The 57671-nt window shown below is 64.3% G+C and carries 49 protein-coding genes and 1 pseudogene (2 of these 50 only partly in view); 27 read left to right on the forward strand and 23 right to left on the reverse strand.

Annotated features, from left to right (window positions below):
* A protein-coding gene (locus FVF58_RS23500) for a phosphate/phosphite/phosphonate ABC transporter substrate-binding protein (RefSeq protein WP_149672232.1) crosses the window boundary here: on the forward strand, positions 1 to 401 show its 3' portion. 391 nt of this gene lie to the left of the window's left edge; 401 of the gene's 792 nt are visible here — the last part of the coding sequence; its start codon lies beyond the left edge, outside the window; its stop codon occupies positions 399 to 401.
* Between the two features lie 9 nt (positions 402 to 410).
* On the opposite strand, the gene FVF58_RS23505 is transcribed toward FVF58_RS23500, so the two are convergent.
* From FVF58_RS23505 to FVF58_RS23520, 4 genes are all read right to left on the reverse strand, one after another.
* On the reverse strand, positions 411 to 2489 hold the full coding sequence (locus FVF58_RS23505; RefSeq protein ID WP_149672233.1) for an acetyl/propionyl/methylcrotonyl-CoA carboxylase subunit alpha: 2079 nt from the start codon (positions 2487 to 2489) through the stop codon (positions 411 to 413).
* 86 nt (positions 2490 to 2575) lie between these two features.
* Positions 2576 to 3361: an enoyl-CoA hydratase/isomerase family protein gene (locus FVF58_RS23510; RefSeq protein ID WP_149672234.1), complete on the reverse strand. Its 786-nt coding sequence runs from the start codon at positions 3359 to 3361 to the stop codon at positions 2576 to 2578.
* A 31-nt stretch (positions 3362 to 3392) separates the two neighbouring features.
* Positions 3393 to 5000, reverse strand: a complete 1608-nt coding sequence (locus FVF58_RS23515) for a carboxyl transferase domain-containing protein (protein ID WP_149672235.1) — start codon at positions 4998 to 5000, stop codon at positions 3393 to 3395.
* A gap of 223 nt (positions 5001 to 5223) precedes the next feature.
* A complete protein-coding gene (locus FVF58_RS23520; protein ID WP_149672236.1) occupies positions 5224 to 6405 on the reverse strand; it encodes an isovaleryl-CoA dehydrogenase in 1182 nt (393 codons plus the stop codon).
* A gap of 307 nt (positions 6406 to 6712) precedes the next feature.
* On the opposite strand from FVF58_RS23520, the gene FVF58_RS23525 reads away from it, so the two are divergent.
* The 3 genes from FVF58_RS23525 to FVF58_RS23535 all read left to right on the forward strand — a co-directional run bounded on the left by FVF58_RS23525 (position 6713) and on the right by FVF58_RS23535 (position 9755).
* Complete coding sequence (locus FVF58_RS23525; RefSeq protein ID WP_149672237.1) at positions 6713 to 7456, forward strand: TetR/AcrR family transcriptional regulator; 744 nt, start codon at positions 6713 to 6715, stop codon at positions 7454 to 7456.
* A 109-nt stretch (positions 7457 to 7565) separates the two neighbouring features.
* Positions 7566 to 8432, forward strand: coding sequence for a DUF72 domain-containing protein (locus FVF58_RS23530; protein WP_246217172.1), 867 nt, complete (start codon positions 7566 to 7568; stop codon positions 8430 to 8432).
* A gap of 204 nt (positions 8433 to 8636) precedes the next feature.
* A complete protein-coding gene (locus tag FVF58_RS23535) occupies positions 8637 to 9755 on the forward strand; it encodes a 3-deoxy-7-phosphoheptulonate synthase (RefSeq protein ID WP_149672238.1) in 1119 nt (372 codons plus the stop codon).
* A 187-nt stretch (positions 9756 to 9942) separates the two neighbouring features.
* Here FVF58_RS23535 and FVF58_RS23540 read toward each other — a convergent pair whose 3' ends face one another.
* Complete coding sequence (locus FVF58_RS23540; RefSeq protein ID WP_006049832.1) at positions 9943 to 10221, reverse strand: HU family DNA-binding protein; 279 nt, start codon at positions 10219 to 10221, stop codon at positions 9943 to 9945.
* Positions 10222 to 10572: 351 nt separating this feature from the next.
* Between FVF58_RS23540 and FVF58_RS23545 the strand changes: the two genes are divergently transcribed.
* Positions 10573 to 10971, forward strand: coding sequence for a hypothetical protein (locus FVF58_RS23545; RefSeq protein ID WP_188130912.1), 399 nt, complete (start codon positions 10573 to 10575; stop codon positions 10969 to 10971).
* Between the two features lie 189 nt (positions 10972 to 11160).
* Positions 11161 to 13134, forward strand: a complete 1974-nt coding sequence (locus tag FVF58_RS23550; protein ID WP_149672239.1) for a putative bifunctional diguanylate cyclase/phosphodiesterase — start codon at positions 11161 to 11163, stop codon at positions 13132 to 13134.
* Between the two features lie 57 nt (positions 13135 to 13191).
* On the opposite strand, the gene FVF58_RS23555 is transcribed toward FVF58_RS23550, so the two are convergent.
* Positions 13192 to 13932 carry a DUF899 family protein gene (locus FVF58_RS23555; protein ID WP_149672240.1) on the reverse strand — a complete coding sequence of 247 codons (741 nt, stop codon included), beginning with the start codon at positions 13930 to 13932 and terminating at the stop codon, positions 13192 to 13194.
* Positions 13933 to 14192: 260 nt separating this feature from the next.
* Between FVF58_RS23555 and FVF58_RS23560 the strand changes: the two genes are divergently transcribed.
* The gene (locus tag FVF58_RS23560; RefSeq protein WP_149672241.1) at positions 14193 to 15131 is read left to right on the forward strand and encodes a LysR substrate-binding domain-containing protein; all 939 of its coding nucleotides are present in this window, start codon (positions 14193 to 14195) and stop codon (positions 15129 to 15131) included.
* A gap of 109 nt (positions 15132 to 15240) precedes the next feature.
* A complete protein-coding gene (locus FVF58_RS23565; protein WP_149672242.1) occupies positions 15241 to 16491 on the forward strand; it encodes an MFS transporter in 1251 nt (416 codons plus the stop codon).
* Between the two features lie 62 nt (positions 16492 to 16553).
* Here the strand turns inward: FVF58_RS23565 and FVF58_RS23570 are convergent, their stop codons facing one another.
* Positions 16554 to 17156, reverse strand: coding sequence for a peroxidase-related enzyme (locus FVF58_RS23570; RefSeq protein WP_149672243.1), 603 nt, complete (start codon positions 17154 to 17156; stop codon positions 16554 to 16556).
* Positions 17157 to 17382: 226 nt separating this feature from the next.
* On the opposite strand from FVF58_RS23570, the gene FVF58_RS23575 reads away from it, so the two are divergent.
* The 7 genes from FVF58_RS23575 to FVF58_RS23605 all read left to right on the forward strand — a co-directional run bounded on the left by FVF58_RS23575 (position 17383) and on the right by FVF58_RS23605 (position 25146).
* Complete coding sequence (locus FVF58_RS23575; RefSeq protein WP_149672244.1) at positions 17383 to 17799, forward strand: cupin domain-containing protein; 417 nt, start codon at positions 17383 to 17385, stop codon at positions 17797 to 17799.
* Positions 17800 to 18147: 348 nt separating this feature from the next.
* Positions 18148 to 19176, forward strand: coding sequence for a VTT domain-containing protein (locus tag FVF58_RS23580; RefSeq protein WP_149672245.1), 1029 nt, complete (start codon positions 18148 to 18150; stop codon positions 19174 to 19176).
* 464 nt (positions 19177 to 19640) lie between these two features.
* Complete coding sequence (locus FVF58_RS52935; RefSeq protein WP_246217173.1) at positions 19641 to 19862, forward strand: hypothetical protein; 222 nt, start codon at positions 19641 to 19643, stop codon at positions 19860 to 19862.
* Between the two features lie 299 nt (positions 19863 to 20161).
* Positions 20162 to 20965, forward strand: coding sequence for a gamma-glutamyl-gamma-aminobutyrate hydrolase family protein (locus tag FVF58_RS23590; protein ID WP_149672246.1), 804 nt, complete (start codon positions 20162 to 20164; stop codon positions 20963 to 20965).
* A 33-nt stretch (positions 20966 to 20998) separates the two neighbouring features.
* Complete coding sequence (locus FVF58_RS23595; RefSeq protein ID WP_149672247.1) at positions 20999 to 22333, forward strand: glutamine synthetase family protein; 1335 nt, start codon at positions 20999 to 21001, stop codon at positions 22331 to 22333.
* 69 nt (positions 22334 to 22402) lie between these two features.
* Entirely contained in the window at positions 22403 to 23851 is a 1449-nt protein-coding gene (locus tag FVF58_RS23600) for an aspartate aminotransferase family protein (protein ID WP_149672248.1), read from the forward strand.
* A gap of 284 nt (positions 23852 to 24135) precedes the next feature.
* Positions 24136 to 25146: a DUF2891 domain-containing protein gene (locus FVF58_RS23605; protein WP_149672249.1), complete on the forward strand. Its 1011-nt coding sequence runs from the start codon at positions 24136 to 24138 to the stop codon at positions 25144 to 25146.
* A 161-nt stretch (positions 25147 to 25307) separates the two neighbouring features.
* Here FVF58_RS23605 and FVF58_RS23610 read toward each other — a convergent pair whose 3' ends face one another.
* Complete coding sequence (locus tag FVF58_RS23610) at positions 25308 to 25733, reverse strand: PRC-barrel domain-containing protein (protein WP_149672250.1); 426 nt, start codon at positions 25731 to 25733, stop codon at positions 25308 to 25310.
* 215 nt (positions 25734 to 25948) lie between these two features.
* On the opposite strand from FVF58_RS23610, the gene FVF58_RS23615 reads away from it, so the two are divergent.
* Entirely contained in the window at positions 25949 to 28315 is a 2367-nt protein-coding gene (locus FVF58_RS23615) for a DNA polymerase II (protein WP_149672251.1), read from the forward strand.
* A 150-nt stretch (positions 28316 to 28465) separates the two neighbouring features.
* Complete coding sequence (locus tag FVF58_RS23620) at positions 28466 to 29389, forward strand: LLM class oxidoreductase (protein WP_149672355.1); 924 nt, start codon at positions 28466 to 28468, stop codon at positions 29387 to 29389.
* Positions 29390 to 29399: 10 nt separating this feature from the next.
* On the opposite strand, the gene FVF58_RS23625 is transcribed toward FVF58_RS23620, so the two are convergent.
* The 4 genes from FVF58_RS23625 to FVF58_RS23640 all read right to left on the reverse strand — a co-directional run bounded on the left by FVF58_RS23625 (position 29400) and on the right by FVF58_RS23640 (position 35148).
* Positions 29400 to 30866, reverse strand: coding sequence for an MFS transporter (locus FVF58_RS23625; RefSeq protein ID WP_149672252.1), 1467 nt, complete (start codon positions 30864 to 30866; stop codon positions 29400 to 29402).
* Positions 30867 to 31215: 349 nt separating this feature from the next.
* The gene (locus FVF58_RS23630; protein WP_149672253.1) at positions 31216 to 33168 is read right to left on the reverse strand and encodes an aconitase family protein; all 1953 of its coding nucleotides are present in this window, start codon (positions 33166 to 33168) and stop codon (positions 31216 to 31218) included.
* A gap of 134 nt (positions 33169 to 33302) precedes the next feature.
* Positions 33303 to 34205, reverse strand: a complete 903-nt coding sequence (locus tag FVF58_RS23635; RefSeq protein WP_149672254.1) for a LysR family transcriptional regulator — start codon at positions 34203 to 34205, stop codon at positions 33303 to 33305.
* 205 nt (positions 34206 to 34410) lie between these two features.
* The gene (locus FVF58_RS23640) at positions 34411 to 35148 is read right to left on the reverse strand and encodes a 2OG-Fe(II) oxygenase (RefSeq protein ID WP_246217174.1); all 738 of its coding nucleotides are present in this window, start codon (positions 35146 to 35148) and stop codon (positions 34411 to 34413) included.
* A 247-nt stretch (positions 35149 to 35395) separates the two neighbouring features.
* On the opposite strand from FVF58_RS23640, the gene FVF58_RS23645 reads away from it, so the two are divergent.
* The 5 genes and pseudogenes from FVF58_RS23645 to FVF58_RS23665 all read left to right on the forward strand — a co-directional run bounded on the left by FVF58_RS23645 (position 35396) and on the right by FVF58_RS23665 (position 40680).
* A complete protein-coding gene (locus FVF58_RS23645) occupies positions 35396 to 36037 on the forward strand; it encodes a DsbA family oxidoreductase (RefSeq protein ID WP_149672255.1) in 642 nt (213 codons plus the stop codon).
* A 121-nt stretch (positions 36038 to 36158) separates the two neighbouring features.
* Positions 36159 to 36934: pseudogene (locus tag FVF58_RS23650) on the forward strand (bestrophin-like domain).
* 876 nt (positions 36935 to 37810) lie between these two features.
* Complete coding sequence (locus FVF58_RS23655) at positions 37811 to 38239, forward strand: porin (protein ID WP_149672256.1); 429 nt, start codon at positions 37811 to 37813, stop codon at positions 38237 to 38239.
* Between the two features lie 137 nt (positions 38240 to 38376).
* Complete coding sequence (locus tag FVF58_RS54235; RefSeq protein WP_149672257.1) at positions 38377 to 39909, forward strand: methyl-accepting chemotaxis protein; 1533 nt, start codon at positions 38377 to 38379, stop codon at positions 39907 to 39909.
* 477 nt (positions 39910 to 40386) lie between these two features.
* A complete protein-coding gene (locus FVF58_RS23665) occupies positions 40387 to 40680 on the forward strand; it encodes a BON domain-containing protein (protein ID WP_342802410.1) in 294 nt (97 codons plus the stop codon).
* Between the two features lie 162 nt (positions 40681 to 40842).
* Here the strand turns inward: FVF58_RS23665 and FVF58_RS23670 are convergent, their stop codons facing one another.
* Together FVF58_RS23670 and FVF58_RS23675 are read right to left on the reverse strand one after the other, a co-directional pair.
* A complete protein-coding gene (locus FVF58_RS23670; RefSeq protein WP_149672259.1) occupies positions 40843 to 41646 on the reverse strand; it encodes a hypothetical protein in 804 nt (267 codons plus the stop codon).
* Positions 41647 to 42109: 463 nt separating this feature from the next.
* Positions 42110 to 44368, reverse strand: coding sequence for a beta-glucosidase family protein (locus FVF58_RS23675; RefSeq protein WP_149672357.1), 2259 nt, complete (start codon positions 44366 to 44368; stop codon positions 42110 to 42112).
* Between the two features lie 402 nt (positions 44369 to 44770).
* Between FVF58_RS23675 and FVF58_RS23680 the strand changes: the two genes are divergently transcribed.
* Positions 44771 to 45799, forward strand: coding sequence for a helix-turn-helix transcriptional regulator (locus FVF58_RS23680; RefSeq protein ID WP_188130913.1), 1029 nt, complete (start codon positions 44771 to 44773; stop codon positions 45797 to 45799).
* Between the two features lie 96 nt (positions 45800 to 45895).
* On the opposite strand, the gene FVF58_RS23685 is transcribed toward FVF58_RS23680, so the two are convergent.
* The 7 genes from FVF58_RS23685 to FVF58_RS23710 form a co-directional block, all read right to left on the reverse strand.
* Entirely contained in the window at positions 45896 to 46753 is an 858-nt protein-coding gene (locus FVF58_RS23685) for a helix-turn-helix domain-containing protein (RefSeq protein ID WP_149672261.1), read from the reverse strand.
* A 125-nt stretch (positions 46754 to 46878) separates the two neighbouring features.
* The gene (locus tag FVF58_RS23690; protein WP_149672262.1) at positions 46879 to 47427 is read right to left on the reverse strand and encodes a carboxymuconolactone decarboxylase family protein; all 549 of its coding nucleotides are present in this window, start codon (positions 47425 to 47427) and stop codon (positions 46879 to 46881) included.
* 211 nt (positions 47428 to 47638) lie between these two features.
* Positions 47639 to 48859: a porin gene (locus FVF58_RS23695; RefSeq protein ID WP_149672263.1), complete on the reverse strand. Its 1221-nt coding sequence runs from the start codon at positions 48857 to 48859 to the stop codon at positions 47639 to 47641.
* Between the two features lie 81 nt (positions 48860 to 48940).
* Positions 48941 to 49483, reverse strand: a complete 543-nt coding sequence (locus FVF58_RS23700) for a hypothetical protein (protein ID WP_149672264.1) — start codon at positions 49481 to 49483, stop codon at positions 48941 to 48943.
* An 89-nt stretch (positions 49484 to 49572) separates the two neighbouring features.
* Positions 49573 to 49734 carry a hypothetical protein gene (locus tag FVF58_RS51575; RefSeq protein ID WP_188130914.1) on the reverse strand — a complete coding sequence of 54 codons (162 nt, stop codon included), beginning with the start codon at positions 49732 to 49734 and terminating at the stop codon, positions 49573 to 49575.
* A 107-nt stretch (positions 49735 to 49841) separates the two neighbouring features.
* A complete protein-coding gene (locus FVF58_RS23705) occupies positions 49842 to 50201 on the reverse strand; it encodes a protocatechuate 3,4-dioxygenase (RefSeq protein WP_149672265.1) in 360 nt (119 codons plus the stop codon).
* Positions 50198 to 51043 carry a gallate dioxygenase gene (locus FVF58_RS23710; protein ID WP_149672266.1) on the reverse strand — a complete coding sequence of 282 codons (846 nt, stop codon included), beginning with the start codon at positions 51041 to 51043 and terminating at the stop codon, positions 50198 to 50200. Before FVF58_RS23710 ends, FVF58_RS23705 begins: the two co-directional genes overlap by 4 nt.
* A gap of 390 nt (positions 51044 to 51433) precedes the next feature.
* Here FVF58_RS23710 and FVF58_RS23715 point away from each other — a divergent pair, with 390 nt between their 5' ends.
* Together FVF58_RS23715 and FVF58_RS23720 are read left to right on the forward strand one after the other, a co-directional pair.
* Complete coding sequence (locus FVF58_RS23715) at positions 51434 to 52135, forward strand: GntR family transcriptional regulator (protein WP_149672267.1); 702 nt, start codon at positions 51434 to 51436, stop codon at positions 52133 to 52135.
* Entirely contained in the window at positions 52132 to 53439 is a 1308-nt protein-coding gene (locus tag FVF58_RS23720) for a LysR family transcriptional regulator (protein ID WP_149672268.1), read from the forward strand. The genes FVF58_RS23715 and FVF58_RS23720 overlap by 4 nt, the downstream gene beginning before the upstream one ends.
* Positions 53440 to 53467: 28 nt before the next feature.
* Here the strand turns inward: FVF58_RS23720 and FVF58_RS23725 are convergent, their stop codons facing one another.
* A complete protein-coding gene (locus tag FVF58_RS23725) occupies positions 53468 to 54352 on the reverse strand; it encodes an NAD(P)-dependent oxidoreductase (protein WP_149672269.1) in 885 nt (294 codons plus the stop codon).
* Positions 54353 to 54642: 290 nt separating this feature from the next.
* Between FVF58_RS23725 and FVF58_RS23730 the strand changes: the two genes are divergently transcribed.
* Positions 54643 to 55311 carry an O-methyltransferase gene (locus tag FVF58_RS23730; protein WP_149672270.1) on the forward strand — a complete coding sequence of 223 codons (669 nt, stop codon included), beginning with the start codon at positions 54643 to 54645 and terminating at the stop codon, positions 55309 to 55311.
* Positions 55312 to 55525: 214 nt separating this feature from the next.
* On the forward strand, positions 55526 to 56122 hold the full coding sequence (locus tag FVF58_RS23735) for a putative pterin-binding protein (RefSeq protein ID WP_149672271.1): 597 nt from the start codon (positions 55526 to 55528) through the stop codon (positions 56120 to 56122).
* Here FVF58_RS23735 and FVF58_RS23740 read toward each other — a convergent pair.
* Positions 56061 to 57671, reverse strand: the 3' portion of a protein-coding gene (locus tag FVF58_RS23740) for a tetratricopeptide repeat protein (RefSeq protein WP_149672272.1). The gene runs 579 nt beyond the window's last position; only the last 1611 of its 2190 coding nucleotides appear in the window; its start codon lies beyond the right edge, outside the window — the gene reads right to left on this strand; the stop codon is at positions 56061 to 56063. The two genes, FVF58_RS23735 and FVF58_RS23740, sit on opposite strands and share 62 nt — an antisense overlap.

Consider the following 57671-nt stretch of genomic DNA (forward strand, 5'->3'; position numbering starts at 1 on the left):
CGCCTCACGCGCGCGCCGGCATGTTCTTCAGCAAGGTGTTGCGCACCGGCTCGCACCTCGGCTCGTTGCGAGCGGTGGCGGACAATCGCGCGGATGTCGCCGCGGTCGATTGCGTGACCTTCGCTTTCATCGGCGATGTGATGCCGGAGCTGGCCCGCCGGGTTCGCGCGATCGGCGTGACGGCGGCCTCGCCGGGCCTGCCGCTGATCGCCTCCAGCACGGTGCCGCCGGCCACCATCCGCGCGCTGCGCGAGGCGCTGAACGAAACGCTCGAAATCCGCCCCGAGCGCGCAAAACGCCTGCGTTTGCAGGGCTTTTCCGTGCTGCCTCTCGCGGACTACGCACGCATCGAACAGCTCGAAAACGAAGCGCGCGCCGCCGGCTACGCGCGCCTCGGCTGAACCGCCAAGCTACTGCACGTCCAACACCAGAAGCTGCGCGCCGTCGGCCACCTGATCGCCCACCCCATACAGCACTTCCGACACCGTCCCGGCCGCCGGCGCGCCGATCGTGTGCTCCATCTTCATCGCTTCCATCACGAGCAGTGGCGTACCCTTCTCGACCACCGCGCCGGGTTCGACCAGCACCGCGATCACCTTGCCCGGCATCGGCGCAGTCAAACGGCCTTCGCCGCCTTCCGCGTCGGCCGCATGCGCGAGCAGGTTCTGCCACTCGAACGCCAGCGCCGCGCCGAGGCAGAACACATGAAACGTGTCGCCGTCGACGAACACGCGGCCCGTGATGCGCGCATCGCCGAGCGTCGCGCGGAACTCGTGCGCGCCCGTGCCGTTCGACCACGAGAAGTGCTCGCGCACGCCGTCGTGATCGAGCGTTTGCGTGGCGCCGTCGCGCGCGAACGAGACGGTGAATCCGTGTTCCTTATCGCCGCTTTTGTCGCCGCTTTTGTTGCTACTGTCGTCGATCGCGCGCCAGCCGAGCGTTTGCGTGTAGCCGCCATTCAGACGCCAGAGCGACAGCGCATCCCACGGCGACGCGCCGTGAGCCGTGCCGCCCTCGCGCGTGAGCAACGCGGCGCAGGCCAGCGCGAGCGCTTCCTTGAAGGGCTTCTTCAGCGGCGCGAACAGCGCGTCGTGATGGCGTTCGATCAAACCGGTATCGAGGTCGGCGGTCGCAAACGGCTCGCTGGCGACGATGCGTTGCAGGAACTCGATGTTGGTATGCGGCCCGACCACTTCACACGCGTGCAGCGCGCGGCTCAGGCGCGCGAGCGCTTCTTCGCGCGTGGCGCCGTGGACGATCAGCTTGGCGATCATCGGGTCGTAGAACGGCGTGATGGTGTCGCCTTCGCGCACGCCGCTGTCGATCCGCACCGGCGCCTTGCGTCCCGCCTCGCCCAGGGCTGCCGCGCCTGAACCGGCCGCATCGATCACAAACTCCACGCCTTCGGGCATGCGCAGATGTTTGAGCGTACCCGTCGACGGCAGGAAACCGCGCGCCGGATGCTCGGCGTAGATGCGCGCCTCGATCGCATGGCCGTCGAGCTTCAACTGCTGCTGCGTGAGCGGCAGCGGTTCGTCGGCGGCGACGCGCAATTGCCACTCCACGAGATCCTGGCCCGTCACCATCTCCGTGACCGGATGCTCGACCTGCAGACGCGTGTTCATCTCCATGAAATAGAAGTCGCCGCTGCCGGTCATGATGAACTCGACCGTGCCCGCGCCGACATAATTCACCGCGCGCGCGGCGGCCACCGCCGCTTCGCCCATTTCGCGCTTGATCTCGGCGCTCAGTCCTGGCGCCGGCGCTTCTTCGAGCACCTTCTGGTGACGCCGCTGCACCGAGCAATCGCGATCGAACAGATACACCGCGCCGCCGTGACGGTCCGCGAACACCTGCACTTCCACGTGACGCGGCCGCGTCAGATACTTCTCGATCAGCACGCGGTCGTTGCCGAAGCTGCTCGCCGCCTCGCGCTTGCACGAGGCCAGCGCCGCCGCGAAATCCTCGCTGCGTTCGACCACGCGCATGCCCTTGCCGCCGCCGCCGGCGCTGGCCTTGAGCAGCACCGGGTAGCCGATCGCATCGGCCTCGCGATGCAGCAACTGCGGCTCCTGGTCGTCGCCGTGATAACCGGGCACGAGCGGCACCGCGGCCGCGTGCATCAGCGCCTTCGCGGCGGCCTTCGAGCCCATCGCGGCGATCGCCGCGACCGGCGGTCCGATGAAGACGATGCCGGCCGCTTCGCACGCATGCGCGAAATCTTCGTTCTCCGACAGGAAGCCATAGCCCGGATGCACCGCCTGCGCGCCGGTGGCGCGCGCGGCTTCGATGATGCGCTCGACCCGCAGATAACTTTCCGCCGCCGTCGAGCCGCCGATATGCACCGCTTCGTCGCACGCGGCCACGTGTTTCGCGTTGGCGTCCGCGTCCGAATAAACGGCCACGCTCGCGATGCCGAGCCGCTTGCAGGTCGCGGCAACGCGGCATGCAATCTCGCCGCGGTTGGCAATCAGGATCTTGTTGAACATGAGTGTCTCGATGAAGTGTGCCGTTCGGGCCGGTTGTTCTGGTCAAGGCGCTGCCCGCGCCCCGCAAATTGGACGTGGCCCGCGCGTCAGTTGCGCCAGGCCGGCGTGCGTTTTTCGAGGAACGACGCGACGCCTTCGCGCCCTTCCGCGCCGGCGCGCGTGCGCGCGATGCGCGCCGCCGTGTCTTCGATCAGCGCGTCGGTCAGCTCGCGGCCCGCGATGTCCTGCACGAGCTGCTTGCACGCGCGCACCGCTTGCGGTCCGTTCGCGCAGAGCGTTTGCGCAAGCTGTTCGACCGTGGCGTCCAGCTGCTGCGCATCGACCGCTTCGCTGACGAAGCCGAGGCGCAATGCCGTCGCGCAATCGAACGCCTCGGCGGTGGCGAAATAGCGGCGCGACGCCTGCTCGCCCAACGCGCGGATCACGTACGGCGCGATGGTCGCCGGAATCAGACCGAGCCGCGCCTCGGACAGGCAGAAGCGCGCGCTCTGCACGGCCACCACGATGTCGCACGCCGCGATCAGGCCCATGCCGCCCGCGTACGCGTCACCGTTCACGCGCGCGATCACCGGCTTGTTGCAGCGATACACCGAGGCCAGCATGTTCGCCAGCAACATCGCGTCGGCGCGGTTCTCGTCGTCCGAGTAACCCGCCATTTTCTTCATCCAGTTCAGATCGGCACCCGCGCAGAACGCCTTGCCGTTCGCGGCGAGCACCACCGCGCGCACGTCGTCGCGCGCATTCAGCGCCGTGAACGCCGAGGTCACTTCGGCGATCATGGTTTCGTTGAACGCATTGCGCACGTCCGGCCGATTCAGCGTGACCGTGGCGACCGGTCCGGCGATTTCCAGATTCAGTGTTTCGTATTGCATCGTCGCAGCTCCCGCGCTTCGTCGCGCATCGTCACATTCTGAACACGCCGAAACGTGTGTCTTCGATCGGCGCGTTCATGCTCGCCGAGAGGCCGAGGCCGAGCACGTCGCGCGTTTGCGCCGGGTCGATCACGCCGTCGTCCCACAAACGCGCGCTCGCATAGTACGGGTGGCCCTGATGTTCGTACTGGTCGCGGATCGGCTGCTTGAACGCCTCTTCTTCTTCGGCGCTCCACGAGCCGCCCTTGCCTTCGATGCCGTCGCGCTTGACCGTGGCCAGCACCGACGCCGCCTGCTCGCCGCCCATCACCGAGATGCGCGCGTTCGGCCACATCCACAGGAAGCGCGGCGAATACGCGCGGCCGCACATGCCATAGTTGCCCGCGCCGAACGAGCCGCCGATGATCACCGTGAACTTGGGCACCTTCGCGGTCGCCACCGCCGTCACCATCTTGGCGCCGTTGCGCGCGATGCCTTCGTTTTCGTATTTGCGACCCACCATGAAGCCCGTGATGTTCTGCAGGAACACGAGCGGAATCTTGCGCTGGCAGCATAGTTCGATGAAGTGCGCGCCCTTGAGCGCCGACTCCGAAAACAGAATGCCGTTGTTCGCGACGATGCCGACCGGATGCCCCCAGATATGCGCGAAGCCGGTGACGAGCGTGGTGCCGTAACGCGCCTTGAACTCGTCGAAAGCGGAATCGTCGACAATGCGTGCGATCACCTCGCGGATATCGAACGGCTTGCGCGTGTCGACGGGAATCACGCCATACATGCTCTTCACGTCGTAGCGCGGCGGCTTCGGTTCCTGCAAGACGAGCGGCGTCTGCTTCGCGCGATTCAGATTGCCGACGATGCTGCGCGCGATCGCCAGCGCGTGCGCATCGTTCTGCGCGAGATGATCGACCACGCCCGACAGGCGCGTATGCACGTCGCCGCCGCCGAGGTCTTCCGCGCTCACCACTTCGCCGGTCGCAGCTTTCACGAGCGGCGGACCGCCGAGAAAAATGGTCCCCTGATTCTTCACGATGATCGACTCGTCGCTCATCGCCGGCACATACGCACCGCCCGCCGTGCACGAGCCCATCACGACGGCGATCTGCGGAATGCCCGCCGCCGACAGATTCGCCTGGTTGTAGAAGATGCGGCCGAAGTGATCGCGGTCGGGGAACACGTCGTCCTGATTCGGCAGATTCGCGCCGCCCGAGTCGACCAGATACACGCAGGGCAAATGATTCTCCGCGGCGATCTCCTGGGCCCGCACGTGCTTTTTCACGGTGACCGGATAGTACGTGCCGCCCTTGACCGTCGCGTCGTTGCACACGATCACGCACTCCTGCCCCGCGATCCGGCCGATGCCCGTGATCACGCCCGCGCCCGGCGCGTCGTTGTGATACATGTTGTACGCGGCGAGTTGCGAGAACTCGAGAAACGGCGTGCCCGGATCGAGCAGTTTCTCGATGCGATCGCGCGGCAGCAGTTTGCCGCGCCCGGTGTGTTTGTCACGCGCCGCGGGGCCGCCGCCCAGCGCGAGCTTCTCGATCTTCGCGCGCAGATCGGCGACCAGCGCTTCGAGCGCTGCCGCGTTGGTGCGAAAGTCGTCCGAGCGTGGATTGAGCTTTGATTCGATGATCGGCATGGGGTAGCTTCTCCGGTGTCGATCGGAGTTAGCGCTTTAGCGCTTACTCCGATCCCATGCAAAGTGTATGTCGATCGAAGCTAGCGCTTCAGCGCTTGCTCCGATCCCATGCAAGGCAATTGCTGTTCGCCGCTATTTATAGAGGCTGGTGCCCGGCGCGCCGCGCCGCGCGCAACGCACGTGTGTTGCACATGTCATGCTCGCGCGACGCGCTCACGACATATCAGAGCGTTTCGGCAAACAGTTCGCGGCCGATCAGCATGCGGCGGATTTCGCTCGTGCCTGCGCCGATTTCGTAGAGCTTCGCATCACGCCACAGCCGCCCAACCGGATAGTCGTTGATATAGCCGTTGCCGCCGAGAATCTGGATCGCTTCGCCGGCCATCCATGTGGCTTTTTCCGCGGTGTACAGAATCACGCCCGCGCAGTCCTTGCGCACCTGGCGCACGTGTTCGTTGCCGAGCGTATCGAGTTGACGGCCCACCGCGTACAGATACGCGCGGCACGCCTGCAGCGTGGTGTAGAGATCGGCCACCTTGCCCTGAATCAGCTGGAACTCGCCGATCGACTGGCCGAACTGCTTGCGGTCGTGGATATACGGCACGACCGCGTCCATCACCGCGACCATGATGCCGGTCGGGCCGCCCGCGAGTACCGCGCGTTCATAGTCGAGCCCGCTCATCAGCACCTTCACACCGCCGTTCAACTGGCCGAGAATATTCTCTTCCGGCACTTCGACGTTCTCGAACACCAGTTCGCCGGTATGCGAGCCGCGCATCCCAAGCTTGTCGAGCTTCTGCGCAACCGAAAAGCCCTTCATGCCCTTCTCGACGATAAACGCGGTAATGCCGCGCGAATTCGCTTCGGGATCGGTCTTCGCATAAACCACCAGCGTGTCGCAATCCGGGCCATTGGTGATCCACATCTTGGTGCCGTTGAGCACGTAGCGGTCGCCCTTCTTCTCCGCGCGCAGCTTCATGCTGACGACGTCCGAGCCCGCGTTCGGCTCGCTCATCGCGAGTGCGCCGACATGTTCGCCGGACACGAGCTTGGGCAGGTATTGGCGCTTTTGCGCGTCGGTGCCGTTGCGATGAATCTGGTTCACGCACAGGTTCGAATGCGCGCCGTAAGACAGGCCGACCGACGCAGACGCGCGCGAGATCTCTTCCATCGCGATCATATGCGCGGTGTAGCCCATATTCGCGCCGCCGTACTCCTCCGAGACCGTCATGCCGAGCACGCCGAGATCACCGAACTTGCGCCACAGGTCCATGGGGAATTGATCCGTGCGGTCGATTTCCGCGGCACGCGGGGCGATTTCCTTGGCGGCGAATCCCGCGATGCTGTCACGCAGCATTTCGATTTCTTCGCCGAGCGGGAACTGCAAACCGGGCAGGTTGCGCATTGCTGTGTCTCCAGAGTTCGTTGGCGGCCGGTCGGCCTCGTGGGCGCCGGCGGTTCCGCGCGCGGACTGGTGGGCAGCGGCGGATTGCACCGCCGCTGCCGTCCCGCACGACGCGCGACAAGTTTCAGTGCGCATTTCACGCCAGATTGACGTAAGCGTCAAGTGGTATTTTTGAGTATTACTCAGAAAATGTCCGGACGTGCTTCCGACACCGCTTTACGGTTAAAATCTCGCTCATCAGCCTCATTTGGCTCATTTGGCGCGCTCGCTGGGCTCCGGCCGCGCCTCAAATCTGAACTCCACTCATATGACGGTTGCCGTGAAGGCCGAGTTACCCGTGTCGCGCCGCCAGCCGGCGGGGCGCAAATCGCAGCAACGCGTGAAAGAAATTCTTCAGGCGGGGCGCGACGTTTTCTCCGAGAAAGGCTACGAGCGCGCGACGACCGCCGAGATCGCGCAGCGCCTGGGCATTTCCGAGGCGACCGTGTTCAGCTATTTCCGCGGCAAGCGCGAGCTATGCGCGCGCGTGATCGGCGACTGGTACGACGAGATCATCGGCGCGATCGAGGCGGGCTTGCCGCGCGACGGCAGCGTGCGTCAACAGTTCGCCTTCATTGTGCGCACGCACTTGCGGCTGATGCTGGTGAACGGCACCGATCTCTGCGCGCTGGTGCTGTCCGAGGGACGCGCGCGTCATCACGAACTGAGCGAAGCGTTGACCGAACTGCAGCGCAGCTATACCGCACCGTTGATGCGCGTATTGGCGCAAGGCCAGCAGAGCGGACAGATTCGCACCGACATGCCGCTGCGTTTGTTGCGCTCGATGGTGTTCGGGCCAATGGAGCATGTGCTGTGGGACGCCACGCTGACCAGGCGGCGTATCGACATCGACGCGACCGCGGACCAGTTGATCGACGTGCTGTGGGCCGCGCTCACGCCGCCGGACCTGGCAGTGAACGCGTTGCAACGGTTCAGGGCGGAAGTTGCGGAGGCGAACCGGCGCTTCGAAGAAGCCACGCGCCGCTCGCCGGGTACGACGCGCGACGCGTAGCGGGTCATGTCGCGCGGTTTTCCGCCAGCGTAAATCCGCGCTTCTGTCTCGCGGCCGAAAAGAAGCTAATCTACTGCTTCCCCCGGCTGGAGCCAGAAGGAGAACCCCCGTGGCTGAAGAAAAAAACGCAACAAGCGCAAAGCGTGCAAGCAACACGAAGAGCACGACACCCGCGAAGCGTGCCAGCACCGCGAACATCCGCATCGGCATCGGCGGCTGGACCTACGCCCCTTGGCGGGGCACCTTCTACCCTTCGGACCTCACGCAAAGCCGCGAACTCGAATACGCGAGCCGCCAACTCACGTCGATAGAAATCAACGGCACGTTCTACGGTTTGCAAAAGCCGGCGAGCTACGAGAAGTGGTATCAGGAAACCCCGGACGATTTCGTTTTTTCGCTGAAGGCGCCACGCTACGCGACCAACAGAAAAGTGCTTGCCGACGCGGGTGAAACGATCGAACGCTTCTTCGCGAGCGGCGTGCTGCTGCTCAAACAGAAGCTCGGTCCGGTCAACTGGCAATTCGCGCCGACCAAGAAATTCGACCCCGAAGACTTCGAGGCTTTTCTGAAACTGCTGCCCGCGAGCATCGAAGGCCAGAAGCTCAGGCACGCAGTCGAAGTCCGCAACGACACGTTCAAAGCACCGGACTTCATCGCGCTCGCGCGCAAGTACAAAGTCGCGGTGGTGCTGGCGGGCGACAGCGACTACCCGCAAATCGCCGACCTCACCGCGCCGTTCGTGTATGCCCGCATCATGGGCACGACCGATAAACAGGCCACAGGCTATTCGGCCAAAGCGCTCGACGCATGGGCCGAACGCGCGCGCCAGCTGGCCGCGGGCGCGACGCCGGACGACCTCGAGACGGCCGCCGAGCCACCGGCCAAAGCAGCCGCGCGCGATGTCTATCTCTACGTGATCAGCGGCTTCAAGGAACGCAATCCGGCCGCCGCAATGGCATTGATCGGAAAACTCTGAGCTGGCGCAGGCCCGACAACGGTTGGCGGGTGTCATAATCGCGCCAGCGGATCGGTGCAAACTCAATGCGAATCCCGCGCGCTTCCAGTGCAGCGGCAACGCCGACCGAACACCAACCCCACGCAGCGTCCCCGCCAAACCGGCGCGCGGACGCGCGCACTCAGGCGGCCACGCCGCCTCACCATCAAGCCCCGGGAGAATATTTTGAGCGCCATCGACAATCCTTTGCACGATCAGGAAGTCGGCTCGGCCGACGCCACCCAGGACACCACGCGCATCGACGACGTGCGGATCGGCGCGGTCCGTCCGCTAATTTCGCCCGCGCTGCTGCAAGACGAGCTACCGGTGCCGCCCGCCGTGCAGACGCTCGTCGAGAAAACGCGCTCGGAAATCGCCGACGTTCTGCATGGCCGCGACGACCGGCTCGTAATGATCGTCGGCCCCTGTTCGATTCACGACCACGACCAGGCGATCGAATACGCGCGCAAGCTGAAGGCCGCGGCCGACGCCTATAAAGACGATCTGCTGATCGTGATGCGCGTCTACTTCGAAAAGCCCCGCACCACGGTCGGCTGGAAAGGCTATATCAACGACCCGCGTCTGGACGGCAGCTTCCGCATCAACGAAGGCCTGCGGCTCGCGCGGCAATTGCTGCTCGACATCAACGGTCTGGGGCTGCCCACGGCTACCGAGTTTCTCGATCTGCTCAGTCCGCAATACATCGCCGACCTGATCGCGTGGGGCGCCATTGGCGCGCGCACGACCGAGAGTCAGAGTCATCGGCAACTGGCTTCGGGGTTGAGCTGCCCGATCGGGTTCAAGAACGGCACCGACGGCGGCGTGCAGATCGCCGCGGACGCGATCGTCGCGGCACGCGCGAGCCACGCGTTCATGGGCATGACGAAAATGGGCATGGCCGCGATCTTCGAAACGCGCGGCAACGACGACGCGCACGTGATCCTGCGCGGCGGCAAGAAAGGACCGAACTACGACAGCGCGTCGGTGGACGCCACATGCGCGGCGCTCGAATCAGCCGGTCTGCGCGAGCAGGTGATGATCGATTGCTCGCATGCGAACTCGGGCAAGTCGCATTTGCGTCAACTGGAGGTGGTGCAGGATCTGGCGCAGCAGCTATCACAGCGCGAGAGTCGCATTATCGGCGTGATGCTGGAGAGTCATCTGGAAGAAGGCCGCCAGGACCTGAAAGCCGGGGTGCCGTTGCGTTATGGCGTGTCCATCACGGATGCCTGCGTGAGCTGGGCGCAAACCGAGCCGGCGCTCGATACCCTCGCCGCCGCCACCCGCAAGCGCCGCGCGGGCTGAGCGCGCGTTACCAGTCGATACCGCGAACTCCGCGCAAACTCTGGACAAGTTCAGGCACACGCGCCGCACCACCCGCCGATCGGTCAAGCTTGCCGGGGTTGGGCAGCGCGTGATTCCTCGCGCCCGATGCATTGCTCGCCGTGCGCTTCACGGCGCACGCGGATGCTCCGGCGCGAAGCGCGTTGCATTACGACGCGTTGACTGCTTCCTTGAACGCCTTGCCGGCGGTGAACTTCACCGTCTTGGCAGCCGCGATCTGGATCTCGGCACCCGTCGACGGATTGCGGCCTACGCGTGCTGCGCGCGCGCCGGTCGAGAAAGAACCGAAACCGACCAGTTGCACCGTATCGCCACCCACCACGGCCTTGGTCACCGCTTCGACGATCGCGTCGATGGTTTGGCCGGTGGCCGCTTTGCTTTCGCCGGTCGCTGCGGCGACTGCATCAATCAGTTCCTGTTTGTTCATAGCACTTCCCGTATGGTAATCATGGAACCGGCGCCACATCTGTCGCGCCGGGACCGACACACTAACGCATAGGCGCGCATTCGCGCAAACCTTCGGTGTAAGGCTTGTATCACCCGCCCACAGCCAATTTGACGATTTTTCGTCGCAAACTGCCATAAGAATCGCGCGCTTACGTGCTTCCGGCGTTTTGCACGCGCTTGCGTCCCATCACAATCCGTTGCAATTTCAGTGCTTTAGCGATGGGTCGACGGCTGTCGGCAGGCTTTCTTCCCAGATTATGTTCGATTACGAGGATTCGGCATGGGCGGGTGCAATGCCGGTAAAAATCAGGAATTCGGCAGGAGTAAAAAAATGAAATTTTGCCGTATTGCAACAAAAGCTGTGCTGTTTGCCGCCGTGTCCGCGATGTCTTTAACCGCTCTCGCCGACGCCAATGCAGGCTGCGCGACACTGGTCGGCGCGCCATCCGGCTCGAACTCGCCCCAAGGCTTTCAAATGCGCGACGGCGAACCGGTCGACCTGGTGAGCGGGGCGAAGGTGGTCCACGGCAGGCTGCTGGTGTTCAGCGACGACGCGGTGTTTCGCGCTTACTGGCAACCCGACAATAGCCCGGAAAAGTACGTGCTGGCGAATGCGGGCGTGAATACCGTGCGCCTCGTGTCGACGCCGCCGCAAGGCACGCCGGCCAGAAACGGCGAACCCGGTACGGCCGTTGCGCCGCAACTCGTGCTCTCATGCCCCGCGCTTTGAATCGGTAAGAAGCGCATTAGCCGTGCCGTGCCGTACGCGATGCACAAATGACGTGCAGCCCCCGTACTGCCCGGGCGGAGTTACCGCCTTCCCCCGCCCCATTTATTTCCTTTCGGGATCTCTCAAGGTCCAAAATACGCGGCCGATATATCAGGTTGCGTGCGCGTTGCAAACGTGAAAGGAATGCGAATGGTTGGGCTAGCGAGGTTGAGGGAAGCACTATCGGTTGCCGAGGGCGACCCTGAACTCGTGCGTTCGCAGGTTCAGGCTTTCAGCCGTCAGATACCGCTTCTCTATTTCATCCTGCTCGTCAACACGATGGCCGTCGCGGTCACGCATCTGCGCAGCGCGCCGGCCTGGTTGTCCATCTATGTGCCCGCCACGCTCTGCGCGCTGTGCATTGTCCGTTGCGTGCGATGGTGGCGCATCCGTCACCGTGTGCTGACCCACGACAAAGCCGTGCCCGAATTGCGCAAGGTGATCTGGCTTGCTGGCATTCTCGGCGTCGCGTTCAGCGCCTGGTCGCTTCTATTGTTTCCTTACGGCACGGACTTCGAACAGGCGCAGGTCGCGTTCTACATGGCGACGACGCTGGCAGGCTGCGTATTCTGCCTGATGCATCTGCGCGCGGCCGCGTTGCTGCTGCTTTCAATCGTCATCCTAAGTTTTTCCATTTTCCTCGTTTTCACGGGCTATCCGGTATTCATCGCGATGGCGGTCGACATGACGCTGGTCGGCATCGCTCTGGCCGTCATCATCCAGCTTTATTGCCGCACCTTTGCCGATGTGGTGCACGCGCAGCGAGAGCTGCAGGCAAGCCAGCAGAATACCCAGCGGCTCAGTGACGAGAACTTTCGGCTCGCCAGCATCGACAGTCTCACCGACCTGCCCAACCGGCGCAGCTTTTTCGCGTCGCTGCGCGCGATGTCGGAACAGGCGCTCGCCGCGGGCACCGGCTTCAATGTCGGGCTGATCGATCTCGACGGCTTCAAACAGGTCAACGATCTCTACGGACACGCGAGCGGCGATCTCGTGCTGCAGGAAGTCGGCTTGCGCCTGCTCGCGCTCGCCGACCCGGGTCTGTTCTTCGCGCGGCTGGGCGGCGACGAATTCGGCGTGCTCGTCCAGCACAAACGCTCGAACGAGATGCTGGTCGAGGTGGGCCAGCGCATCTGCGAGACGCTCAGCCAGCCGTACCGGGTGGGCGGCAACATCGCCAGGCTGTCGGGCACGATCGGCTGGGCCGCGTTTCCCGAAGCCGGCACCACGGTCGCGCAAGTGTTCGAACACGCCGATGCCGCGCTGTATTTCGGCAAGGAGAGCCGGCGCGGCTCGCCGGTGATCTTCTCGACCGAACATGAAACGCGCATCCGGCGTTCGAGTCTCCTGACCCAGGAGCTGCGCGATGCCGACCTCGAGGCGGAACTGTTCCTGGAACTGCAACCCATCTACGATCTGCTCACGCACCGCACCATTGGCCTGGAAGCGCTCGGGCGCTGGCATAACGCGCGGCTCGGCACGGTCAAGCCGGAAGAATTCATTCGGATCGCGGAGCGTACCGAACTGATTCTGCGCGTCACGGAAGTGCTGCTGCGCAAGGCACTCGACGAAGCCGCGCGCTGGCCCTGCGATCTGTTTCTTTCGTTCAATCTATCCGCGATCGATATCTCCACTTCGGCGCGCGCCCGCCGTCTGATCGATATCGTGTCGGCGAGCGGCGTGCCGCCGCATCGCGTGGCGTTCGAGATCACGGAGACCGCCGTGACGCGCGATTTCGAACAGGCCCGCAGTTCGCTCACGATGATCAAGCAAGCCGGCTGCCGCGTGTCACTCGACGACTTCGGTACCGGCTATTCGAGCCTGAGCTACGTGCACCGTCTGCCATTCGATACGATCAAGATCGACCGCAGCTTCGTGACCGACGTGGACTCGAACAGCGCGTCGAAGAAGATCGTCAAGTCGGTGCTCGACCTGTGCGGGAATCTCGGGCTCGAATGCGTGGTGGAGGGGCTCGAAACGGCGCTGCAAGCCGAGACCGTCAAGCGGCTGGGTGCGCGCGCCGTGCAGGGCTATCTGTTCAGCCCGCCGATGCGCGCCGGCGCCGTCGCCGCGTATTTGCAGGCGGCGTCGGAGCAGGCTTTGGCGATGGCGGCGCAGGGGTAGACACGCCGCGCGCCACCCCATGCCGCCCCGCCGCAAGGCCACCGCGCGACGGCCGCTTCAGCGCGGCGTGCCCGGGTACTCCAGCTTTGGATACCAGTCGCTGCCACGGCCGCCCGGCGTCATGTCGAGCACGGTCCACAGCGGCATCAGGTCCGGCGCGCCGCGCGGGTCCTGGCCCGGGTCCGCCGTCGACGCCCCCATCTCCGCGCCGTAGAAGTGCCGCACCGTGCCCCCGGAACGCGTGAACACATTGAGCGCGGGCACGTCGTCGCCGGCAGGGTCTTCGGCTGCGTAATCGCGGTTGAACGTGTTGCCGCCCGACGAGTAGAGCCGCAAATGCCGCCAGCCGCGCTCCTTGGCGAACCCGACGAGCTTTTCGATCGGCGAGCGGCCGATCACCGCGAACGCCACACGCTGCAGGATGTCGGGCATTTCGCCGTCGTAGGCGCTCAGCAGCGACGTGCACATCGGACAGGGCCGCGCGCGCTGCGGGCCGAACATCCAGTTGTAGGTGACGAGCGTGTCGTGCGTGCCGAACATCTCCGACAGCGTCACCGTGCCCGCCTCGCCTTCGAAGCGATAGTCCTCGGGCACGATGCCGCCGGGCGGCAACGCGCGGCGCTGCTCGGCGACCCGTTCGAGATGGCGGCGCAATTCGATTTCCTCGGCCAGCAGTTCGTTGCGCGCACGGCGGTACTCGGCGCTCTCGCCCGGAAAGCGTGGCGGCAAGTCGGCCAGCTGCCGGGCCGGCTTCAGCGCCGGAGTGGATGTGGATGCGAATGGAGTTGCTTCAGTCATCGGCCATCTCCTTGTGCGGGAAAGGGGTAGAGGGCGGTTGATCGCCCTCCATATAGCGACGACGAATAGGGGCAACGCAAATCGACAGCGATGGCAGAAAAACTTCTGGCATCGTCGAATGCCCCCTTACCCGCACCGCAAGAAACCCCAACCGCAACCTCCGCCGTCCAGCGCGGTATCCTTTCGCGAAACAGCCAGGCGCGCCCAGCGCGTCAGAACCGCCGTCCTGGCGCGCCGCGCGCCGTTCATGGGGATGCACCATGCCGCTTCGTCTGCCACCTCTGCCCGCGCTTCGCTTCTTCGAAGCGGCCGGCAGGCATCAGAGTTTCAAGCTCGCCGCCGCCGAGCTGAACGTCACGCCGAGCGCGGTCAGTCACGGCATCGTCGGTCTGGAGCAGGCGCTCGGCGTCGAACTGTTCGTGCGCGAACCGCGCGGCATCTCGCTGACGGTGACCGGCGCGGACTACCTGTCCTACGTTGCCGAGGCGTTTTCGCTGATCGCCATCGGCACGCAGCGGCTGCCGAACCATCGGGCGGATCGCCCGATCGCGCTGAGCTGCGCACCAACCTTCGCGTCACGCTGGCTGCTGCCGCGCCTCGCCGGTTTTCGCGCGCGCTGGCCGAAGCTGAACGTGAGCGTCGACACCTCGCATCGCCAGGTCGGCTTTCCGGTCGACGGCTTCGATTTCGCGATTCGTCTGAGCCGGGCGCCGGTGGCGGGCTCGGCCTGGACGCGCCTGTTCGGCGAACGGCTCGTGCCCGTGTGCAGTCCCGCTTATCTGGAGAGCTTGCGCGGCGCGCACGGGAACATCGAACTCCGGCACGCGACGCTGATTCACGTGAACGCCGCGAGCGAGGACTGGCAAACCTGGCTCGACGCGACCGGCGCCGACGGCATCGAAACCGCCGGCGGCTTGCGCGTCGACACGATCCAGCTCGCGTTCGAAGCGGCCTGCATGGGCCTCGGCGTCGCGCTCGGCAGAAGGCCGCTGGTCGATAGCGATCTGGCGAGCGGCGCGCTCGTCGAAGCCTGTTCCACCACGGTCGCCTCGACCACCGCATATTGGCTGGTGAGCGCGGAAAGCGCGGACAGCCGGCCCGAACTGTTCGATTTCAAACGCTGGCTCGTGAGCGAGGCCGAGCCGTTCGACATGCGATCCGCGGCCACCGAACCCGGCTCGCGCAGCGCGTCGAACTGAACCGCGTGCGGGGCGCGCACAGGTGAGCCGCGCTCACCTGTCGTCGAAATCTTTTCCTTTGCCGCGTTGCGCGCTCGCTGCGACCATGGCGTCGAAGGAGATCAAATCCATGTCGACCGCCAACAGCAAACGCTTCGCCCCCGTCTTCAATCCGACCACGCTCGTGATCGTCGCCGGCGCGCTGATTCTGAGCGCCGCGATGGGCATCCGCCAAACCTTCGGGCTTTTCATCGGACCGTTCTCGTTCGACCGCGGCTTGCCGGTCACGCTGATCGCGTTCGCGATCGCGCTGCACAACCTTGTGTGGGGTTTCGCGCAGCCGTTCGCGGGCGCAGCCGCGGACCGCTATGGCTCGGCGCCGGTGGTCGCGTTCGGCGCGACGACTTTCGCGGCCGGCCTCGGACTTGCGGCGGTGGCGCCGAACGGCGCGCTGCTGATCGTCGGCATGGGACTGCTGGTCGGCATCGGCGTGAGCTGCACGACGTTCGGCGTCGTGCTGCCGGCAGTCGGCCGGATCGCGACGCCGGAAAAGCGCAGCATGGCGATGGGGCTGGTGAGCGCCGGCGGCTCGGCCGGCCAGGTGTTGATGATTCCGCTCGTGCAAGGCATCCGGTTGAGTTCGGGCGTCGCCGCGTCGCTCTTCGTCCTCGCGTTCCTGATGCTGCTGATCGCGCCGCTCGGCATCGTGCTCGACCGGCGCGCGAGCGTCGGCACACCCAGCCACGAGTCGGCCGCCGCGCCGCTTCGCGAAGTGCTCGCTCTGGCGATCCGGCATCGCGGCTACCGGCTGCTGACGCTCGGTTTCTTCACGTGCGGATTTCAGCTGGCGTTCATCGCAACGCATCTGCCCGAGTATCTGTCGCTCTGCCATATGCCGGTCGGACTCGGCGCCACCGCGCTCGCGCTGATCGGCTTGTTCAACATGGCGGGCAGTTGGGCATGCGGCTGGCTGGGCGGCCGGTTCCGGCAGCATCACTTGCTCGGCTGGCTGTATCTGATTCGCAGCGTGACGATCGGCGCGTTCTTCCTGCTGCCGAAAAGCACTGCGTCAGTGGTGATTTTCGCGGCCGTGATGGGCCTGACCTGGCTCGGCACCGTGCCGCTCACGAGCGGACTGGTCGCGAAAGTGTTCGGCACGCGCCACCTGGGCAGCCTGTTCGGCGTGTGCTTTCTGAGCCATCAGATCGGCTCGTTTCTCGGTGCGTGGCTGGGTGGCCTCGCGTTCGATCTGACCGGCTCCTATGCGCTGCTGTGGGAAGCGACGGTGGTCACTGGATTGATCGCCGCGATGCTGCATTTCCCGATCGACGACACCGCCGTGAATACGCTCGCGCTCCGCGCCGAACCGGCCGGTGCGTGAGCGTGAGCTTGAGCTTGAGCTTGAGCGCGCGCCGACGGCGCGCGACGCCCACTTGCGCGCGGTTATTTGCGGGGCGCGTCGGGCGTCTTCGGCACACGTCCCATCAAATAGAACTCGTCGTTCGGCCGCATCGAAATGACGTTGGCCATGCGGTTCGACAAACCGAAAAACGCGGTAATCGCCGCGATGTCCCAGATGTCTTCGTCGCTGAAGCCGTGCTCGCGCAGCGTTTGAAAATCGGCCTCGTCGACCGTGCCCGATTCGCGGCACACCTTCAGCGCGAAGTCGAGCATCGCCTTCTGGCGCGCCGTGAGATCCGCCTTGCGATGATTGACGGCGACCTGATCGGCGAGCAGCGGAGCCTTCTCGTAGATGCGCAGAATCGCGCCGTGCGCGACCACGCAATACAGACACTCGTTCACCGCGCTCGTGGCGACCACGATCATCTCGCGCTCGCCTTTGGTGAGGCCGCCTTCCTTGAGCATCAACGCGTCGTGATACGCGAAGAACGCGCGGAATTCGTCCGGGCGATGCGCCAGTGTCAGAAACACGTTCGGAACGAAGCCGGCTTTCTCCTGAACCTCAAGGATGCGGGCGCGGATGTCGTCGGGCCATTCGCCGGGCTCCGGCACGGGATAGCGGCTGATCGGCTGAGGATTTGCCATGCGATGTCTCCGTTATATCTGTATGGACGATTGTAGCAACGGGGCTAACCGGCCGTAGGGCGTACCTGCGGCGAGCCGCCCCGCGGCCGTTACGCTCGACAAAGGCCGATATCGGCTCCCGTATATCGTCTAGACTTTCGGTTCAGGGAGCATAAGCCGGATTGCGGCGACCGGCGCGAACCAGATTGCAGCGGCGGCAGTCATCGCAGTCATCGCAGGAGCGACTATGTCAGACGTTTTGCACGACGCGCGGGCACCCGTCGTCAAGGTGCGCCCCGACCGGGCGATGGCGACGGCCCAGCGGCTGCCCTACTTTGTCGGCATTTCCGCGGGCACGGCGGGCAGCACGGGTTTGTCGATGTACATGGTGGTGGTGCCGCCCGGCGGCCATGCCGAGCCTCACTTTCACGCCGATTACGAAACCGCGATCTACCAGCTCGAAGGCAGAATCGAGACCCGCTATGGGCCGGGTCTGCGCGAGTCGGTCATTACCGAAGCGGGCGACTTCCTGTTCATTCCTCCGGGCGTGCCGCATCAGCCGTTCAATCTCGACGACACCGCCCCCGCGCGCGCGATCGTGGCGCGCAACCATGCGGACGAGCACGAACGTGTCGTGCCGTATGATCCGGCGGTGGATGCCTGATCTGACCGGGTGCAGCGCCGCCGTTTGTCTGCGCGGTTCGCGCTTCTAGTCCGCCCCTCAACCGGCGCTGCCCAAGGGCGAGCGCCGGGCGAGGTCAGGAGGCGCCGCCGTCGCTTGCCCATCCCCCGCCATCCAGCAATAATCCCGTCCGCGTGGCGCTCGTCGGTGCGCCCTTTCGCCACTTGTGCTTAAATCCGCTTTCCGCGGCGATGCGTGTACCGTTTCAGTCGACCTGCCGTCGCTGTCGTCCGGGAGCGGAACATGCGGCGTGTTCGTCACACGCCTGTCAATCGCGGGCGATTTCATTTCCGATTTCATTGACTTCTACTGCATCTCAGGAGCGCGGTCGTGTGGCATTTTCCGGTTGCTATCCCACCCTCGCTGGGCGTATGGGCCGTTTTCATGAGCGTGCTCGTCACTCAGCTCGGCTTGCCGATTCCGGCCGCGCCGATGTTGATCTTCGGTGGAACCATGGCCGCCATGGGACAGACCTCGTATATCAACGTCGTAGTCGCCGCGGTGGGCGCGACGCTGATCGCCGACTCGCTGTGGTTCTTCACCGGACGCGCATACGGCCGGCGCCTTTTGAACTACCTGGTGCGCTTCTCGCTGTCGCTGGACACCACCGTGCGCGTCGCGCGCAATACCTATGAACGATACGGCGCGCCGATTCTCACCGTCGCCAAGTTTCTGCCAGGCCTCGGCCTGATCTCCGCGCCTTTGCTCGGCACGACCGCGATCAGCGTGGGCGTGTTTCTATGGTGGGATCTGGTCGGCGCCACGTTGTGGGCCAGCGTGTGGGTGATCGGCGGTGCTGCCTTGCACGCTCAGATCGTGCAACTGGTGCTCCTCGTGCGACAAAACGGCGGCACGATTTTCGATGCGTTCGCGGCGATCTTCGCGGCGGCGCTGCTGTATCGTTGGGTGCGCCGCTTGCAGTTTCGCCGCTGGCTCGCGCACACGCGCATCACGCCGGATCAGCTCGACGCGATGATGAAGTCCAACGACCCGCCGCTGATTCTCGATGCGCGTCCGCCCTGCGTGCGCGCGAAGGAATCGCACCGGATTGCCGGCGCTCGGCCGCTGGATCTCGATTCACCCGACCCGATCCATCCCGGGTTGCTGAAGCGGCCGATCGTCGTCTATTGCGTGTGTCCCAACGAAGCGACCGCCAAGCGCATCGTCAACCAGTTGCATCGCAAGAATATTCATCATATCCGCGCGCTCAAGGGCGGACTCGACGCTTGGGAGAAACGCGGTTATCCCGTGGAGCCCTTGCCGCCCGACTTCAATACCGCAATGGCGCATCTGATCGAGGATAAAGGCAGCAAAGACGAATACACCGTGCGCGCGAGATTGGCGAAGCCGTCGCATTGATCTGCGCGACGATGCGTGGACCGGGCGGCGGCACAGCTGCCGCGCGTGAAGGCTCCCGCCGATGCAGCCATTGCGATGCGGCGGCGCGCGGCCTTCCCTTCCTTCAGACTGAACAAGCATTTTGAATATTTCACGCGCGCATCACCGATTGCGTCGTCAGATAAATCCAGTAAAGCATTCCTAAATATAAACACACCCACGCTCATTCGAAACCAGAGCTAATTTCCCGGCACTATCGGGAAAGTCCCGATCAATCTTTTGCGAAAGGGATTGACTGCCTTATTGGCTCGTATATGCTGGCTATCAGGCAGTCGTCGCGCGGGCGTTGCTGGATGTTTCGTGGTGCAGCGAAATCAGCTCGCGCAGTTCAAGACGATCATCCCGGCGGCCTGTTTCGTTAAACGCCCCGTGCGGATTTCGAATTAGCCGTTCAATGCTTTCTACGTCGCCAGTCGAGTGTAATCGTGAGAGTCCGAGGCCCTTTGGTGAGATGGAATCGCAGTCACGCGAGTGGTCTTCGCGCTGACAGCGCCATCGCCGACGGCAGCAGCGGCAGCCTTGCGTTCCGCCGCTTCCTGTCTGTCTTCCCGATTCTGTCCCGCCGTTCAGTTCGACGTCACAACTCCACTTCCGCACGCGCGTTCATCGCGGTGCGCACAGACGAAGTCGCTTCGCTGCTGCCGTAGCGCCTTCCACTATTTCGCCGTTCGATTCGGTCGCTTGGGCCAGGCATTGGCGTTGGCCTGAGCGCGCGCTTCGCAGCTGCGCGGTGCTGTGCCGCCGGTGCACCTCGTGTGCTTCGTGCACCGCAGATGCGTGGCGCAGCGCCGCGGATGAAATCGAATAGCCCGTTCCGTTAGCACGCGCGGCGCGTCCTCCGTTGACGACGGCCGCCTGCACGACTGCGGCGGCCCTGCGCTGCTTGCGCGCCGTGCTTAACATTTTCCATGTCGCGTCCCGCGAGGCACGCACACGTCTATTCGTTATGCGAAGCAAACCTTTGGTCGGCATCAGCGCCGACAGAACGATGCTCGGAGCCCACCCGTCGCACGGGGTCGGTGAGAAATACATCAGCGCGATCGTGGACGGCTCGCACGCGCTGGCCATGCTGCTGCCCGCGCTCGGCGCGCGTCAGTCCATCGACGACGTGCTGGCGACGGTCGATGGCCTGCTGTTCACCGGCAGCTATTCGAACGTCGAGCCGCACCACTACGGCGGCGATCCTGGCGCGCCGGGCACGCTGCACGACGCCGCGCGCGACGCCACGACGCTGCCGCTCATGCGCGCGGCGCTCGCCGCCGGTGTGCCGGTGTTGGCCGTTTGCCGGGGCTTGCAGGAAATGAACGTGGCATTCGGCGGGACCTTGCATCAAAGCGTTCATACGGTGGCTGGGCTGAACGACCACCGCGAGAACAGGAAAGACGACCTGGACGTGCAATACGCACCGTCGCATTCGATCAGGCTCACCGCAGGCGGCTTGTTGCAGCGGCTCATTGCAGCACCTGCGGGCGCACCGAGCGAAGCGCGCGTGAATTCCTTGCACGGCCAGGGCATCGAACGGCTCGGCGTTGGCCTCACGGTCGAAGCCGTTGCGCCGGACGGGCTGATCGAAGCGGTGAGCGTGAGCGACGCACGCGCCTTCGCGCTGGGTGTGCAGTGGCACCCGGAGTGGAAGCATGCGGACGACGCGCTCTCCACCGCGATCTTTCGCGCGTTCGGCGACGCCTGCCGCGAGCGAATGCGCAAGAGGGCCGGCTGTGGAGCGGCGTTTGCCGCGACGCATGCCTGAGCCTTGCGCGCACCAAAACAGAGAGAACGAATCATGCATGACATCGACGAATTTCTGAAGAAACACCACGTTACCGAAATCGAAGCGATCATTCCGGATATGGCCGGGATCTCGCGCGGCAAGATCATTCCGCGCAGCAAGTTCGAGTCCGGCGAGTCCATGCGCCTGCCGCAGGCGGTGATGATCCAGACCGTCACCGGTGACTATCCGGCGGACGGCTCGCTAACCGGCGTGACCGACCCGGACATGGTGTGCGTGCCCGACGCCAGCACCATTCGCATGATTCCGTGGGCCGTCGATCCGACTGCTCAGGTGATTCACGATTGCGTCCACTTCGACGGCACGCCGGTGGCGATCTCGCCGCGCCGCGTGCTGCGCCGCGTGCTCGAACTCTACAAGGCCAAAGGCTGGAAGCCGGTCATCGCACCCGAGCTGGAGTTCTATCTGGTCGACATGAACCGCGACCCCGACCTGCCGCTGCAACCGCCTATCGGCCGCACGGGTCGTCCGGAGACCGGACGCCAGGCTTACTCGATCGAAGCCGTCAACGAATTCGATCCGCTCTTCGAGGACATCTACGAATACTGCGAGGTACAGGAACTGGAAGTCGACACGCTGATTCACGAGGTAGGCGCCGCGCAGATGGAAATCAACTTCATGCACGGCGATCCGTTGAAGCTCGCCGACAGCGTGTTCCTGTTCAAACGCACGGTGCGCGAAGCGGCGCTGCGCCACAAGATGTACGCAACGTTCATGGCGAAGCCGATGGAAGGCGAACCGGGCTCGGCCATGCACATGCATCAAAGTCTCGTCGACGAGGAAAGCGGCCACAACGTGTTCACCAGCGCCGACGGCAAGCCGACTTCGCTGTTCACGAGCTACATCGCCGGCTTGCAGAAGTACACGCCGGCGCTGATGCCGATCTTCGCGCCGTACATCAACTCGTATCGCCGCCTGTCGCGTTTTATGGCCGCGCCGATCAACGTCGCATGGGGTTACGACAACCGCACCGTGGGCTTCCGCATTCCGCATTCGGGCCCTGCCGCGCGCCGCATCGAAAACCGCATTCCGGGCGTGGACTGCAACCCGTATCTGGCGATCGCCGCCACGCTGGCCGCGGGCTATCTCGGCATGACGCAACAACTCGACGCCACCGAGCCGCTGCTCAGTGACGGCTATGCGTTGCCGTACCAGTTGCCGCGCAATCTCGAAGAAGGCATGACGCTGATGGCCTCATGCGAGCCGATCGCCGAAGTCCTCGGCGACAAGTTCGTCAAAGCCTACCTTGCTCTGAAAGAAACTGAATACGAGGCGTTTTTCCGCGTGATCAGTTCGTGGGAACGCCGGCATTTGCTGCTGCATGTCTGAGGCGGGATTGGAGAAAAGGCCCTGTTTCAAGACTTGATTCGCGAATGCAAACGAAAAAACGGAGGCTGTATGAACTACAGAACGGAAGAAACCGCGTGCGTCCAACCGGTGCAAGCAGCGCAGCCCGCGCAACCCGCCGCGAGCGCACAGGCCGCGCGCAGCACCGCCGAATACCGCACCCTCGACGCCGCGCATCACATCCATCCGTTTTCGGATATGGGCTCGCTCAATCGCAGCGGCAGCCGCGTGATCGTCAAAGCACAAGGCGTGTATCTGTGGGACTCGGAGGGCAACAGGATCATCGACGGGATGGCGGGGCTGTGGTGCGTGAACGTCGGCTATGGCCGCAAGGAACTCGCCGACGCCGCGTACCGGCAAATGCAGGAACTGCCCTACTACAACACCTTCTTCAAGACCACTCACCCGCCGGTCATCGAACTGTCGACGCTGCTCGCGCAGCTGACGCCTGAACCGTTCAATCACTTCTTCTACTGCAACAGCGGCTCGGAAGGCAACGACACCGTGCTGCGCATCGTCCATCAATACTGGGCGACGCAACGCAGGCACGCGAAGAAGATCGTCATCTCGCGCGTGAACGGCTATCACGGTTCGACGATCGCGGGCGGCACGCTGGGCGGCATGAGTTATATGCATGAGCAGATGCCGTCGAAGGTCGAGAACATCGTGCATATCGACCAGCCCTATTTCTTCGGCGAAGCGCAACGCAATCAGACACCAGAAGAATTCGCACTGGCGCGCGCACAGCAGCTCGAAGCGAAGATTCTCGAAATCGGCGCGGACAATGTAGCGGCCTTCATCGGTGAGCCTTTCCAGGGAGCGGGCGGCGTGATTTTCCCGGCTTCGTCGTACTGGCCGGAAATCCAGCGCATCTGCCGCAAATACGACATCCTGCTCGTCGCAGATGAAGTGATCGGCGGCTTCGGCCGCACCGGCGAATGGTTCGCGCATCAGCATTTCGGGTTCGAGCCGGATCTGCTCACGCTCGCGAAGGGCCTGACCAGCGGCTACGTGCCGATGGGCGCGGTCGCCCTGCATGAGCGCGTCGCCCAGGCGATCATCGGCAATGGCGACTTCAATCACGGGCTCACCTACTCCGGCCACCCGGTGGCGGCGGCCGTCGCGCTCGCCAATCTCAAGCTGCTGCGCGACGAGAAGATCATCGAGCGTGTGAAGAACGATACCGGGCCGTACTTCCAGAAAAAACTGCGCGACACCTTTGCCGATCATCCGATCGTCGGCGAGGTTTCCGGTGCGGGTCTGGTGGCCGGACTGCAATTGGCCGAAGACCCGCAATCGCGCAAGCGTTTCGCCAACGGCGGCGAGGTCGGCACGATCTGCCGCGACTTCTGCTTCAACGGCAACCTGATCATGCGCGCCTCCGGCGACAGGATGCTGTTGTCGCCGCCGCTCGTGGTCAGCAGGCCGGAAATCGATGAGGTCGTGTTGAAGGCCAAAGCCGCGATCGACGCAACCGCGCAGCAGTTCGGTATTGCGTGAGCGCAGTTTGCCGGGCGCCGCTGCGCTGAAATGATGCCATGATGAGGCGCAGCGGTGTTCCCTTGCAATTTGAGCTATCCAGCATGACTCGTCATCGCGGCGGCGGCTTGCGCGGCAGTTTGACAACGGTCGCGGCCGCAACCCTGAACATCATGCCGGCTGCGCTGCCGAAGCCAAAAAACCCCAACCGCGCAATCACAGCACGACGCCCGGCCGCTTTACTATTGGCGACCGTCCGCACCATACTGTCATCTTGTCCGTATCCCGCTTCCGAGGAGCCGCCGATGACCGTTCAACTCACTCGCGAAATCGCGTCCCGATTCGCCAATCTCGCGCTCGCTCATCTCACGCGCGAGTATCCGAACAAGCTGACACACTCGCTCGCGGGGCCGCAGGACGTGCAAGGCCCGCGGGCGCTGCATCCGATCTTCTACGGCAGCTACGACTGGCATTCGTGCGTGCACGGCTACTGGCTGATTCTGCATCTGCTGGAGCGCTTTCCCGACCTGCCCGAAGCGCCACGCATCGTCGCGGTGGTCGACGAGCATTTCACCGACGCCAACGTGGCCGGCGAACGCGCATATCTCGATCTGCCGCACAACCGTGGTTTCGAACGGCCATATGGCTGGGCCTGGCTGCTGACACTCAGCGCGCAACTGACGTCGCTAAAGCGCTCCGAAGCGGCGCGCTGGTCAAAAGCTTTTGCACCGCTCACCGCATTCTTCGTCGAACGCTTCGAGGAATTTTTGCCGAAAGCGACCTACCCGCTGCGCGTGGGCACGCATTTCAACATGGCCTTTGCGCTCGCGCTCACGCTGGATTTCGCGCGGCAGACTTCGCGCGACTCGCTCGAAGCGCTGCTCGTGAATACAGCCGAGCGCTGGTTTCTGAACGACGTCGCGTGTCAGGCGTGGGAGCCCGCCGGCGACGAGTTCCTGTCGCCCTCGCTGATGGAGGCGGAATTGATGCGGCGCGTGTTGCCGCCGGCCCAGTTCGTCGACTGGTTCGGACGCTTTCTGCCCGATGTCGGCGCGAAGAAGCCGGCAACGTTGTTCGAGCCGGTCACCGTGACCGACCGCAGCGACGGCAAGATCGCGCATCTGGACGGCCTGAATCTGAGCCGCGCGTGGTGTCAGCGTTCGCTCGCGCGTGCGCTGCCTGCCGGCGATATTCGCCGCACGGTGTTGTTCGATGCGGCCGAGCGTCATCTGCACAGCGCGCTGCCCCATGTAGCCGGCGACTACATGGGCGAGCACTGGCTGGGCACGTTCGCGACGCTTGCGCTGGAGGCCTGAATGCAGTGAAGTGAATGGCTCATTGGGGCTGGGGCGCCGTCAGCGCGAAACGGTTCCCGGCTACCAACCGTTTCGCACCGCCAGCGCCGCTCATTCATTCGCAGCCCAATGAAGAGCGCCGATATCTGCAAACCAGCCGGTGCACGAACCGGCTCCCTGCATTACTGCGCCGTCTTCTTCGGCTTCGGCGGCGCCTGCACCTTGCTGTACTGGAACTGCGGCGTCGCCTTCAATGCCGCCTTGGTCGCGCCGGCCAGATAGAAATTGCCGCCGCGAATATCGAGCGCGGCGATCGGCACCGCCACATCATGCGACGCCACGCCGAGGAAACCACCAGCGGACACGATCGCCGCGGACAGCGAACCGTCGGGCGCGACCACGAGATCAACCACCGTGCCGATCTTCTCGTTCTGGTCGTTGTACACGGCCTTGTTGAGAATGCTCTTCTTCACACTCCAGCCGCTTAGCAGCGCATTCGACTGCTCGACCGTGACGCTCAGCGGTTGCGTGCCGGCGACTTGCGCCTGAGCGCTCGCGCTGGCCGCTGCTGCTACCGCGACTACGACAACCAGTTTGCCCAACGTCATATCGTTCACTCCGTTCTCGGTGGACTTGAACGGCGCATCCTTCGCGCCGAAAGAATCGTTGCAGAGCGATCATACCGATTGCGCGGCGCGGCTGCACTCAGGGCGGGCGGCGCTTCTCTCATTGCCACCGCCCGCCAGCGCACGGCGGTAAAATCGCGCCAGCGACAATGGTCGTCTTAAAGTGGAAGCAAAGGGTGCAAACCAAGGGTACAAGTTTGACTGAGCTTGAGCAGGGTTTCATTTTGACCCGACATTGGCGGGACACGCCCGCCGGCACGGAAATCGATTTCTGGCTGGCAACCGACAGCGGGCCCCGCCACATCCGCCTGCGCCCTCAGCCTTCGGTGGCATTCATTCCCGCCGAACACTGCGAGCGCGCCGAAACGATCCTGCGCCGCGAAGCGCCGCTCGATCTGCGCCCGCTCGAACTGCGCGACTTCCAGCATCGGCCGGTGATGGGGCTTTACTGCCCGCAATACCGGCAACTGACAGGCTTCGAAAAACGCCTGAAGCAAGGCGGCGTCGACGTCTACGAAGCCGACATCTTCCCCCCTGAGCGCTACATGATGGAGCGCTTCATCACCGCGCCGGTGTGGTTCGGCGGCGAGCCGCAGCGCAGCGGGCCGCTGTTGAACAGCGAGTTGAAGCCGGCCACCGGCTATCGCCCGCCGTTGAAGCTGGTCTCGCTCGACCTCGAAACCAGCGCGCACGCCGAGCTTTATTCGATTGCGCTCGAAGGCTGTGGACAGCGCCAGGTCTACATGCTCGGCCCGCCGAACGGCGACGCGAGCGCACTCGACTTCGACCTCGAATACTGCGAAACCCGTGCACAGTTGCTCGAAAAACTGAACCTGTGGATGGAGCGGCACGACCCCGATGCGATCATCGGCTGGAATCTGGTGCAGTTCGATCTGCGCGTGCTGCAGCAGCATGCCGAGCAATATCGCGTGCCGCTGCGGCTCGGCCGCGGCGGTGCGGTGATGGAGTGGCGCGAGCATGGTCTCACGCGCAATCACTTCTTTGCAGGCGCCGCTGGGCGTTTGATCATCGACGGCATCGAGGCGCTGCGCTCCGCGACGTGGAGCTTCCCGTCGTTCAGTCTCGAACACGTGGCGCGCGCGATGCTGGGCGAAGGCAAGTCGATCGACAACCCGTATCAGCGCATGGATGAAATCCAGCGCCGCTTCGACGAGGACAAGCCCGCGCTCGCGCAGTACAACCTGAAGGATTGCGAGCTGGTCACGCGCATCTTTGCGAAGACGGAACTGCTGCCGTTCCTGCTGGAGCGCGCCACTGTGACCGGCTTGCCTGCGGATCGCAGCGGCGGATCGGTCGCGGCGTTTACGCATCTGTACATGCCCCGCATGCATCGGCAAGGCTTCGTCTCGCCCAATCTCGGCGATGTCGCCGGCGCCGCGAGCCCCGGCGGCTTCGTGATGGATTCGCGCCCCGGCCTGTACGATTCGGTGCTCGTGCTCGACTACAAGAGCCTGTATCCGTCGATCATCCGCACGTTTCTGATCGACCCCGTGGGTCTCGTCGAAGGCATGCTGAACCCCGCCGACGACCAGTCGGTGCCGGGCTTTCTCGGCGCCCGCTTCTCACGTACGCGCCATTGTCTGCCGTCGATCGTCGCGCAGGTATGGCAAGGCCGCGAGGCGGCCAAACGCGAGCACGACAAGCCGCTTTCGCAAGCGCTGAAAATCATCATGAACGCCTTTTACGGCGTGCTCGGTTCCACCGGTTGCCGCTTTTTCGATCCGCGCCTCGCGTCGTCGATCACGATGCGCGGCCACGAAATCATGCACACCACGCGCGAGCTGATTCAGGCAGAAGGTTACGAGGTCATCTACGGCGACACGGACTCCACCTTCGTGTGGCTCAAACACGCGCACAGCGAGGAAGAAGCCGCTCGCATCGGCCGCGCGCTGGTCGACCATATCAACGCTTGGTGGCGGCAGAACCTGCAAACGCGCTTCGGGCTCGACAGCGCGCTCGAATTACAATTCGAGCGGCACTACCGGCGCTTTTTCATGCCGACGATTCGCGGCGCCGAAGAAGGCAGCAAGAAACGCTATGCGGGACTCACCGTGTTGCCGGACGGCGGCGAGGAGATCGTCTACAAAGGACTCGAAACGGTGCGCACGGACTGGACGCCGCTCGCGCAGCAGTTCCAGCAGGAGCTGTACCGGCGCATTTTCAAGCAGCAGCCGTATCAGGACTACGTGCGCGACTATGTGCGCGACACGCTCGAAGGCAAGCTCGACGATCAGCTCGTGTATCGCAAGCGCCTGCGCCGGCCACTCGGCGATTATGAGCGCAACGTGCCGCCCCACGTGCGCGCGGCGCGCGTCGCCGACGAGTTCAACCGGGCCCAGGGACGCCCGCTGCAATACCAGAACGGCGGCTGGATCAGCTACGTGATGACGGTCGCCGGTCCCGAGCCGCTGGAGACGCTGCGCTCGGCAATCGACTACGAACACTATCTGACGCGGCAATTGCAGCCCGTCGCCGATGCCATCCTGCCGCTGCTGCGCGATGACTTCACGACGCTGATGTCGGGGCAGAGGCAGCTGTTCTGACGCGGTGCTAGCATCGGGGCTGATGCCAATCGATCAACCAGGGCGACCAGGACGCTTGCATTGACGGGGCGGGACTGCCCTACGCGAAGGAGTCGAACGTTGCGAAAGCCGGAGACCGCGAGCGGCCAGCAGGACCATGCGCAAATCACCATGAACCGCGTATTCGCAAACGATGCGCTGAGTATCGGACTCACGCTCCCGATGTTGCGCACCGGCACTGTGGTCGCCGATTTCGACGAGCAGTTGGTCCTCGCGCGACGTGCGGACGAACGCGGCTTGCGCGCGCTCTGGGTCCGCGACGTGCCGTTGAACAGCGCCGACTATCCCGACCCGGTCGGGCATCTCGACCCGTGGGCATTGCTCGGCGCGCTCGCGGTGCACACTCAGCGTATCGCGCTCGCGAGCGGCGCGATCGTGCTCACGCTGCGTCATCCGTTGCATATCGCCAAGGCAGCGCTGTCCGTGAACATGCTCAGTCACGCACGCTTCATTCTGGGGCTCGGCTCGGGCGACCGTCCGCCGGAATATGCGGCATTCGGCGCGCAGTCGGACGAGCGGCGCGAGCTGTATCGACGTCACTGGGAAACCCTGGCGGCTGCGCTCGGCAAGCCGCCCCACGTGATTCCCGACCGGGCGCCCGAAGGCGCGCCAAGCTTCGAACTACTGCCCGCGAGCGCGGACACGGTGCCGCTGCTGGCCGTGGGCTCAGGCGGCCAGAGCGTCGACTGGATCGCGCGGCATTCGCTGGGGTGGATGACTTATCACCGCGAGCCCGAAGCGCAGCGCGCCCGATACGGCATGTGGCGCGCCGCCGTCGAGCGCGCGGCGCCCGACGCCTTTCGCGCGTTCGGCGTGGCGATGCGGCTCGACTTGAGCGACGATCCGCATGAGCCGGCGCAGCCCGTTGCGCTCGGCTACCGGACCGGCCGGCACGCCTTGATCGGCATCCTCGACGCGCTACGCGCCGGCGGAACCCATCACGTGACGTTCAATCTCGCGACGCAGCGCGCTGCCGCCGACGTCATCGATGAACTGGCGCGCGACGTGTTGCCCCAATTCCACTCGGTCCCATAGCGCCACGCGCCTACTTCGAAATCTTCTCCAGCTCCAGGCCTTTGGTGCGCGGTCCCATCAAGCCGATCGCCAGCATCACGATCAGCATCGCGCCGGCGATGAACACGAACACGCCGGTCGTGCCGAATTGCTTCAACACGGCAGCAATCAGAAAGGCCGTGAAAATAGCCGAAAAGCGGCTCCACGAATAGACGAAACCCACCGCGCGCGCACGGATGCTGGTCGGAAAGAGTTCGGTCTGATACGCGTGGTAGCTGTACGAAATGATATTGCCCGCGAGCGTCAGACATACGCCGAGACTCACCAGCAACACCGCACCCGACGCCTGGCTGAACCACAGCCCGCAGACGATGTTCACGCCGGCCATCACCACGATCACCGTCTTGCGCTCGAAGCGGTCGCCGATAAAGAGGCCGATCACCGGTCCGAGCGGCGCAGCCAGCGCGATCACGCTCGAATACATCAGGCTCGTCGTGATCGTGATGCCCTGCTTGATCAATAGCGTCGGCACCCAGTTCGCGAAGCCGTAGAAGCCCACCGTCTGGAAGATGTTGAAGAGGGTCATCATCGCTGTGCGGCTGCGGTACGGCGGCACCCACATATCGCGGAAGCTGCCGCGCGGCGCAACCGGCACCGGCGGCGCGGGCGGCGGCAGCTCGCGGCCGTATTCACTGCGCACTTTCGCTTCGAGCGCGCTCATCACGCGATCGGCTTCCGCCAGGCGCCCCTGCTGCGCAAGCCAACGCGGGCTTTCCGGCAACGCGCGGCGAATCCACCAGACGAACAGCGCGCCGTGCGCGCCGATCAGCACCACCCAGCGCCAGCCGTCCAGACCGAACAGCGTGCGCGGCACCAGCAGATAAGAAAGAAACGCGACCACCGGCACCGCCGTGAAGCCGACTGCCTGCTCGCACGCGAACGCGCGGCCGCGAATCTGCTTGGGCACCAGCTCGGAGATGTATGTGCCGATCGTCACCAGTTCGACGCCGATGCCGACGCCCGCGACGAAGCGCCAGAAGTTCAGACCGGTGGCCGTTTCCTGGAAGGCCATCACGACGTTTGCGGCCGTATACCAAAGCAGCGAATACGTGAACACGGCGCGGCGTCCGAAGCGATCCGCCAGGAAGCCGCACGCGATCGTGCCGATAAAGAGCCCGCTGAACAACGCGGCGATGAAGCTCGCGACGCCGGTCGATCCGAACAGGCCGCGCGTGGTCGCGCTCAGCAGTCCGCTCTTGACGAGGCCCGGCGCGACGTAGCCGGAATACAGCAGATCGTAGAGTTCGAAGAAGAAGCCGAGGCTCAGCAGCACCACCAGCTTCCAGATGGAGCGGGTAGCGGGCAGGCGGTCGAGGCGTGCCGAAATGCTGCCGGCGTCGAGTAAGGCGGTGTTGGCTGTTGTGTTGTCTTTCGTGGCTGGGTATGCCGCGTCGCGGCCGCCGTGCGTGACGGAGCTCGCGTGATCTGGGGGTGCCATGTTGTTTGTCTCCTGTGTCGACCGGAGTTAGCGCTTTAGCGCTTACTCCGGTCCCATGCAACGCAGTTGCGCGTCGACCGGAGTTAGCGCTTCAGCGCTGACTCCGGTTCCATGCAACGTAGTGGCGCGTCGACTGGAGTTAGCGCTTCAGCGCTGACTCCGGTCCCATGCAACCTAGTGGCCCGTCGACCGGAGTAAGCGCTTCAGCCCTTACTCCAGTCCCATGCAAGCCAGTTGCTGGTGATACTAGCCAAAAGCGAGCCTCACCAAGTCCACTCGGATGCCGGCCTCCGATACTTTCGCGCGACGCACGCCCCACGATGCCGGCCCCCAGGGTCCGGCCAGCATTCTAGCCGCGCGCACGCTTCAATTGTTCAAACGTGGTGATTTTTCCAGCCAACGCGCTGGCCGCCACCGTATACGGGCTCGCGAGCCAGACATTCCCCGGCCCCGAGCGGCCCGGGAAATTGCGGTTGATCGCGCTAATCGTCACGTCGCTCGCATCGGCCGATTGCCCCGGACCGCAATTCGCGCACGACCCGCAGCCCGGCATCACGAGCGTCACGCCCGCACGTTCGAAGACCGGCAAATAGCCTTGCGCCTCGCAATACGCTCGCACCGCCATGGTGCCGAATTGCAGGTAAAGACGTGTGCCCGCGGGCACCTGCATGCCCTGCTCGACGCCCCAGCGCAGCACCTCGTGATAGAAATCGAAGTCCTCGCGCTTGCCCGCCGTGCACGAGCCGCCGTATGCGATATTGATCGCCACATCCTCTTCCAGTTGCGGTGCCGGCACGCCGTTGCCGGGGTCGCCCGGACGCGCGAGCATCGGTTCGATCCCGCCGGCGTCGATACGGATCGTGTCGTGATAGGCCGCGCCGGCGTCGCTTTTCATCCAGCTTTCCAGCGTGAAATCGACACCGCGCCGCTCCTTCAGGAACGCCACCGTGCGCTCGTCCGGCTCCACGATGCCGGTGAAGCCGCCCAGTTCCGCGACCATGTTGGTCAAGGTCGCGCGCTCGTCGATCGACATCGCGCGCACCGCCGCGCCGCCGTATTCGAATACGAGGCCGATCGCGCCGCCCGAGCGGATTGCGTCCATGTGCAGCAGATGCAGCACCACGTCCTTCGCGGTCACGCCGTCGCGCAAGCTACCGTCGATTTCGATACGCAGCGTCTGCGCCACCTTGCAACGCACGTAGCCCGTCACCCAGCTATTGGCGATGTCGGTCGCGCCCGCGCCGAACGCGAGGCAGCCGAGCGCGCCCGAATGCGGCGTATGCGAATCGGTGCCGCACGCGACCTCGCCCGGCAATACATACTGCTCGGCCATCAGCGCGTGACAAATGCCTTCGGAACCCAGCATGGAGTCGAGCGCGCCGTGCGAGCGCACCGGGTAGTCGCGCGAGAACGACGTGTGACCTTCCATCAGATTCGCGACGCCCGGCAACAGACCGTCGCGCACGTGCGGAATGCTCTGCGGCGCCAGCACGAGGTGGTCCTGAAACGCGATGATGTGATCCGGCGCGTGCAACGGCGCGGGTTTGCCGAACGCGCGATGCATCAGGTGCGCGCACATGCCGGTGAAGTAGTCGTGGCTGAAGCGCCAGTCAGCGGCGATGAACACGCCGTCGCCGCGCTCTGCGTGCGCGATGCCCGGGTGCAGGTGGCGTTCGATGATCTTTTCGACCAGCGTCCTGGGCTCGGCGGCTTGCGCGCCATTGCCTGCATGGTCGCGCACACGCGGCGCGGGCCAGTCCGCGAACCGGCTGTACGCCAGCAGCCCGCCGCTGCGAATGATCTGCTGCGTGAGCGCGTCGCGGCCTTTGAGAAACTCGTCGATCGGCACCGCTTCGCCTGCGATCAGACGATCGAGCACGGAGAAATCGGTGGTCGTGAGAATGCCGATGTTGTCGCAGTTCTGCTGATAGATACGCTCGAAGCTCTCCGCGACGATCAGCCGGATGCCCGCCGACAACTCCGCCAGCGGACTCGATTCACGCGACGAGCCCTTGCCATAGCGCTTGCCCGCCACCGTCACCTGGAAGCCGCCGTCCTTCACCGCATTGCGGCCGATCGGCATGCGCTCGCCCGCCTTGAAGCCGACATACGGATACTGTTCGAGGCGTTCGTCGTAGGTGAGCATCACGGTCACCGGCGTGATCTCGTCGGTGGACACGTTATCGCGCAGCGCGCCGGCCGTGGCGCGCGTGAAATTCCTGCCGGCGAGTTGCGCGTCCATCACCGCGGGGTCCTGGGACAGGTACAGCACGCGGCCGTCCAGACGAATCGTGTCGCTCATCAATGCATCCTCCTTCGCGCTTACTATACGGCGCGCAAGGCCGATGCCGAAGTGCCGGTGCGGCAACGCAGCCGTCTCGGTTGGCGAGTGCTCGCGAGCCCGGGGTTGCGATGAGTCGCCTCGCGCGCGGCGCGCTAGGGCTGACTGCCGAGAAACCCGACCAGCGCCGCCGCGCTCGCGCTCAACTGCTCGCGCGCCTTGAAGATCATGATGAGGCGGCGCGCGGCCCACGCATCGGTCAACGACAGCAGGCGCACGTCGAGCGCATTCACGTACAGCAGCCCGACCTGCTCGGGCACGATCGCGATGCCGAGCCCGGCGTGCACCATCCGGCACAGCGCGTCGAGACTGCTGACGCGCATCCGTACGTCGAGCTGCCGCCCCGCACTGCCCGCCTCCTGCGCGAGCAGACGCGTCAGCGCGCTCTCGCTGCGCAGCCCGACGAAGCGGTCTTCAAGCAATTCGCCGAACGCCACGCGCGGCGCGCCGGCGAGCCGGTGGCCGCCCGGCACCAGCACCGCGAGCCGGTCCTGCCGGTACGGCACCTGCTCGAACGCTTCGCTGCCGGCGACCGGATTGCAGATGCCGAAGTCCGCGCCGTGCTCGTCGACGATACGCAGCACGTCGGCGCTGTTCTCCTCTTCCAGTTCGATCGACACCTCGGGGAACGCGCGCCCGAACGCGGCCACGTCTTCCGGCAGAAACTGCACGATCGACGACAGATTCGCGACCACCCGCACGCGTCCTTTCGCGCCCGACGAAAAGCGCGACAACTCCGCGCTCATCTGCTCGATATTGCCGATGATCGCCAGCGCGTAGCGCAACACGGTCTCGCCGACCGGCGTCACGGTGATGCCGCGCGACTGGCGCTGGATCACCGGCAAGCCGATCATCGCCTCGATCTCGGCGATGCGCCGGCTCACGGCGGACGACGCGATGAACTCGCGCTCGGCCGCCCGCGCGATGTTGCGCTCCTGGCACACGGCGACGAACAGGCGCAGCGAAGTGAGGTCGAGTTTCTTGAGGAGGTTTTCCATGATGTCGGTCGGCGCTCGGTTGCCCCCAGGTTCCCCCTAGGTCTCCCGATTGTGACGCGGGTCGCGGAATTCGCCAAAGCCGGCGGCGGTGGCTGGCGAATGATATGCCGCCCGTGCGGTTCATGCCACTCGTCCCATATCGAGCAACGCAGACGATGGCGGCCCGCAATCGCTCGCGCGGCGACGCGTCGATTTTGCGGCCAACTCACAACGCGTCATGGAAGATGACACCCACCGTATACCGCCGTCCCGAGCGCAAGCGGCTCACGCCGTGCCGCAGCTTGACGCGATACGGACCTCGCGCTCCCTCTACCGGCCGGCTGTTCACCGTGAACACGACCGCATCGCCCTTCGCGAGCGGCACCACCTCGGCGCGCGACTGCATTCGCGGACGCTGCTCCGTCATGACGAACTCGCCGCCCGTAAAATCCCGCCCCGGTTCCGACAGCAAAATGGCGACCTGAAGCGGAAACACATGTTCGCCGTAAAGATCCTGGTGCAGGCAGTTGTAATCGCCCTCGCCGTATTGCAGGATCAGCGGCGTCGGACGGACCTGTCCGGCGTCATGGCAGCGGTCGATAAAATCCGCGTGCTTCGGCGGATAGCGCACGTCGATGCCCATCGCTTCATTCCACCGGTTCGCCACCGGCACCAGATGCGGATACATCACCGTGCGCAATTGGCCAATCATGTCCGGCAACGGATAGTCGAAGTACTTGTATTCGCCGCGCCCAAAACCATGACGCGCCATGACGACCCGGCTTCGAAACAGATCGTCGCGTGAATAGAGCGCCGCCAGCGCGTCGCATTCGGGCGGCGTCACGAGTTGCGGCACCGCGGCGCATCCGTAGCGGTCGAGATCCTGTTCGATACCCGCCCAGTCAAGCGCATCGATCCGTTGCGCGATCGTCGCGGGCATCGTGACGACGGCGGCCTTCGCCATATATGAACTCATACTTGCGTGGCGGCTGCGCTCGCAGCCGGCTCCTGGAATGTGGTTGGACCGAAACAGTGTACGGGCGCGGCGCAAACAAAACACTCCGGGTCTTGCGGTCCAATTCAGTGGTGCTTGCACTTCTGCAGCAAGAAGCATGCGATCCTGCAGGAGTTGCCGATTCAGGCTACGCTGTCGGCCTCAGTTGCGCCCGTCTCATGCGGGTCGCGCACGTGCCATTCCCGTAAGGACAGCAATGAAACAAGCGCTCACCATCGATTTTGTCTCCGATATCGCGTGCCCATGGTGCGCAATCGGCCTCTCTTCGCTGCAACTCGCGCTAACGCGTCTTGCCGACACCGTCGATGCGCAGATCACCGTGCATCCGTTCGAGCTGAACCCGCAGATGGGTCCGGACGGCGAAGCCATTGTCGACTATCTCGGCAAGAAGTACGGCCGCACGCCGGCGCAGATCGCCGAGACGCAGGCCATGATCCGCGAGCGCGGCGCGAGCGTCGGCTTTGACTTCGGCCCGCGCACGCGGGTCTACAACACGTTCGATGCGCACCGCCTGCTGCATTGGGCGGGCATCCAAGGCGCGCAGTTGCCGCTCAAACTCGCGCTGCTGCGGGCTTATCATTCCGAGGGCAAAGACCCGAGCAATCAGGACGTGCTGATCGAAGCCGCGCAATCCGTGGGACTCGACGCCGCCGCAGCGCGCGACGTGCTCACGAGCGGCGCGTATGCCGACGAGGTGCGCGCGGAAGAACAGAACAATCAGGAGATGGGCATCCAGTCGGTGCCCGCTATCATCTTCAACCGTCGGTATCTCGTGACCGGCGGGCAACCGGTCGAGCAGTTCGTGAAGGTCATCGAGCAGGTTCTGGCCGGGCAATAGCATGTGACGGCGGTGGTTTAGCGTGTGCCTTCGGCGCCGGGCGGCGGACGCTCCCGTGTCCTCCGCGCCGGCCGCGGGCCGACGCCGCCGGTTGAAGAAACTCTGTCACTGGAGGCAACGCATGGCAGCACTTCTCGACTCCCCGGCTGTCCTGTTTCTTTCGCTTCTCGTGCTTTTTATCGCCGCCACGGCCTTCGGCGCATTCATTCTCAGACGCCACGCGCCGCTGCCCGATGAAGAACGGGACGACTTCAGCGTGGTGCAGACCTCGACCTTGACCTTGCTGGCTCTGCTCATCGGCTTCAGTCTTTCGATGGCGGTCAACCGCTACGACCAGCGCAAAAGTCTCGAAGAGAACGAAGCCAACGCGATCGGCACTCAATATGCGCGGGCCGATCTGGTGGACGCGCCCATTGGTGCGCAGATGAAGACCGCGCTGGTCCGCTTCGCGCAATTGAGACTGGCCAACTATTACGCCCGGGATACCCAGGAGCTTGCACGCATCGGCCGCGAGACCGCGCAAATGGAATCCGATCTCTGGCAACTGGTGACTCAGGCGGCGAGAGACAAGCCGACGCCCATCTCCGCCATCGTCGCAACCGGCATGAACGATGTGCTCAATTCTCAGGACTACTCCGAGGCCGCGCGCATCAACCGCATACCGACCGGCGCGTGGATTCTGATGATCGTGATCGCACTGCTCGCCTGCACCGTACAGGTTACGGCGCCAAGGGCAGACTGCGCCGCGGCTTGCTCGTTGTCGTGCTGCCCGTGACGGTGTCGCTCTCACTCGCTTTCATCGCGGACATTGACAGTCCGCGCGGCGGGCTCATTCGCATTCAGCCGCAGAATCTCACCAGGCATCTTCAATCGCTAGGGCATCCCACTGGTCGGTAACGCGCGTCGCGCGGCGCTAGCGGCCGTGTCTTGGGGGCGGCTTGGTCAATGAGCCGCCTTCGCGTTCAGCTCGGGCATGACCGAATCGCGCCCGACTGCAAGCGCCGCCACCGCTTTCAAACCAGATTCGATGCGGTCCTGAATCGCCATCTCCGCGCACTGCCCCGCGTGCTCACATGGCCACTCGGGCGCACGCCCCGCATCATGCAACTCCCCACCTTGGGCCGGAAAACTGGTAATCCGGCTCCATGTCCCGCAAGCACCGCCCTTTCACACCATGCAAGCGCGCAGACACCAAGCGCACGCCGACCAATTAACAAAAGTGCCATTGAATCTAACTTTTATGTAGGGACGTGCAAGCCATCCTCAAATATCGTTAGCCTATGGAGATAAAACGTCCGGCACAGGTGCTCATATCCGGCCGTCGGCAAGCATTGCGCACAAGGAGAGGCATTGATCACAAAAGACCCGCTCAAGATCGCAGCCGTTCGGCGCGCGCCCCTGCCAGGCGTGCGCAACCGCTCTATTCCCGTCGATACAACGCAGGTTGCCTCGCGCAGCAGCGCGTATGAGACGCAGTCGGCATGGTGAGTTGCGTGCGCAGCGCAATGCGCTCCATTTCATCGGGAAGCATGCGCTCGCGTCAAGTCACCCGTTCATGGCCGGCCCGGCCTGTTTCGTGTCCTCGTCGGGCTAGGTAAATACAGAACCGAAGCACAAGTTGCGGGCGTGCTGAGCACGCACTCTGATTCCGTTCGGCATCCATTGCGCGTTCTCCTCTCGACAATCCGATCGGAGAGCCAGGGGTTTTTGCGCCGCGGAAAACCTGCATGCCCGAACGAGACGTTTCGATAATTACGTATAGATATGGAGACTATGAGAAAACTGCTCATCTTTGCCACCGCCGTTGCATCGGCAAGTGTTCTCGACACTGCCCATGCCAAGTCGTCGGTCACGCTGTACGGCGTCATCGACAACGGCATCGAATATCAGAACGACGGTGCGGGCTCCGTGGTCCGCGCGTCACCCGGCGGACTCTCCGCGACCGTGTACGGCCTGAAGGGCCAGGAAGATATCGGCGGCGGTCTTTACGTCAATTTCCAGTTGGAACAGGGCTTTTCCGCAGTGAACGGCCAGGCGTCGAATCCCGCAGCCTTCAACCGGCTGGCTTGGGTCGGCGTCTCAGGCGGCTTCGGCGAGGTGCGCGTCCGCCGGCTTCATCCAGAACCGCAATCGCGCGCAGTTCACGCTCAACGGCACCGAGTATTCGGGTATCGCGGTGGAGCCGGGCTCCAACGGTTCTGATGCCGCCATTGCCGCGGTCGCTCGCACGACGCAACGCGTGGAGACCCAACACGGCACGAATAGCGCCGCTGATCCGATGGTGCGGCGTACCGTTTCGCTGGCGCAGCGCACGCCAGTCCTACTACACAGGTTAAACCATGAAACTGGTCCATCAACTCCCGCTCGCGTTGGGCGTCACGTTGCTGATCGCATCGGCGGCGGGACTCTTCGGCGTGTTCCAGATGAACGATGTCGCCAACACGTACCGGCAGCTCATCGAAGTGGATGGCGCTCACGCGCGCCAGGTGTCCGACGCGCTGATCGCGTTCAAGAACCAGGTGCAGAACGGCAAGGACATCCTGCTGCGCGGCAAGGACCCGAGGCTGCTCGACAAGTACTGGAGCGCCTTCGAGAAATACGAGCGGGACTCGCAGGCCGCCACGGTAAAACTCTCGCTCGAACTGCCGCCCGGCGACGCCCGTTCGAAGATCGTGCGCTTTAACGCACTCCACAAGGAGATGGGGCAGGCATACCGCAAGGCACTCGAACAGTTCAAGGCGTCGGGCTTCGACACCGCCGTCGGCGACGCAGCGATGGACGGCATCGACCGCGAGCCGGTGATCCTGCTGCGTGAAGCCGGCAGCAGGATCGCCGAGCAGACGGGCACGGCCATCGGCGAGGCCACGCAGAAGCAGCAGCACGCGATCCTCGCGAGCTTGGGCGCGATGGTGCTCACCGTGCTGGCGGGTCTGGCCGGCGCCGTGACGTTCTCGCGCTCGATCACGCGCAAGCTCGGCGGCGAGCCCGACGACGCCCGCGAAGCCGCGCGCCAGATCGCGACCGGCAATCTCGGCGTCGACCTGCACGTGCGCCCCGGCGACACGCATAGCCTGATGGCGGCCATGAAGGCGATGGCCGACTCGCTCGCGCGCATCGTCGGGCAGGTGCGCAGCAGCAGCGACTCCATCGCGACCGGCTCGGCGCAGATCGCGGCCGGCAACGCCGACCTCAGCCAACGCACCGAGGAACAGGCGAGTGCGTTGCAGGAAACCGCCGCGGCGAAGGAAGAGCTCAGCGCCACTGTCAGGCAGACCGCCGACAACGCGCGGGAAGCCAGCGAGCTGGCCGCCGGTGCGTCGTCGATCGCATTGAAGGGGGGCGACGTGGTGGGCCAGGTCGTCGAGACGATGAAGGGCATCAACGAGAGTTCGCGCAAGATTGGCGACATCATCGGCATCATCGACGGCATCGCGGCGCAGACCAACATCCTCGCGCTCAACGCGGCGGTCGAAGCGGCCCGCGCCGGCGGACAGGGCCGCGGCTTCGCGGTGGTCGCCACCGAAGTGCGCAGCCTCGCGCAGCGTAGCGCGCAGGCCGCGCGCGAGATCCAGGCGCTGATCGCGGCCAGCGTCGAGCGGGTCGGTCACGGCAACGCACTCGTCGACGAAGCGGGCACGACGATGACGCAGATCGTCGGCGCGATTCAGCGCGTGAGCTGCATCGTCGGCGAGATCAGCACGGCGAGCGCGGAGCAGAGCACCGGCGTCGAGCAGGTCGGCGAAGCGGTGGGCCAGATGGATCAGACGACCCAGCAGAACGCCGCACTGGTCGAGCAGAGCGCCGCAGCGGCCGAGAGCCTGCGGCAGCAGGCGGCGCGGCTGGTCGATTCGGTGGCGCAGTTCCGGCTTTGACGGGGGTGGCGCAAAGCGCGTCGATCACGTGTCGATAACTTCGCACAGCGCCGCCCCAATTCAATAATGCGCCGCGAATAAATCGGCAAACCAGGCCGCGCGAGCATCGCGGCGCGAGTTCACACTCGTCCACCATTGCACTCTCGCGCGGCAAGCGGCTCCCAGCACCGCACCCGTCTGGGCTCGTCTATCCCGCGCCTCCGCGACAAACAACGGCGACGCGGCAAAGCCGCGAAGCTCCCGTTGATGCCGCCATCGCGGCATATAATCACTGCGGCGATCGAATACGCTTCTCGAGGCGGCATCGTGTTTCGTTGCCTCGCCCCGCTGGCACCACGCAGCTTGAACGGCAAAGCCCGGAAACCCGGCAAAGGAGGAACAGTGAAGACAAACGGCGCGAGAAGAATGATCGGCGCGATGGCCGCCGTGGCCATCGCGATTTGCGCGACCTACGCTGATGCGCAGACCGCCGGTGGCATGCAGAACGATGCCGCTACGCAAAGCCCGCAAGTCGCGGCGTCGTCATCGTCGTCCCGAGCGAGATCGGACAGCCAGTTGGTCCGTGACGTTCGCCGTGCGTTCACACGTACAACGGGGCTGAATTCGTCGGCTATTCATGTGCAGGCGCGCCACGGCGTCGTGACGCTGACCGGCCGCGTGCCTCAGCGTTCGCAGATCCAGCGGGCTGGAAATGCCGCAAGGTCGGTCCGAGGAGTCAGGTCGGTATCGAACAGGCTGACGGTGCAGACGAGGCGCAGCAGCGGCGCTTGATCCCCAGCACGCCGCCACGATTCGATTCATGACCCGGCGGCATCGCTTCACGAGAAGCGATGCCGCCGGGCTCATTAACAATCCGCCAACTGTTTTCCGTGTTTTCCGGGCGGCGCCCTCCCTGCCGACGCCGCATCTTGAGTTCAGCAAGCAGGCAACGCGTTACCGCCACATGCGATAGCTGACCACCGGCGCCCGGTATGCATACACGCGCGGCGCACCCCAATAGACCGGCGGCCGATACATCTGATAGGCGACCGGCGGCGCAACGGGCTGCATCACGGTTTCCACCACCGGCATCTCTTCGTACTGCTGCTGTGCGTAGACCGGGACATATTGCACGGGCGGCGGCGGCGCGTATTCCTGCCGCACATAAACCGGCTGACTTTCGGCATAGATCGGCTGCGGCTGCGCCTGCGCATACTCGGGCATCGGCTGATACTGCATCGGCATGGCCGGCGCGTACTGCGGCTCCTGATAAGCCTGCCGATACTGGACCTGCTGCACCTGCTGCGGCGGCGGTTGCGGCACCTGACGCGCCTGCGCTACCTGGCGCTGCGCGTACTGGCGAGGTTGCGGCGGGATGGTCGTGTACTTCGAGTTGTCGTCTTCAGGGACGCCGGCTGGCAACGGCGGCACATCCACCCGGGCAACCTGCGTATTCGTGGGTTGACGTTGGCCGTGGTTGTGCGAGTCGATCATCGCGTCATAACCCGCCTGATCTTCCTTGCCGCGATTGATATAGCCGTTGCGATACGCGCGGGCCACGTCCGACATCTTCGCCTTCGGGTCTTCTTTCATGCCGTCGGCATTGACCTGATACTCGTCCGGACTGAGCGAGCCGGCCGGCGCTTCGTCCGCGGCATACGCGGCTTCGGGGCCATCGGCCCATGCGAGGCCGCACTGCAGCGTAAGCATCGACGCGACCGTCGTCACCCCGCGCCCTAACAGCGTTTTTATTCTCATGATCCACCTCGCGGCCGATAAGAATTTTGAAAGCCTAAGATCGCTTGCTCGCTGGCCCCGTGCGGCTATTGGCTGTGCCCCGTGCAATTGTTATTTTCTAGCACATTCTTTTGGAGTGGGCATAATTTTTTCTGCAGATATGCGCGGCGTGGCGCATTACCGGGTAGGGAGTATGCGGCGTGAGTTGTTGTGGCGAAGAAAGTGTGGTCGTTGGCGCGGTGGTTGGTCGTTGGCCGGAGTTGTCCGGTTGCGAAGTCTGGACACCTGGTCGGGCTTCTTCGTCGAGATCGCCACGAAGCGCACCCATTCGTGAACACGGGGTACGGCAGTCAACATCCGTACCCCGCTTGCAGGCGTCTCAGCCCAGCGCGCCGGGCTTGAACCGCTTGAACCGCTTGAACCGCCCAGATCGCTCGAGCCACTCACGCCACTCGAGCGACCCATGGCGGCCGCAACGGTGCGGTCAATGCCCTGCGATCGTCACCGATGCGCTCAACGCGTTCGGGTCGCGTGAGGACGCCCCAGCGATCAACTGATAGGCACCATTGTTCAGCTTCCACGCATGCGCGGTGGCATCCCATGTCGACAGCAGCTTCGGCGCAATCGATACGCTGACTTGCTGAGACTGCCCCGGTTGCAGCGCGACCTTTTGCCAACCGACCAGTCGTTTGGGCGGCTCGCCCAGACCGGCCGGCAGCGCGGCATAGACCTCGGCGATTTCCGAGCCGGCACGCGAGCCGGTATTCCTGACGCTAAAGGTCACGGTCACATTGCCGCTGCCATCGGCATGTGCATTGAGTCCCGAGTAGCTATAGCTCGTGTAGGACAAGCCATGTCCGAACGGAAACAACGGCGCGATCTGCTTGCCGTCGTACCACCGATAGCCCATCAGCAGCCCTTCGCTGTAGGTGACGGCGGTATCGGTCGCCGAGATCGTCTGCTGCGGAAGGTCCGAGTCCTGTACCGGGAACGTGATCGGCAATTTGCCGGACGGGTTCACGTCACCGAACAGCAGATCGGCAATCGCCTGTCCGCCCTGAACGCCCGGATACCACGATTCGAGCACGCCGTGCACGTTGCCGAGCCATGGCATCAGGACCGGGCTGCCGTTTTCGAGCACGACGATCACGCGTTTGGCTTGCGCTGCCACCGCCGTAATCAGCGCGTTCTGATCGTAGCTCTGGTTAAAGGTGTCGGTCGTGTTGCTCGGCAGGCTCAGGCTCGGCAGGTCCGCACCCTCGGTTTCCCATTGCGTTGCAAAGACGATCGCCACGTCCGCCTTGGCGGCGGCGGTTGCCGCAGCCGCCGGGTTCGTGCCGTCGAGGAACGTCACGGTCGCGTTGGGGGCCTTGGCTTCGATCGCCGCCAGGGGGGCCGACTTGTACCACGTCGCGCAGGTGCTCAGCAAAGGAGACGCCGACACGCAACCGGATACCGCATTGCCCGCGGCGGCCGGCACGGCGCCGGAGCCGCCGCCCGAGAGCACGCCGGCGTCGGCATGCCCGCCGATCACGACAATCGACGAGAGCCGCGCCGCGTTCAGCGGCAGCACAGGTTGCGTATCGCCGCCTGCCACGGCGTTCTTGAGCAGCACCGACGATTGCTGCGCGACCTGCAGCGCAAGCGCATTGCCTGCGCTCTGATCGACGGCTCCGCCAGGTGTCGGCGGCGCATCGAACACGCCCCACCGGATCATCGTGCGAAGCTTGCGCTCAACCATGTCATTCAGCCGCGCCATCGGCACGCTGCCCGCGTTGACGGCGTCCGCCAGCTTCGAGTTGAAGTACGAGGTGAGCGTAAAGCCCGGAATCGACGCTCCTCCGCTCACATCACCGGGCTCTTCTTCATCCAGACCGGCCAGCGCCGCTGCGACCGTACTGTGGGTGGCGGTCCAGTCGGACTGGACCACGCCCTTGAACCCCCACTCGTTCTTGAGGACCGTGGTCAGCAGATACGGGTTCTCGCACGCATAGACGCCGTTCACGAGGTTGTACGAGCACATCACGCTGCCGGGCAAACCTTGGGTGACGCCGAGTTCGAAGGCCAGCAGTTCAGTCTCGCGCATCGTGCGTTCGTCGACGACCGAGTTGCTCGTCATCCGGTTCGTTTCCTGATCGTTCATCGCGTAGTGCTTGATGGTCGCGATGACCTTTTGCGCCTGCGTACCGATCGTGCGCGCGGCGCTCATCGTGCCGGTCAGGACCGGGTCTTCGCCCATATATTCGAAGGTGCGGCCATTGCGCGGCTCGCGCGCAAGATTGACGCCGCCGCCCAGGCCCTCGCCATAACCCAGTACGCGCAGCTCGGTAGCGATGCGCGCGCCGTAGGCATTGGCCAGAGCGGGGTCCCAGCTTGCGGCGAGCGCCACCGGCGCGGGCAAGGCCGTCGCATTCGAATTGACGACATTGACGCCGCCGGCCGAGTCGGCCATCGCAATGCCCGGAATGCCGAGCCGCGAAATGCCGGGGATATAGCCGGCCCCGGCGACACCGGCCGGATACGGGCCGCCGAGTCCTGCGTTGGGTATGCCCACGCCGTGAACGAGCTGGACCTTTTCGGCGGTCGTCATCTGCGCGACGAGGGCGGCGGCACGCGAATTGGCGCTCGCATCGGCATCGACCGGTGCGGGGCTGGAACTGATCTCGCTGCCATTGCCGCAGGCGGCGACTACCAGTGCGACGCCGCATGCGATCGCGGTTCCGGCAAAGGGAATCGTCAGCATCCTTCTCATCATCTCGCTCCGTTTGATCGTTGTTTGTAATGTGATTCGTATTGGCTGGCGTAATCCCGCGAGCATGCAAACGGGATGGCCTGCCGACAGCGGCGTGGGACGTTCCGCTTGCGGCCAAACCCGAGTGCCGGGGTCGATGATCCGATGGCGACGCCGCACGTCGCGCCGGCGCATCGAAGCCGGTCGTTGCACGGACACCGTGTGGGCGTAGTGATGACCCGGATATCGAGGCCCTACCGACGCGCGACATGTCCTGTTACGCTTCGCGGTGACCGTAACGAGCCGTAAGAAATTCTAGGGATGCGCCGAAAACGCGCTTGACCGATGGGTGCAGCGATTGACCGATGGCGAGTCAGGAAAACCCGCAGACAGGGCTCAATCAGAGGAGGCATTGTGAATCTGCGCCAGAAATCCGTTTCCGGTCGTATCTATCGGCTGATGCTCGACGCAGCGGAACGCCAGGGTTTCGATCGAGCAAAAATAACCCGCGATATCGGCATCGACGAGGCCGATATCGCTGCATCGGATGCGCGAGTCTCTGGCGACAAGCACGTCGTGATGCTCAAGCTTGCGGAAACCTGCATGTCGCGCGGCAGTCCGCCTGAGGGCGAGGTGTTGCACTGTCTGCTTTCTTTTCCGGAGCTGGCGGGCGTTGTCTGCAATAGCCCGACGCTGCGCGATGCATTGCGCAACTATGTCGAGTACCGCGACCTGATCGGCAACGTCGACTGGCTCGTCATGCACGAGCAAGGCGACGAAGTCGCATTCGAGTATGTGCTGGAGGGGGAAGGCCGAAATGCGTCGAGCGCGCTGGGCAATTTCGCGTTGATCGCGAGCGTCGCGCGGCTTTACGATGCGCGACTGCGCGTGCGTGACGCGGGCATCACCGATGCACGGATGAGTACGGTCCCGGCATTGAGCGATGCATTGAGCGGGAAGGTTCAACTCGATCAGGCGCGCAATCGGATGGTGTTGCAGTCAAGCGCATTGGATCGCGCGTTCGAGGTCTACAATGCGCCGCTCTCGAAGATCCACGTCCATGCCGCGCATGACATGCTGCAGCGGATTCGCGAGCAGGGACGATTTTCGCCCACGGTCGAGCGTTGTCTGCGCGATGTGCTTCGCGATCAGGTGGATGCGATCGAGCCGAAAAGCCTCCAGGCGCTCGTCTGCGAACGGCTCGCGCTCACGCGCTGGACGTTGCAGCGCAAGCTCGCGGCCGAACGGAAGACGTTCAGCGATGTGTTGACGCAAACGCGTATCGACGAAGCGAGGACGCTGCTCGCACACACGCCGATGTCGATCAGCGAGATCAGCGAACGCGTCGGGTTTGCGTCGACGACGGCGTTCACGCGATTCTTTACGCGTGCGTGCGGCGCGCCGCCTGCGCGTTACCGGGGACGGCAACGGGCCTCGGGCTGATGAAACGTAGTGACCAGTCAGAGCGGACAACGGACAACGCGCGGCGCGGCATCTACCCACCAGATGCGGCCGCTCTGGATCGCTCAACGCGCCAATTCAACCCTGCTGCGAAAGCGCATCAAGCATCTCCACATGCCGCGCTTCCGTTTCATCGTCCGCAGGGAACATGCATTCGATACGCAACTCCTGCGCCGCGACGCTTTGCGGCGTACCCACGGTCGCGACCATCGAAAAATAGTTCAGCACGTGACCGTCCTTGACGAAGCCGATGGGGATGACCGGCATCGCTGCAGCCGCGCCCGCATCGGCGCTGGGCAAATGGCCGGCATGCGCATCGGCGGGCACATCGGGATACGCGCGTAACGCCGCAAGCAAGTCGCGCGTCGTAGCGTCGATTACACGGCCCACCGACTCGCGATAAACGCGCTGAACCAGACTATCCGCAACGCTTTTCCAATCGGCAACGAAGGGCCGCATCCCATCCGGATCGAAGATCAGATGCAGCATGTTGCGCGGCCCCTTGCGCGCCGCCATATCGATGAAACAATTGAAAAACCTCGGCGCAGACTCATTCGTCATCAACACGTTCCAGTAGCGGTCCATGACCAGTGCCGGAAACGGCTCATGTTGGCGCAGCATTCGCGCGAGCGCTTTCGTGACGCTCTGCATTTCCTGTGCATTCCATGCGGCGTCGGCGTACATCGGCGCGTAGCCCGCGGCCAGCAGCAGCGTGTTGCGTTCACGCAGAGGGATGTCGAGCGTCTGCGCGAGATCCATCAACATTTGACGGCTCGGCACGCTGCGTCCGCTTTCGATAAAACTGATATGACGCTGCGAGACGCCGGCATTGAACGACAGGTCCAACTGGCTGATGCCGCGCATATCTCGCCAGTGACGCAACAATGGGCCGAGGTCGTTCGGCGGCGTTTTCTTGACTGGATTCGCAGGGTTCATCGTTTTCTTGTCCGCAAGTCGGCATGCACACAGAGCCTGGTGATCGGCGGACTTTGCACGATCACCGGACTCGGTGAGTCAGCATACTCCCTGCCGCCGGCCGATCCTGATTGGAAAGAAAAGCCTCAGGCACTCCAGGCGTGCACCTGAAACTGCGGCTCCAAGGGCGGCTGCGCGATATTGCCGACGTAGTTCGTAATCGTCGACGCAGCTGCGACGGCAAGCACTTCGAACACCTGGTCGCGCCGGAAACCGGCTTCGAGAAACGCGTTCACGTCGCGCTCGTCGAGATGGCCACGCTTTTCGATCGACGTTTTCGTCAGCATCGATAGCGCCGCATGTTGGCGCTGCTCGGGAGCCCTACCCGCGCGAATCGCGTCGACGTCGGCGGGTTCAAGCCCTTCGTTCAGCGCCAACGCTGTGTGAAACGCGACCGCCCATGAACACGCGTTGGTCACTGCGTTCGTCAGCAGCAGGGTCTGGATTTGTGCTTCCGTGAAAGTGCCTGCATGGACCTTCTGGAACAGACTCAGGAAAGCGTCGATCAGAACGGGCGATGCAGCCATGACTCCCGCAATATTGGGGATGAAGCCGAAGGTCTGCTGAAGTTGCCGCAATACCGGTTTGGATTGGTCCGGCGCGGAGTCGGTGGCGTAAATCTGGAATGTCGACATGATGTGTCCTCGATAGTGAGCGCGGCTCGAGATGAACTGCGCGACAACCGAAGACTAGGCGCGGCGAAGAGGCTCGCCAATTACCTCCCATGTAATAGGTTTGAATCGATCGAGCCGTGCTCTCCTCGATGAAGCCGGCACCCACGCAGATGACACCAACAAAAAAGCCGGGCTCGAAGAACCCGGCTTCACTCACTACACGAAACTCAAATCAGAAGCGGTGAATGATACCCACGCCAAACGCGAACTGGCTGCCCGAAGAAGACGGCGTCGTGTTGTAGCCGTCGCCGAGCGTCGCCGTAGCGTCGATGATCTGCCCTGCGCCATTGGTGCCGAGCGTCTTGCCCTTCGCCTTCTGATAAGCCTGCAGCGCATACAACCCCGTGCGCTTGGACAGCGAGTAGTACTCGGAGAGGTTGAACTGGTGGTACTGCGCGTTGTCGTCGATACCGTTCGCGCGCGTCGCGCGGGTGTAGCTGTAGCCCGCGCCGAGGTCCAACGCCGTGGCCGGCTTCCAGTGCAGCACGAGGCCGCCCGTGTTGAAGATCGCCGTGTCGTGGAACTTCGAACCCGTGCCCGGAATGTACTGCACGTTCGAATACGTCGCCGTCACGTCCCATGCGCTGTTGAATGTGTAGCCGCCGCCCACCGCGAAGCGCTGTTGCGCCTGTGCGGTCTGATAGCCGTTGGTCAGCGCGGACACGCCGATCTGCGCGCCGCCGTTCGTGGTGGTCGAATCCGCGCCCCACGTGCCGCCGCCGAGGGTCGAGTTGTTGATCCGCGAGAAGCCGACCGCGAAGCCGACCGGACCCAGCGCATACTGCGCGCCGGTCGCCCACGTCGAGCCGCGGTTGAAGCTGCCCGGCACGCCGCCCAGCGAATACGAGCCGCTGACCGTCAGACCGAAGAGTTTCGGCGACGTGTACTCCAGCGTGTTGTTCGTACGGTAAATCGTATCGAGGCCGTCGATATCGCCCGGGTGCGCGCCGTAATAGCCGGTGAGCCAGGTCGTCGGGCTATAGGGCGAGAGCATCTGGTAATACGACGCGTACTGGCGGCCCGCCGTCAACGTACCGTAGGTCGCGTTGGTCACGCCGACCCAGGCCTGGCGGCCGAACATCGCATTGGTGTATTGCTGCGCGCCGGTGGCCGAATTGAAGCCGGATTCGAGCTGGAAGATCGCCTTCGTGCCGCCGCCCAGATCCTCCGCACCCTTCAGGCCGAAGCGGCTGCCCGCCCACACGCCGGGGGTCATCTTGACCGCCGATTTGCCGCCGCTGGTCGCGCCGAGCGACGCCTGGTTGTTGGTGTAGGACAGGCCGTTATCGACGATGCCGTACAGCGTCACGCTGCTTTGAGCGAAAGCAGGCAAGGCGGCAGCCATCGCTGCGCCGAACAACACCGCGTCGACTCGTCTGATACTTTTAATCATTCTTAGGATCTCCAGGTTTTACGTCTCGTTGAAATACTTTTTCTTCTGCGCCACACCCCGCGGTGCGCCGAACCCTTTGCGTTAGTACCGCTGGGGATGCAACAGCCGTTTGACGGTCAAAGCCAGCGGCACGGTAAAAAAGATGTGCGACATGAAGCCGCCGATAATCACTGCCGGGTCGTAGTAGTTCGGGTGGTTGTCCGACGCGATCATGATCGCCACGTGCATGACGATCCACGCGATCACCGCGTAGAACAACGCGATCAGCGTCGCCTCATAACCGCGTCGGCGAAAGTAAGGCCAGATTGCCGCGAACAGCACCCCCCACGCCGCCGCGAACACGAAGTGAATGCCAGTGCCCACGACGTACGCCCAAATGCCGAGCGACTCCTGCACGTGCTTGCCAAACACGAGACCGGTCGCGTTGCGCGGAATGCCGGCGAGCGGCATCAGATGCTGCGCGCCGACCCACACCAGCGCCTCGTAAATCCAGATCACCACCGCGCCGACCAGTCCGCCGATCACCCCGGCGCGCAAGGTCGCCTTGCAGCCGGGCGACTCGGAATCCATCGATCTCAAACTCTTGCCGAGTTCCGTTCCGCTCATGCCGAAATTGCCGCTCATGTCTGCTCTCCTCGAAACACACTTCTCATACGACAGGGCGCACGCGGCAAGCGGTCACGCGAACTCGCGTGACTTTGCCGCGCGCGGATTCAGGATTCAGTCAGCGGGCTGACCTCGAAACGCGGCGCGCTGCGTGGCAGCGGCGTTTCTTCGAAAGCGCGAATGGGAGAACACAAAGCAAAGACGAGCCGCCGGCAACGCGGCGCCCGGCGCGCGTCGATGAACGACTCGAGAAGGTGTGCGAACGTCATGCGTGTCTCCGAGAAAATATTTTCCCGCCCCGGATTTCGATCGAATCCGGGGTCTTGTTGGTATCGAAGTGAAAACCCGCCGGGCGGCCCGGCGGGGTCGAACGCGCTTACACCGCGTCAGGCACCCTGCGTGTCTTCAGGAACGCTTCGAGCGTTTCGCCGCGCATGCTGGCGTACATGCCGAGGTTCGTGATCTTCACCACGCGAGCGAATTTTTCGAGCACGAAGAAGCACACGCCATAGCGGATCAGGCCGATCCAGTCGGTGTTGTCGACCAGCGTGCGCTCTTGCGGCGTGAGCCGGGCCGCGTCATACGCGGCGCTGCGGTTTTCCAGCCACAGCTGGCGCGCCGGCGCTTCGCGCATCTGCCAGAAGAAGCGGTTCAGGCGCATCGCCTTCATGCTCTGGCGAATGTCGAACGGATACGTGCCGGTCAGTTCTTCGACGCCGATCAGTTGCGGATTCATTGCGCCACCTCGTCTTCATAGATCGTCACGGCCATCGCGGTGCTGGTCGCGAGGTAGTAGTTGCGATGCAGTTCGCGGACCTTCGGACCGAGTGCGCCGCGCATCGCGAGCCACATGATCGTCTCGACGCTTTCCGCGCCGCCCAGGCGCACGTAGTCGACATGCTTCATCGCCGCGAGACGCTGCGGGTCGTTGACGATCAGGTCGAGGAACTCCATGTCCCACTCGGTGTTGTTAAAGCCGCTGCGCTCGCCGTGCACCTGGTGCGAGAGGCCGCCCGTGCCGACCACCACCACGTCCAGATCCTGCTCGAACGATTCGATCGCGCGACGCAGCGCCTGGCCGAGCCGGTAGCAGCGGTTCGCGGTGGGCAGCGGGTACTGCAGCACGTTGACTTCCAGCGGCACCAGCGACATCGGCCAGCCGCCGTCGTGCGGCAACATCAGCGAGAGCGGCGAATTGCAGCCGTGGTCGAGCGGCCGGTCCTGGAAGATCGTCAGATCGAACTCGTCGGCGACCATCTGCTCGGCGATGTGAATCGCCAGATCGGGATGGCCGGCGATGTCCGGCAACGGACGCTTGCCCGCGCCTTCATCCGCGAATTCATGGCTGGCCGACACGCCCAGCGCGAAGGTCGGATAGCAGTCGAAGAAGAAGCTGTTGGCGTGATCGTTGTAGAACATCACCATCACGTCGGGCTTGCGGTCCGCGAGCCATTTCGCAACCGGCTCGTAGCCTTTGAAGAGGGGCGCCCACGCGGGATCGTTCTGCTTGCCCTTGTCGTACGCCATGCCGATAGTGGGCACATGCGAGGTGCCGATGCCGCCAATGATCCTTGCCATATTCGTAGTCTTCCGTTACTTCGTGCCGCGCGCCAATCGGATAGGTCGTCGTGAACAGCGACATAGCCAGCGCGACCATCTTGGGATACAAAGATAGGAATTGTGCCGTCGGACAGGAAGTGCGGGTAAACCTCAGTCGACCGTAGGGTAATGGGCTGAAACGGCGTCCATCGCCGCTGCGCGGGGTGCGGCACAGCGCTGCAAGCCGCCTGGCGTATGGCTCCGTCGGTATCCCGAGCCGCCTTCGCGTGCTTTGGCCGCGCCCCGCTGCCGTCAGATGGCGATAAACAAAACAGATGACCCGGAAAAGAAGTCGCAAGCAGCGTTTGAAGGCGTGGTGCGGCGCTGCGCGCATGGCTATACTTCGGTCCTCCGGACGAGTACATGACGATGAACGAGACGACCCAGCAGGCCATTGTTCAGACATTGCGCGAGAAGATCCTGGCCGGCGAGCTATCGCCCGGCCAGCGTCTCGTGGAAGCCCAACTCGCGCAATGGCTCGGCGTGTCGCGCACGCCGCTGCGTTATGCGCTGAGCGTGCTGTCGTCGGAAGGCTTGCTGGACCGCTCCGGGGGGCGTGGCTATGTGGTGCGCCGCTTCAGCGTGCGTGACGTGCTGAACGCGATCGACGTGCGCGGCGTGCTCGAAGGACTCGCGGCGCGCTCGGTCGCCGAATGCGGCGTGGGCGCGGCGCTGGCCGCGGCGCTCGACGATTGCCTGCGCGAAGGCGACGACATCTTCAACCAGCGGCAACTGCAACCCGGCGACGATGTACGCTATGCGCAGATGAACGGCCGCTTTCACGCGCTGATCGTCGACGCCGCGCAGAACGTGGCGGTCTCGGCCGCGTTGAGCCTGAACGACAAGATCCCGTTCGTGTCGCCCTTCACGATCGCCTTCGACGAAGCCGCGCGCGAGCGCCAGTTCATGATGCTGATGTACGCGCATCGCCAGCATCACGCGATTGCGGATGCGCTGAAAAAAGGCGAAGGCGCGCGCGTGGAAGCGTTGATGAAGGAACACACGCACATCTCGAAGGAAAGCCTGAACCTGTCGCTGCCGTCGCTGCATCTGATCGCGGGTGCCGCATGACGAGCGACAACACATCTCTCGCCAGCAACGCGGCGCCTGTCAAAGCGCCGTCGTCCGTCAACAGCAAGGACCTGCTCAACCTCGCGCAACTGCGCGCGTTCCGCCTCGTCGCCGAGATGGGCAGCGCGACGCGCGCCGCGGCCGCGCTGTTTCGCGCGCAATCGGCGGTCACGCGATCGGTGCAGGAACTGGAGTCGGCGCTCGGCGAGCCGCTGTTCGACCGCGGCCCGTCGGGCATGCTGCCGACGCCGGTCGGGCGCGCGGTGCTGCATCGTTGCGAGCGGATTTTCGCGGAACTGGAAGAGGTCGCGCAGTGGTGCGCCGCGCGCCAGGCGCGCCGCCGGCCGTCAGCGGAAGGCGCATTGCCCGCCTATCTGCTGAACACACGGCGACTGCAACTGTTCGCGGCACTCGCGCGGCACCGGCATATGCCGAGCGCGGCGAAGACTTTCGGCATCAGCCAGCCCGCGGTGAGTACCGCGATTCGCGTGCTGGAAAGCGGCTCGGGCTTAAGCCTCTTTCACCGCAGCCCGCGCGGGATTCTGCTCACCACTGAAGGCGAAACGTTTCTGCTGCACGTGCGCCGTGCATTGAACGAATTGCGGCACGTGCCCGACGATATCGCCGCGTTGCACGGCAAGATTCAAGGTCTCGTGACGGTCGGCGCATTGCCGCTCGGGCGCACGCTGATCCTGCCCAAAGCGATTGCGCGCATGAGCTCGGAGAATCCGGGCGTGCGCGTGGTCACTGACGAAAGCTCCTACGAGACGCTGGTGGCGGGCCTGCGCGCCGGCGACATCGACTTCATCCTCGGTGCGCTGCGCGACAACGACGCGTCGAGCGGCCTGAAGAACGAGCGCCTGATGTCGGAAGACATGGTGGTGCTGGTGCGCCGCGATCATCCGCTGACCCGCGAGCAGAGCCTCACCATCATGGGCTTGCGCGACGCGCAGTGGATTCTGCCGCGCAGCAACTCGCCGGCGCGCGGGCTGTTCGAAGCGCAATTCAAGCGGATGAAAGTCAAGCCGCCGCTGCCCACGGTCGAGACCGCCGACCTCGCGGTGATACGCGGCCTGCTGCTGGGCACCGACATGCTGGCGGCGCTGTCGGCGCAGCAATTGCATCACGAGGTTCGCTCCGGGCAACTGGTGGTGCTCGACGTGCAACTGCACAACACGCGGCGCGACATCGGCCTGACCGTGCGCGCGGCGGGCACGCCGTCGCCGGCCGCGCGTGCGTTGATCGACGCGATCCGGCTGTCGGTGGTCGACGTGACGCGCACCGTCACCATCAGTTCGACATGAGCGCCGCGCACGACGGCGCCCAGCGCATCTAGTCCGGCAGCTCGTCGAAGAAAGCGCGCCAGTCGAACGGCGTGGGCAGCGCGCCGTAGTCGATGCCGCCCGCCTGCATCGCATCCACGATGCCGTCCTGCAAACGCGCGCACGCATCGCTCATGAACGGCGTGATACCGGCCTCCTGCAGCGTCTGCGAAACTTCGCGCATTTCCGCCGCGCGCCGGCGTCCATGTTCGGCGACGCGGCTGACCAGATAGCCGGGCACGTCGGCGTCATCGCGCATTTTGCCGAACGTCTGCGCGAGCGAGGCCAGCACGATCGACTCCGCATCGTAGTGCCGCGCGGCGCGCAGACATTCCACGGTCAACGCTTCGATGCCCTTGATCATCACGCTGCGGCACATCTTGGCGGCCGATGCCACACCGACCTTCTCCGACACCGCTCGCGCATCGAAGCCCAACGCGTTGAGCATGGGCGCGAGGCGGGCGGCGTCAGCGCCGCCCAGCAGCATCGGCACCGCGAGACCATAGGGCGGCACGGGCGCCATCACGGCAGCCTCGACGTAGCGCGCGCCCGCGCCTTCGATGCAAGCCTGCGCGTGCTGTTTGGTGTGCGGCGAGACCGAGTTGATATCGAGGACCACCTGCTGCGTCTCGATGCAGCGAGCGACCTCTTGCGCCACGTCGAGATCGGCTTGCGCGGTCACCGCCGAGACGACGACTTGCGCGCCGTGGAGCGCGCTTTGCAATGTGTCGGCGACACGAACGCCCGCGGCCAGCGCCCTGTCGCGAAGAACATCGCGCCGCAGATCGAACATCGACACCTGCACGCCTTTCGCGGCAAGCGCCGCGCCGAGTATCCCGCCGGCCTCGCCGAAGCCGATGAAAGCGATCGAGGCGATGCGAGTCGGCCCGCTCATCGCCGCGCTTCCCGCGGAGAAGAGGAGATGCCGGTTGCGCCGTCAAAGCGCCGCAAGGTCGTGCGGAACGTCGCGCCGTGTGTCATTTCAAGCCACCCGTTTTTGCTGTGTGCCAGCCACTATTGTAGGATTTGGACGTGTTCTGGGAACACTTAAAGCAGCGTGCAATGCCATCGCATTTGCTTATCGGCCAAATACTGCAGCGCGAGCATGCACTGCGGATCAATGCCCATTGCGCTTTTCTGCTACAAACATACAAGCACCTCCAAATCGACAAGCAGGGTGAGACGATGACTCAGAAACAATGGGACGCGATGGACGAATTTCTGACGAGCCGGTTGCTGGCGCCCGATGCCGTGCTCGATGCAGTGCTGGACGCGAGTGCCGCGGCCGGTCTGCCGCCGATCAACGTGGCGCCTAACCAGGGCAAGCTGCTGCACCTGCTGGCGAAGCTGCGCGGCGCGCGGCGCATTCTCGAAGTCGGCACGCTGGGCGGCTACAACACGATCTGGCTGGCGCGCGCGCTGCCGACCGGCGGCCGCCTGATCTCGCTCGAAATGAATCCGGACAACGCGGCGGTGGCGCGGGCCAACGTCGAGCGAGCAGGTTTGTCGGGCATCGTCTCGATTGTGATGGGCGCTGCCGCGCAAACACTCGCGAAGTTCGTCACCGATGGCGTCGAACCTTTCGACATGATTTTTCTCGACGCCGACAAGAAGAACTATCCGGATTATCTGCGCCTGTCGCTGCAACTCAGCCAACCCGGCACGCTGATCGTGGGCGACAACGTGATTCGTGGAGGCCGCATCGCGGATCAGAAAAGCACCGATCCCGACGTCGTCGGCTTGCATGAATATTTCAGGCTGCTTGCGACGAATCCGCAACTCGACTCGACTGCCGTGCAAACGGTCGGCATCAAAGGATGGGATGGGTTTTCCATGTCGATCGTGTCGGCCTAGCGCGAACGATTCGATCGCACGACTTCGTCACCGACCTGCGAAGACGCGCAGGCATTGCGACAGGCAGATGACACGGCACGCGCAAAGAAGATATGGAATCCTTGCCATATATAAAGCGTGGCCGCGACACAAACGGTGGCATTGCTCCGACAATATAGGGCGCGCTGGCGTGGCCGACCACGCCGCCCCTTAATGACGCCCGGAGCATATGCAAATGAATAAACGCCAATTCCTGACTCGCGCGGCGGTATTGAGCGCAACGGCCGCGCCCGCGTTCGGCGCGAAGCGCGTGCACAGCGAAAGCTGCGCGAGCGCGCCGGTGATCCTGACGATCTCCGGCGCGATCAAGCGCCACAATCGCGGCGCGCTCGATCCGGCATTCGACCAGTTGCTCGCCAAGCATCAGGTGAAGTTCTCGCAGGCATATGGCGTCGATCTGTCATTGCTCGCCGGCATGAAGGCCGTGACGATCAAGCCCACCATCGAATACGACTCGCGCCAGCACACGTTCAGCGGCCCGTTGCTCACCGACGTGCTCGACCACGTCGGCGCGCCAGGTGCGGGCAGCACGCAAGTCCTGCTGCACGCGGTCGACGGCTATGCGGTGATGACGACACTCGACACAGTGCGCGCGTATCGCTTCATCGTCGCCACGCAGATGGACGGCAAGCCGCTGCCGCTCGGCGGCTTGGGGCTCTTATGGGCGATCTTCGATGCGGACAATATCCCGCAGCTGTCGGCCAAGCCTCTCAAGGAGCGCTTCGATCTGTCTCCGTGGGGGCTATACCATATGCAGGTGAGCGAAGCATAGCGGCGCCGAACCGCTCGACGCACGCCTGCCTCACCCGCTCGACCGACGCCGCCCAGTCCTCACCCGGCGCGCGGCGAAACAGGCGCAGCGTGTGCGGATACCACGGTGAATCGTCGCGCTCGTGCATCCAGCGCCAGTCCACATCTCTCTCAGGCAGCATCACCCAGCATGGCTTGCCGAGCGATGCGGCCAGATGCGCGATGGACGTATCCACGCAAATCACCAGATCGAGTTGCGCGATGATCGCGGCGCTGTCCGCGAAATCCGTCACCTTTGTACCGAGATCGAGCAGGGGTTGAGCGGCGGGCGGATTGTGCGCATCGTCTTCGCCCTGCCCTTTTTGCAGACTCACAAAACCCAGACCCGGTACGCTCCAGAGCGGCGCGAGCGTCGCCAGCGAAGCCATCGAGCGGTTCGCGTCGTTATGGTGTTTCGCGTTGCCCTTCCACACCAGACCGATCTTGCGGCCGGGCGGCAGCGCGTTCAACGCCGGCCGCCATTGCTCGACGAGTGCGGGCTCGAGCGTGAGCTGCACCGCGCGCGGAATCGTATCGATGGTAGTGTGCAGATACAGCGGCGCGCTCAACAGACTCGTCCAGCAGTCGTAATCCGAAGCGCGCGCCTGCGCGCTGGTGTGATCGAGCACGGCATCGACGCCGTCCACCCGGGCCATCAGCCGATGCAGCGCCGGCGCGCACGCGAAGGCGATATGCGCGACCCCTTGCGCTTTCAGCAACGCGAAGTAGCGGCTGAATTGAAGCATGTCGCCGAGGCCGTCTTCCTGCCAGACCAGCAGCGACTTGCCGACGAGCGGACCGCCCAGCCACTGCGGACAACCGAGCATGGCGCGGGTCCTGCGATGGACGAACGCGGGCTGCTCGTAGCGGCACTCGTACAGCGCCCAGCCCTCCTCGAAGCGGCCCATGCCGAGCAGCAGTCCGGCCAGGCCGAAGCGCGCGTCGCCGTAATCGGCGCGCAATGCGAGCGCCCGGCGGTACGCGCTTTCTGCCTCGGGCAAGCGCCTGAGCTGTGCGAACGCGCTGCCGAGATTGGAATGCGCTTCGGCCATCTCGGGACACACGTCGAGCGCGTGTTGAAACGCATCGAGCGCTTCGGGGAAACGGTCGAGCACGCGGAGTACGCAGCCGAGGTTGTTATGCGCGTGCGCAATCCCGGGCTGGCAACGAATCGCTTCACGATAGGCCTGCTCGGCGTCGTCGAAACGCTCCTGCCCGAACAGCGCGATGCCGAGGTTGTAGTGCGCCTCGGCGTAGTCGGGGCGGCACGCGATCGCTTCGCGGTAAGCCGCTTCGGCTTCCGGCAGACGCGCGAGGTCCACCAGCACCGCGCCCAGGTTCAGATGGGCCTCCGCATAGTCGGGCCGTACGGTCAGCGCAAGGCGGAAGGCCAGTTCGGCTTCCGTCAGCCGTTGAACCGCCCTGAGTACTCCGCCGAGGTTATTCAGCGCTTCCGGATACTGCGGGCGCAGGGTCAACGCTTGACGGTACGCCGCGTCGGCCTCCTCGATACGGCCGAGCGCCACCAGCAC

The organism is Paraburkholderia panacisoli (assembly GCF_008369935.1).
Classification (GTDB): Bacteria; Pseudomonadota; Gammaproteobacteria; order Burkholderiales; family Burkholderiaceae; genus Paraburkholderia; species Paraburkholderia panacisoli.

Bases quoted from the DNA above. Each gene is read 5' to 3' on its own strand.
- FVF58_RS23520 (WP_149672236.1), bottom strand. From the start codon at position 6,405: ATGCGCAACCTGCCCGGTTTGCAGTTCCCGCTCGGCGAAGAAATCGAA.
- FVF58_RS23635 (WP_149672254.1), bottom strand. From the start codon at position 34,205: ATGGAAAACCTCCTCAAGAAACTCGACCTCACTTCGCTGCGCCTGTTC.
- FVF58_RS23705 (WP_149672265.1), bottom strand. From the start codon at position 50,201: ATGAATCCGCAACTGATCGGCGTCGAAGAACTGACCGGCACGTATCCG.
- FVF58_RS23625 (WP_149672252.1), bottom strand. From the start codon at position 30,866: ATGGCACCCCCAGATCACGCGAGCTCCGTCACGCACGGCGGCCGCGAC.
- FVF58_RS23730 (WP_149672270.1), top strand. From the start codon at position 54,643: ATGACTCAGAAACAATGGGACGCGATGGACGAATTTCTGACGAGCCGG.
- FVF58_RS23690 (WP_149672262.1), bottom strand. From the start codon at position 47,427: ATGTCGACATTCCAGATTTACGCCACCGACTCCGCGCCGGACCAATCC.
- FVF58_RS54235 (WP_149672257.1), top strand. From the start codon at position 38,377: ATGAAACTGGTCCATCAACTCCCGCTCGCGTTGGGCGTCACGTTGCTG.
- FVF58_RS23545 (WP_188130912.1), top strand. From the start codon at position 10,573: ATGAAATTTTGCCGTATTGCAACAAAAGCTGTGCTGTTTGCCGCCGTG.
- FVF58_RS23685 (WP_149672261.1), bottom strand. From the start codon at position 46,753: ATGAACCCTGCGAATCCAGTCAAGAAAACGCCGCCGAACGACCTCGGC.
- FVF58_RS23505 (WP_149672233.1), bottom strand. From the start codon at position 2,489: ATGTTCAACAAGATCCTGATTGCCAACCGCGGCGAGATTGCATGCCGC.
- FVF58_RS23665 (WP_342802410.1), top strand. From the start codon at position 40,387: ATGCAGAACGATGCCGCTACGCAAAGCCCGCAAGTCGCGGCGTCGTCA.
- FVF58_RS23620 (WP_149672355.1), top strand. From the start codon at position 28,466: ATGAACCGCGTATTCGCAAACGATGCGCTGAGTATCGGACTCACGCTC.
- FVF58_RS23590 (WP_149672246.1), top strand. From the start codon at position 20,162: ATGCGAAGCAAACCTTTGGTCGGCATCAGCGCCGACAGAACGATGCTC.
- FVF58_RS23630 (WP_149672253.1), bottom strand. From the start codon at position 33,168: ATGAGCGACACGATTCGTCTGGACGGCCGCGTGCTGTACCTGTCCCAG.
- FVF58_RS23675 (WP_149672357.1), bottom strand. From the start codon at position 44,368: ATGCTGACGATTCCCTTTGCCGGAACCGCGATCGCATGCGGCGTCGCA.
- FVF58_RS51575 (WP_188130914.1), bottom strand. From the start codon at position 49,734: ATGACGTTCGCACACCTTCTCGAGTCGTTCATCGACGCGCGCCGGGCG.
- FVF58_RS23695 (WP_149672263.1), bottom strand. From the start codon at position 48,859: ATGATTAAAAGTATCAGACGAGTCGACGCGGTGTTGTTCGGCGCAGCG.
- FVF58_RS23565 (WP_149672242.1), top strand. From the start codon at position 15,241: ATGTCGACCGCCAACAGCAAACGCTTCGCCCCCGTCTTCAATCCGACC.
- FVF58_RS23725 (WP_149672269.1), bottom strand. From the start codon at position 54,352: ATGAGCGGGCCGACTCGCATCGCCTCGATCGCTTTCATCGGCTTCGGC.
- FVF58_RS23570 (WP_149672243.1), bottom strand. From the start codon at position 17,156: ATGGCAAATCCTCAGCCGATCAGCCGCTATCCCGTGCCGGAGCCCGGC.
- FVF58_RS23605 (WP_149672249.1), top strand. From the start codon at position 24,136: ATGACCGTTCAACTCACTCGCGAAATCGCGTCCCGATTCGCCAATCTC.
- FVF58_RS23600 (WP_149672248.1), top strand. From the start codon at position 22,403: ATGAACTACAGAACGGAAGAAACCGCGTGCGTCCAACCGGTGCAAGCA.
- FVF58_RS23715 (WP_149672267.1), top strand. From the start codon at position 51,434: ATGAACGAGACGACCCAGCAGGCCATTGTTCAGACATTGCGCGAGAAG.
- FVF58_RS23700 (WP_149672264.1), bottom strand. From the start codon at position 49,483: ATGAGCGGCAATTTCGGCATGAGCGGAACGGAACTCGGCAAGAGTTTG.
- FVF58_RS23575 (WP_149672244.1), top strand. From the start codon at position 17,383: ATGTCAGACGTTTTGCACGACGCGCGGGCACCCGTCGTCAAGGTGCGC.
- FVF58_RS23735 (WP_149672271.1), top strand. From the start codon at position 55,526: ATGAATAAACGCCAATTCCTGACTCGCGCGGCGGTATTGAGCGCAACG.
- FVF58_RS23560 (WP_149672241.1), top strand. From the start codon at position 14,193: ATGCCGCTTCGTCTGCCACCTCTGCCCGCGCTTCGCTTCTTCGAAGCG.
- FVF58_RS23720 (WP_149672268.1), top strand. From the start codon at position 52,132: ATGACGAGCGACAACACATCTCTCGCCAGCAACGCGGCGCCTGTCAAA.
- FVF58_RS23595 (WP_149672247.1), top strand. From the start codon at position 20,999: ATGCATGACATCGACGAATTTCTGAAGAAACACCACGTTACCGAAATC.
- FVF58_RS23515 (WP_149672235.1), bottom strand. From the start codon at position 5,000: ATGCCGATCATCGAATCAAAGCTCAATCCACGCTCGGACGACTTTCGC.
- FVF58_RS23610 (WP_149672250.1), bottom strand. From the start codon at position 25,733: ATGACGTTGGGCAAACTGGTTGTCGTAGTCGCGGTAGCAGCAGCGGCC.
- FVF58_RS23645 (WP_149672255.1), top strand. From the start codon at position 35,396: ATGAAACAAGCGCTCACCATCGATTTTGTCTCCGATATCGCGTGCCCA.
- FVF58_RS23640 (WP_246217174.1), bottom strand. From the start codon at position 35,148: ATGGCGAAGGCCGCCGTCGTCACGATGCCCGCGACGATCGCGCAACGG.
- FVF58_RS23655 (WP_149672256.1), top strand. From the start codon at position 37,811: ATGAGAAAACTGCTCATCTTTGCCACCGCCGTTGCATCGGCAAGTGTT.
- FVF58_RS23525 (WP_149672237.1), top strand. From the start codon at position 6,713: ATGACGGTTGCCGTGAAGGCCGAGTTACCCGTGTCGCGCCGCCAGCCG.
- FVF58_RS23510 (WP_149672234.1), bottom strand. From the start codon at position 3,361: ATGCAATACGAAACACTGAATCTGGAAATCGCCGGACCGGTCGCCACG.
- FVF58_RS23710 (WP_149672266.1), bottom strand. From the start codon at position 51,043: ATGGCAAGGATCATTGGCGGCATCGGCACCTCGCATGTGCCCACTATC.
- FVF58_RS23670 (WP_149672259.1), bottom strand. From the start codon at position 41,646: ATGAGAATAAAAACGCTGTTAGGGCGCGGGGTGACGACGGTCGCGTCG.
- FVF58_RS23555 (WP_149672240.1), bottom strand. From the start codon at position 13,932: ATGACTGAAGCAACTCCATTCGCATCCACATCCACTCCGGCGCTGAAG.
- FVF58_RS23550 (WP_149672239.1), top strand. From the start codon at position 11,161: ATGGTTGGGCTAGCGAGGTTGAGGGAAGCACTATCGGTTGCCGAGGGC.
- FVF58_RS23540 (WP_006049832.1), bottom strand. From the start codon at position 10,221: ATGAACAAACAGGAACTGATTGATGCAGTCGCCGCAGCGACCGGCGAA.